This is a genomic window from Nonomuraea purpurea (genome assembly GCF_042650645.1).
GTDB lineage: Bacteria > Actinomycetota > Actinomycetes > Streptosporangiales > Streptosporangiaceae > Nonomuraea > Nonomuraea purpurea.
Map to the genome: position 1 here is coordinate 1 of NZ_JBHSBI010000020.1, position 57,308 is coordinate 57,308.

Annotated in this window: 48 protein-coding genes and 2 tRNA genes (1 of these 50 running past the window's edge); 20 read left to right on the top strand and 30 right to left on the bottom strand. The window is 69.6% G+C overall.

Translation table 11 applies throughout. The features are described 5' to 3' along the window. The first annotated feature begins 553 nt into the window (after positions 1-553). Entirely contained in the window at positions 554-952 is a 399-nt protein-coding gene (locus tag ACFOY2_RS33390; protein ID WP_379532098.1) for a hypothetical protein, read from the top strand. A 285-nt stretch (positions 953-1,237) separates the two neighbouring features. Here the strand turns inward: ACFOY2_RS33390 and ACFOY2_RS33395 are convergent, their stop codons facing one another. The 8 genes from ACFOY2_RS33395 to ACFOY2_RS33430 all read right to left on the bottom strand — a co-directional run bounded on the left by ACFOY2_RS33395 (position 1,238) and on the right by ACFOY2_RS33430 (position 10,544). Continuing rightward, entirely contained in the window at positions 1,238-1,906 is a 669-nt protein-coding gene (locus ACFOY2_RS33395) for a response regulator (protein WP_379532099.1), read from the bottom strand. After that, complete coding sequence (locus ACFOY2_RS33400) at positions 1,903-4,398, bottom strand: sensor histidine kinase (RefSeq protein WP_379532100.1); 2,496 nt, start codon at positions 4,396-4,398, stop codon at positions 1,903-1,905. The genes ACFOY2_RS33395 and ACFOY2_RS33400 overlap by 4 nt, the downstream gene beginning before the upstream one ends. A gap of 123 nt (positions 4,399-4,521) precedes the next feature. Beyond that, a tRNA-Met gene (locus ACFOY2_RS33405) sits at positions 4,522-4,598 on the bottom strand. A 105-nt stretch (positions 4,599-4,703) separates the two neighbouring features. Then, positions 4,704-4,780: transfer RNA gene (locus ACFOY2_RS33410), tRNA-Met, on the bottom strand. A 55-nt stretch (positions 4,781-4,835) separates the two neighbouring features. Further along, on the bottom strand, positions 4,836-7,799 hold the full coding sequence (locus ACFOY2_RS33415; protein ID WP_379532101.1) for a UPF0182 family membrane protein: 2,964 nt from the start codon (positions 7,797-7,799) through the stop codon (positions 4,836-4,838). Positions 7,800-7,928: 129 nt separating this feature from the next. Then, a complete protein-coding gene (locus tag ACFOY2_RS33420; RefSeq protein ID WP_379532102.1) occupies positions 7,929-8,975 on the bottom strand; it encodes a YlbL family protein in 1,047 nt (348 codons plus the stop codon). 9 nt (positions 8,976-8,984) lie between these two features. Then, a complete protein-coding gene (locus tag ACFOY2_RS33425) occupies positions 8,985-9,410 on the bottom strand; it encodes a molybdenum cofactor biosynthesis protein MoaE (RefSeq protein WP_379532103.1) in 426 nt (141 codons plus the stop codon). A 60-nt stretch (positions 9,411-9,470) separates the two neighbouring features. After that, complete coding sequence (locus tag ACFOY2_RS33430; RefSeq protein WP_379532242.1) at positions 9,471-10,544, bottom strand: NAD-dependent epimerase/dehydratase family protein; 1,074 nt, start codon at positions 10,542-10,544, stop codon at positions 9,471-9,473. A gap of 130 nt (positions 10,545-10,674) precedes the next feature. On the opposite strand from ACFOY2_RS33430, the gene ACFOY2_RS33435 reads away from it, so the two are divergent. From ACFOY2_RS33435 to ACFOY2_RS33445, 3 genes are read left to right on the top strand one after another with little or no spacing between them, the layout of a single operon-like run. Next, positions 10,675-11,877, top strand: a complete 1,203-nt coding sequence (locus ACFOY2_RS33435; RefSeq protein WP_379532104.1) for a zinc-dependent metalloprotease — start codon at positions 10,675-10,677, stop codon at positions 11,875-11,877. Continuing rightward, a complete protein-coding gene (locus ACFOY2_RS33440) occupies positions 11,874-12,434 on the top strand; it encodes an NUDIX hydrolase (protein ID WP_379532105.1) in 561 nt (186 codons plus the stop codon). The genes ACFOY2_RS33435 and ACFOY2_RS33440 overlap by 4 nt, the downstream gene beginning before the upstream one ends. 35 nt (positions 12,435-12,469) lie before the next feature. Further along, on the top strand, positions 12,470-13,456 hold the full coding sequence (locus ACFOY2_RS33445; RefSeq protein ID WP_379532106.1) for an endonuclease/exonuclease/phosphatase family protein: 987 nt from the start codon (positions 12,470-12,472) through the stop codon (positions 13,454-13,456). On the opposite strand, the gene ACFOY2_RS33450 is transcribed toward ACFOY2_RS33445, so the two are convergent. Next, positions 13,443-14,030, bottom strand: a complete 588-nt coding sequence (locus ACFOY2_RS33450) for a hypothetical protein (RefSeq protein ID WP_379532107.1) — start codon at positions 14,028-14,030, stop codon at positions 13,443-13,445. The genes ACFOY2_RS33445 and ACFOY2_RS33450 overlap by 14 nt on opposite strands. Then, positions 14,027-14,542 carry a M48 metallopeptidase family protein gene (locus ACFOY2_RS33455; RefSeq protein ID WP_357822448.1) on the bottom strand — a complete coding sequence of 172 codons (516 nt, stop codon included), beginning with the start codon at positions 14,540-14,542 and terminating at the stop codon, positions 14,027-14,029. Before ACFOY2_RS33455 ends, ACFOY2_RS33450 begins: the two co-directional genes overlap by 4 nt. A gap of 584 nt (positions 14,543-15,126) precedes the next feature. On the opposite strand from ACFOY2_RS33455, the gene ACFOY2_RS33460 reads away from it, so the two are divergent. The 3 genes from ACFOY2_RS33460 to ACFOY2_RS33470 all read left to right on the top strand — a co-directional run bounded on the left by ACFOY2_RS33460 (position 15,127) and on the right by ACFOY2_RS33470 (position 18,453). Further along, the gene (locus tag ACFOY2_RS33460) at positions 15,127-16,482 is read left to right on the top strand and encodes a ThiF family adenylyltransferase (protein WP_379532108.1); all 1,356 of its coding nucleotides are present in this window, start codon (positions 15,127-15,129) and stop codon (positions 16,480-16,482) included. 87 nt (positions 16,483-16,569) lie between these two features. Continuing rightward, complete coding sequence (locus ACFOY2_RS33465) at positions 16,570-17,883, top strand: ABC1 kinase family protein (RefSeq protein ID WP_449290153.1); 1,314 nt, start codon at positions 16,570-16,572, stop codon at positions 17,881-17,883. A 360-nt stretch (positions 17,884-18,243) separates the two neighbouring features. Beyond that, the gene (locus ACFOY2_RS33470) at positions 18,244-18,453 is read left to right on the top strand and encodes a hypothetical protein (protein ID WP_379532110.1); all 210 of its coding nucleotides are present in this window, start codon (positions 18,244-18,246) and stop codon (positions 18,451-18,453) included. 736 nt (positions 18,454-19,189) lie between these two features. On the opposite strand, the gene ACFOY2_RS33475 is transcribed toward ACFOY2_RS33470, so the two are convergent. The 4 genes from ACFOY2_RS33475 to ACFOY2_RS33490 all read right to left on the bottom strand — a co-directional run bounded on the left by ACFOY2_RS33475 (position 19,190) and on the right by ACFOY2_RS33490 (position 23,818). After that, positions 19,190-19,354, bottom strand: coding sequence for a hypothetical protein (locus ACFOY2_RS33475; protein WP_379532111.1), 165 nt, complete (start codon positions 19,352-19,354; stop codon positions 19,190-19,192). 64 nt (positions 19,355-19,418) lie between these two features. Further along, positions 19,419-19,688, bottom strand: coding sequence for a WhiB family transcriptional regulator (locus ACFOY2_RS33480; RefSeq protein WP_080045300.1), 270 nt, complete (start codon positions 19,686-19,688; stop codon positions 19,419-19,421). A gap of 552 nt (positions 19,689-20,240) precedes the next feature. Then, complete coding sequence (gene tesB, locus ACFOY2_RS33485; RefSeq protein ID WP_379532112.1) at positions 20,241-21,110, bottom strand: acyl-CoA thioesterase II; 870 nt, start codon at positions 21,108-21,110, stop codon at positions 20,241-20,243. Positions 21,111-21,739: 629 nt separating this feature from the next. Next, positions 21,740-23,818, bottom strand: coding sequence for an ATP-dependent DNA helicase UvrD2 (locus ACFOY2_RS33490; RefSeq protein ID WP_379532113.1), 2,079 nt, complete (start codon positions 23,816-23,818; stop codon positions 21,740-21,742). Positions 23,819-23,963: 145 nt separating this feature from the next. Here ACFOY2_RS33490 and ACFOY2_RS33495 point away from each other — a divergent pair, with 145 nt between their 5' ends. Both ACFOY2_RS33495 and ACFOY2_RS33500 read left to right on the top strand, forming a co-directional pair. Then, positions 23,964-24,860, top strand: a complete 897-nt coding sequence (locus ACFOY2_RS33495; RefSeq protein ID WP_379532114.1) for an alpha/beta hydrolase — start codon at positions 23,964-23,966, stop codon at positions 24,858-24,860. Positions 24,861-24,929: 69 nt separating this feature from the next. Beyond that, positions 24,930-25,178: a glutaredoxin domain-containing protein gene (locus tag ACFOY2_RS33500; RefSeq protein WP_379532115.1), complete on the top strand. Its 249-nt coding sequence runs from the start codon at positions 24,930-24,932 to the stop codon at positions 25,176-25,178. Here the strand turns inward: ACFOY2_RS33500 and nudC are convergent, their stop codons facing one another. Next, the gene (gene nudC, locus ACFOY2_RS33505; RefSeq protein ID WP_379532116.1) at positions 25,179-26,153 is read right to left on the bottom strand and encodes an NAD(+) diphosphatase; all 975 of its coding nucleotides are present in this window, start codon (positions 26,151-26,153) and stop codon (positions 25,179-25,181) included. It abuts the gene before it with no gap. 144 nt (positions 26,154-26,297) lie between these two features. On the opposite strand from nudC, the gene ACFOY2_RS33510 reads away from it, so the two are divergent. Genes ACFOY2_RS33510 through ACFOY2_RS33525 form a run of 4 tightly spaced genes read left to right on the top strand, consistent with a single transcriptional unit; the run spans position 26,298 to position 31,521 of the window. After that, the gene (locus ACFOY2_RS33510) at positions 26,298-27,440 is read left to right on the top strand and encodes an ATP-grasp domain-containing protein (RefSeq protein WP_379532117.1); all 1,143 of its coding nucleotides are present in this window, start codon (positions 26,298-26,300) and stop codon (positions 27,438-27,440) included. Beyond that, positions 27,437-28,921 (top strand): IucA/IucC family protein, encoded by a 1,485-nt coding sequence (locus ACFOY2_RS33515; RefSeq protein ID WP_379532118.1) that lies wholly within the window; start codon positions 27,437-27,439, stop codon positions 28,919-28,921. The genes ACFOY2_RS33510 and ACFOY2_RS33515 overlap by 4 nt, the downstream gene beginning before the upstream one ends. Next, positions 28,922-30,454 carry an IucA/IucC family protein gene (locus ACFOY2_RS33520; protein ID WP_379532119.1) on the top strand — a complete coding sequence of 511 codons (1,533 nt, stop codon included), beginning with the start codon at positions 28,922-28,924 and terminating at the stop codon, positions 30,452-30,454. Further along, positions 30,451-31,521 (top strand): type III PLP-dependent enzyme, encoded by a 1,071-nt coding sequence (locus ACFOY2_RS33525; RefSeq protein WP_379532120.1) that lies wholly within the window; start codon positions 30,451-30,453, stop codon positions 31,519-31,521. Before ACFOY2_RS33520 ends, ACFOY2_RS33525 begins: the two co-directional genes overlap by 4 nt. Here the strand turns inward: ACFOY2_RS33525 and ACFOY2_RS33530 are convergent. The 11 genes from ACFOY2_RS33530 to ACFOY2_RS33580 form a co-directional block, all read right to left on the bottom strand. Next, entirely contained in the window at positions 31,481-34,762 is a 3,282-nt protein-coding gene (locus ACFOY2_RS33530; RefSeq protein ID WP_379532121.1) for an ATP-dependent helicase, read from the bottom strand. The two genes, ACFOY2_RS33525 and ACFOY2_RS33530, sit on opposite strands and share 41 nt — an antisense overlap. Beyond that, positions 34,756-37,863 (bottom strand): ATP-dependent helicase, encoded by a 3,108-nt coding sequence (locus ACFOY2_RS33535; protein ID WP_379532122.1) that lies wholly within the window; start codon positions 37,861-37,863, stop codon positions 34,756-34,758. The genes ACFOY2_RS33530 and ACFOY2_RS33535 overlap by 7 nt, the downstream gene beginning before the upstream one ends. 302 nt (positions 37,864-38,165) lie before the next feature. After that, the gene (locus ACFOY2_RS33540) at positions 38,166-40,913 is read right to left on the bottom strand and encodes a CDP-glycerol glycerophosphotransferase family protein (protein ID WP_379532123.1); all 2,748 of its coding nucleotides are present in this window, start codon (positions 40,911-40,913) and stop codon (positions 38,166-38,168) included. Positions 40,914-41,121: 208 nt separating this feature from the next. After that, positions 41,122-41,436 carry an MGMT family protein gene (locus tag ACFOY2_RS33545; RefSeq protein ID WP_357822480.1) on the bottom strand — a complete coding sequence of 105 codons (315 nt, stop codon included), beginning with the start codon at positions 41,434-41,436 and terminating at the stop codon, positions 41,122-41,124. Next, a complete protein-coding gene (locus tag ACFOY2_RS33550) occupies positions 41,424-41,783 on the bottom strand; it encodes a hypothetical protein (protein ID WP_379532124.1) in 360 nt (119 codons plus the stop codon). The genes ACFOY2_RS33545 and ACFOY2_RS33550 overlap by 13 nt, the downstream gene beginning before the upstream one ends. 22 nt (positions 41,784-41,805) lie before the next feature. After that, on the bottom strand, positions 41,806-42,960 hold the full coding sequence (locus ACFOY2_RS33555) for a S8 family serine peptidase (protein ID WP_379532125.1): 1,155 nt from the start codon (positions 42,958-42,960) through the stop codon (positions 41,806-41,808). Next, positions 42,954-43,856: a hypothetical protein gene (locus ACFOY2_RS33560; RefSeq protein WP_379532126.1), complete on the bottom strand. Its 903-nt coding sequence runs from the start codon at positions 43,854-43,856 to the stop codon at positions 42,954-42,956. The genes ACFOY2_RS33555 and ACFOY2_RS33560 overlap by 7 nt, the downstream gene beginning before the upstream one ends. Positions 43,857-43,911: 55 nt before the next feature. Next, positions 43,912-45,123: a S8 family serine peptidase gene (locus ACFOY2_RS33565; protein WP_379532127.1), complete on the bottom strand. Its 1,212-nt coding sequence runs from the start codon at positions 45,121-45,123 to the stop codon at positions 43,912-43,914. Then, complete coding sequence (locus ACFOY2_RS33570) at positions 45,117-45,836, bottom strand: hypothetical protein (protein ID WP_379532128.1); 720 nt, start codon at positions 45,834-45,836, stop codon at positions 45,117-45,119. The genes ACFOY2_RS33565 and ACFOY2_RS33570 overlap by 7 nt, the downstream gene beginning before the upstream one ends. A gap of 46 nt (positions 45,837-45,882) precedes the next feature. Continuing rightward, positions 45,883-47,064 (bottom strand): adenylyltransferase/sulfurtransferase MoeZ, encoded by a 1,182-nt coding sequence (moeZ, locus tag ACFOY2_RS33575; protein WP_379532129.1) that lies wholly within the window; start codon positions 47,062-47,064, stop codon positions 45,883-45,885. A gap of 43 nt (positions 47,065-47,107) precedes the next feature. Further along, positions 47,108-48,010 carry an alpha/beta fold hydrolase gene (locus ACFOY2_RS33580; RefSeq protein ID WP_379532130.1) on the bottom strand — a complete coding sequence of 301 codons (903 nt, stop codon included), beginning with the start codon at positions 48,008-48,010 and terminating at the stop codon, positions 47,108-47,110. A 771-nt stretch (positions 48,011-48,781) separates the two neighbouring features. Here ACFOY2_RS33580 and ACFOY2_RS33585 point away from each other — a divergent pair. Both ACFOY2_RS33585 and ACFOY2_RS33590 read left to right on the top strand, forming a co-directional pair. Next, on the top strand, positions 48,782-49,195 hold the full coding sequence (locus tag ACFOY2_RS33585) for a hypothetical protein (protein WP_379532131.1): 414 nt from the start codon (positions 48,782-48,784) through the stop codon (positions 49,193-49,195). 500 nt (positions 49,196-49,695) lie between these two features. Beyond that, positions 49,696-50,016 (top strand): hypothetical protein, encoded by a 321-nt coding sequence (locus ACFOY2_RS33590; RefSeq protein WP_379532132.1) that lies wholly within the window; start codon positions 49,696-49,698, stop codon positions 50,014-50,016. 972 nt (positions 50,017-50,988) lie between these two features. Here ACFOY2_RS33590 and ACFOY2_RS33595 read toward each other — a convergent pair. The 3 genes from ACFOY2_RS33595 to ku form a co-directional block, all read right to left on the bottom strand. After that, positions 50,989-51,300, bottom strand: coding sequence for a hypothetical protein (locus ACFOY2_RS33595; RefSeq protein WP_379532133.1), 312 nt, complete (start codon positions 51,298-51,300; stop codon positions 50,989-50,991). A 442-nt stretch (positions 51,301-51,742) separates the two neighbouring features. Next, complete coding sequence (locus ACFOY2_RS33600; RefSeq protein ID WP_379532134.1) at positions 51,743-52,075, bottom strand: hypothetical protein; 333 nt, start codon at positions 52,073-52,075, stop codon at positions 51,743-51,745. Positions 52,076-52,508: 433 nt separating this feature from the next. Continuing rightward, a complete protein-coding gene (gene ku / locus ACFOY2_RS33605) occupies positions 52,509-53,375 on the bottom strand; it encodes a non-homologous end joining protein Ku (RefSeq protein ID WP_379532135.1) in 867 nt (288 codons plus the stop codon). A 60-nt stretch (positions 53,376-53,435) separates the two neighbouring features. Here ku and ligD (ACFOY2_RS33610) point away from each other — a divergent pair, with 60 nt between their 5' ends. The 5 genes from ligD (ACFOY2_RS33610) to ACFOY2_RS33630 all read left to right on the top strand — a co-directional run bounded on the left by ligD (ACFOY2_RS33610) (position 53,436) and on the right by ACFOY2_RS33630 (position 56,519). After that, a complete protein-coding gene (ligD, locus tag ACFOY2_RS33610; protein ID WP_379532136.1) occupies positions 53,436-54,338 on the top strand; it encodes a non-homologous end-joining DNA ligase in 903 nt (300 codons plus the stop codon). Then, positions 54,335-55,207, top strand: coding sequence for a non-homologous end-joining DNA ligase (ligD, locus tag ACFOY2_RS33615; protein ID WP_379532137.1), 873 nt, complete (start codon positions 54,335-54,337; stop codon positions 55,205-55,207). Before ligD (ACFOY2_RS33610) ends, ligD (ACFOY2_RS33615) begins: the two co-directional genes overlap by 4 nt. 44 nt (positions 55,208-55,251) lie before the next feature. Then, positions 55,252-55,455, top strand: a complete 204-nt coding sequence (locus tag ACFOY2_RS33620) for a hypothetical protein (protein ID WP_379532138.1) — start codon at positions 55,252-55,254, stop codon at positions 55,453-55,455. Between the two features lie 120 nt (positions 55,456-55,575). Continuing rightward, on the top strand, positions 55,576-56,196 hold the full coding sequence (locus tag ACFOY2_RS33625; RefSeq protein WP_357822515.1) for a TetR/AcrR family transcriptional regulator: 621 nt from the start codon (positions 55,576-55,578) through the stop codon (positions 56,194-56,196). An 89-nt stretch (positions 56,197-56,285) separates the two neighbouring features. Next, on the top strand, positions 56,286-56,519 hold the full coding sequence (locus ACFOY2_RS33630) for a DUF3107 domain-containing protein (RefSeq protein WP_379532139.1): 234 nt from the start codon (positions 56,286-56,288) through the stop codon (positions 56,517-56,519). Positions 56,520-56,815: 296 nt separating this feature from the next. Here the strand turns inward: ACFOY2_RS33630 and ACFOY2_RS33635 are convergent, their stop codons facing one another. After that, a protein-coding gene (locus tag ACFOY2_RS33635; RefSeq protein ID WP_379532140.1) for a ferritin-like fold-containing protein crosses the window boundary here: on the bottom strand, positions 56,816-57,308 show its 3' portion. It continues 143 nt past the right edge of the window; the window shows 493 of its 636 coding nt (coding positions 144-636); its start codon lies beyond the right edge, outside the window; it ends in the stop codon at positions 56,816-56,818.

Genomic DNA, 57,308 nt, shown 5'->3' on the forward strand with positions numbered 1-57,308 from the left:
GTCCAAGCAATCCGTCAAATGAATGACAGGGTTTTGCATGTAAATCATGCACTGGCTTTTAGCACACTGTTGAGTTCTCAAGAAACGGACGCGTACATCTTCACCGAGACTTTGTTTGTCTCGCTTCCGAGGCGTTCATTTCGTTGTGTCTTAATTCTTTCAGCCGTTCAAGTCTCTGTCAAATTGACCGGACTTGCTCGACCTGCGGGAATTAATCCTGCCCCCTTTCGGAGACAACCCCTCTAACTTACCAGCCCGTCCGAACTGATGCGAAATCAGCAGCGAACAACCTTGAAGGTAGTGGGATTTGCCGGACATCTCCGAGGTTCTGATGAACCTCTCGGCCGCCCTGCGCGAAGCAACTCTAGCAGCCCGCGGCACCCACTTCGCGCCACTCAGGTAATCACTAGGTTCTTCCCTCACCACCAGATCCTCAAACCTCGCCAAGGTATCCCCAGGCCGACGCCCGTAGTCAAGCCGTCGGCAAGTCATCCGCAATCGCCTCCAGGTACGAAGTAGGTACGAGCAGACTGCGCTCTCGGAGGTGTCCGCAATGACCCGCTCGGAGTTCGACGACATCCGTGCCTTCCTCGCCGACGAGGCGACCCACGCCGGAGACCTACTGAGAATCGCCAGGACCCTGATCGACGATCTCGAACACTCCCGCATGCGCGAGGCCGTTCTGCGCACCCATTACCTGCGCCTCCTCACGGCCGCGCGGGCGAGCGTCGCGGCGGAGAGCGTGAACGCGCCCGACCCCTTGGCCTTCGTCAAGCACGAGTTGTCCACACGGGATCAGATGCCCGCGGACGGTGAGGCCGTGCAGCGCATCCTCTCTGACGCCCGTACGGCGGCCGCGCTGCTCGCCTGCCTGGAGGAGCAGACTCCTCAGCGCCCGCGCGGGCTGCGCCTGCGCCGGTGCGTCGGCGCGCACAGAGCGCTCCCCAGGTAACCGGAGCCCGCCAACGTTGCCTCAGCGACGACCCCCGGCATACTCGCCCTTGGCGGGTCGGCTGCAAGACTTCGCATATGTGGCAACGGGGGCTGAACTGGGCAGCGATAGTCCTAGTTGGGACATTTGGCCTTATGTGGGTTGGCGTCGTGATTTATGCGGACCAGGCCTCGGCCCCCTGGATGCGAGTCTCCCAGGTGATCTTCGGATTCCTGCTGCTCGTCTGGGCGGTGCTGAAAGCACTCTCCATGAGGAGCAAGGCATAACGGCCCCCTGAAGCGAGGCTCAGGGCCGGAACCGGTACCCCATCCCCGGCTCTGTCAGTAAATGAACCGGATGGGCGGGATCGCGTTCCAGCTTGCGCCTCAACTGAGCCATGTACTGCCGCAGGTAGTGCGTCTCCTTGAGATACGACTCGCCCCAGACTTCCTTGAGCAACTGCCGCTGGCTGATCAGCTTGCCGGGGTTGCGCAGCAGGATCTCCAGGAAGTGCCATTCCGTGGGCGTCAGGCGCACCCCTCCTGAGATCGTCCTGGCGGACAGGTCGACCACGTGGTCGCCCAACCGCACCTCCGCGAGCTCCTCCTCGTGCCGGCCCGTGCGGCGGGTCACGGCGCGCACGCGCGCGAGCAGTTCGTCGATGCTGAACGGCTTCGTCACGTAGTCGTCGGCTCCCGCGTCGAGCGCGTCCACCTTGTCGGTGCTGTCGGCGCGCCCGGACAGGACGATGATCGGGACCGTGGTCCAGCCGCGCAGCCCCTGGATGACCTCCACGCCGTCGAGGTCGGGCAGGCCCAGGTCGAGGATGACCAGGTCGGGATGCCAGTCCGCGGCCTGGCGCAGCGCCGAGCCCCCGTCGGGGGCGAGCGCGACCTCGTACTGCCTGGCGGCCAGGTTGACGCGCAGCGCACGCAGGATCTGCGGCTCGTCGTCCACCACGAGCACCCGCGTCATGTGGCCCTCCGCAGTGAGACGGTCATGGTCAGTCCCCCTCCTGGCGTGTCCTCCAGGGCCAGCGTTCCCCCCATCGCCTCGGTCAGACCGCGTGAGAGCGCCAGGCCGAGCCCCACGCCGGTGTGGCTGCCGCGGTCGCCGAGCCGCTGGAAGGGCATGAACACCCTTTCCTGCGCATCCTGCGGGATGCCGGGGCCCCGGTCGATGATCCGGATCTCCACGTTGTCGCCGTGCCAGCTCGCGGTCACGAGTACGGGTTCGCCCTCGGGACTGTAGCGGACGGCGTTCGCCATCAGGTTGACCAGCACCCGCTCCAGCAGCGCCGGGTCGGCCATGATCCCGGGGATCTCGGGCGGGAGGTCGTCGCGGACCCTGTCGCGCACGGGGCCGAGGTCGGCGATGGTGCGCGGGAGGATGTCCTCGATCGCCACGGGCTCCAGGCGCACGCCGAGCACGCCGGCCTGGAGGCGGCTCATGTCGAGCAGGTTGGACACGAGCCGGTTCAGCTTGATCAGGGATTCGTCGGCGGTGGCGAGGAGTTCGGCGCGGTCCTCGTCCGACCAGGTGATGTCGGTGGCGCGCAGGCTCTCGACCGCCGCCTTGGCCGAGGCGAGCGGGGTGCGCAGGTCGTGGCTGACGGCGGCGAGCAGGGCCGTGCGCATCCTGTCGGCCTCGGCCAGCGGCTCGGCCTGCTCGGCCGCCTCGCGCAGCCGCTGTTGCCGCAGCGCGACCGCCGCCTCCGCCGCGAACGCCTCCAGCACCCGCCGGTCGCTCGCGTCCAGCAGGCGGCCGTGGGCGGCGAGCACGAGCCGCTCGTCGATGACGACGTCGGTGTCGGCCATGCCGGGGCTCGTGCACGGCACTCCGCCCGAGGTGGCGACGATCCGCCAGTCGTGGTCGCGTTCGAGCAGGGTCACGGAGGTCAGCCCGAACGTCTCGCGCATCCTGGCCAGCAGTGACGGCAGCGCCGCCGCGCCGCGCAGCACGTGACCCGCCAGCGTCGAGAGCACCTCGGCGTCGGCCCGCGACCGCGCCGCCTCCCTGCTGCGCCTGGCCGCCAGGTCGACGACGGTGCTGACCATGACCGCCACCAGCACGAAGATGGCCAGCGCGAGCACGTTGTCCGGCGCGGCGATCGTCAGCGTGTGCACCGGCGGCGTGAAGAACCAGTTGAGCAGCCCGAACCCGAGCACCGCCGCCGTCAGCGCCGGCCACATGCCGCCTGTCAGGGCGACGCAGACGACGAGCAGCAGGAAGATCAGGATCTCGCTGGGCAGCGTGAAGTCCAGCGGCAGGAGGGCGGCCGTCAGCAGCGGCAGCCCGAGCAGCGCCAGCCCCCAGCCGGCCGCGCGCCGGGTGCGGGTCAGCGCGGCCCTCGATCGGATCCGGGCGGCGCCCTTCCTGGTCGCCTCGTGCGTGACCATGTGCACGTCGATCGTTCCGGACAGGGCCGTCGTCGTGACGCCCACGCCGCGCGAGATGAGCTGCGCCAGCCGTCCCCGTCGTGACGCGCCGAGCACGAGCTGGGTGGCGTTCACGCCACGGGCGAAATCGAGCAGCGCGCGCGGGATGTCGTCGCCGACCACCTGGTGGTAGGTGCCGCCGAGGTTCTCGACGAGGGTGCGCTGGCGTACGAGGTTCGCGGGGTCGCCGCCGGAGTCGAGCCCTTCGGCGTTGGTGATGTGCACGGCCAGCAGGTCGGAGCCCTTGCTCCTGGCCGCGATGCGGGCGGCCCGGCGGATGAGCGTGTCGCCCTCCTGGCCGCCGGTCAGCGCGACCACCACGCGCTCGCGGGCCTCCCAGGTGCCGCCGATGGAGTGGTCGGTACGGTAGCGGTCGAGCTGCTCGTCCACCTTGTCCGCCACCCAGATGAGGGCGAGCTCCCGCAGAGCGGTCAGGTTGCCGACCCGGAAGTAGTTGGCCAGGGCGGCGTCCACCCGTTCCAGCGGATAGACGTTGCCGTGGGCCATGCGGCGGCGCAGCGCCTCGGGCGACATGTCGACGAGCTCGATCTGGTCGGCCCTGCGCACGACCTCGTCGGGCACGGTCTCCCGCTGCGGCACGCCGGTGATCTGCTCGACCACGTCGTTCAGCGATTCGAGGTGCTGGATGTTGAGGGTGGAGATGACGTCGATCCCGGCGTCGAGGATCTCCTCGATGTCCTGCCAGCGCTTGGCGTTACGGGAGCCTGGGACGTTCGTGTGGGCGAGCTCGTCGATCAGGGCGGCCTTGGGGGAACGTCTGATCACCGCGTCCGTGTCGAGCTCGGTGAACGTCGTGCCCCGGTAGGTCAGGGTCTGTCTGGGGACGATCTCCAGGCCGGCGAGCAGTTGGGCGGTGCGGGCCCGTTCGTGGGTTTCGACGAGGCCCACGACCACGTCCTTGCCGCGCTCGCGGGCGCGGCGCGCCTCGCTCAGCATGGCGAACGTCTTGCCGACCCCGGGTGCGGCACCGAGGTAGACGCGCCACTTGCCGCGCGGCCTGTCTCCCATTCCTCCAGGTTAAGGCTGGTGGGACAGGGCAAACGGCCCTGGTCGGGCTCGTCAGGAAGGCCCGCCTCATCGGCGGCGTCCATAAAAAAATACCCGGCCTCCGAAGAGGCCGGGTATTTCACTTGGTAGCGGGGACAGGATTTGAACCTGCGACCTCTGGGTTATGAGCCCAGCGAGCTACCGAACTGCTCCACCCCGCGTCGGTGTGTTGTTAATAACTATACCCCCTGCCGGGAGTGCTCGCGCCATCCACGATGGATCACATGCAAAAAGGTCCAGAGGCGAACCTCTGGACCTTTTTGGATTGGTAGCGGGGGCAGGATTTGAACCTGCGACCTCTGGGTTATGAGCCCAGCGAGCTACCGAACTGCTCCACCCCGCGTCGCGTTGTGTCTAAAGACTAGTGGGCGACGCGGGCTGGGCGCAAATTGATTGGGCTAAGACGTGTTGCCCGGCGGCGATGGTGACGCGCTCGGGGACGCCGGCGGTGTGGCCGGCGGCGAACTCGGGGGCGTCGTCGCCGTTGGCGAGGCCGACGGGGTGGCGGCCGGCGTGGCCTGCCGGGTGTTGGCGCCCTCGATCGCCTTCAGCGCGTCCTCCAGCTGCTTCTGCGCCTTGCCGTACTCGTCCCAGTTGGGCGGGCTGGCCTGCAGTGCTTTCTGCGCGTCCTGGTAGGCCTTCTGGGCGTTCGAGATCGCCGAACTCAGCGCCGCGTTGGCCTGGCTGGGCGTGGTCTGTTCCTGTTCCTGTTCCTGTTGCTGTTGTTGTTGTTCGTTCTGCTGGGTGTTCTGTGGCCCGCCGAAGACCTCTGCCAGCGCCTCCTCCAGCGTGCGTTTCACGCCGATCTTGTTGCCGAACGACACCAGGACCCGTTGCAGGATCGGGTACGGCTCCTGGCCGCCGCCCGCGGCCACCTGGATGTAGACGGGCTCGATGTAGACCAGCCCGCCCGCGTAGGGCAGCGTCAGCAGGTTGCCGTACCGCACCGACGAGGCGCCGACGCCGAGCAGGTTGAGCTCACCCGCGAACCGGCTCTGGAAGGCGTTCTGCGCCTGTCCCGGGCCGGGGACGGTGGACGGCATCCGCAGGATCCGCATGCGCCCGTATTCGGAGCCGCCCGAGGAGTCGACCGCCATGAACGCCGCCAGGTTGGGCCCCTGTCTGGGCACGAACGTGGTCGTCAGCGAGAACGCCGGCTTGCTGCCCGGCATCGTGGTGGTCAGGTAGTAGGGCGGCTGCTTGACGTTCGTGGTGCCCTGGGTGGGGTCGTTGGGGACGTTCCAGAAGTCCTGGCCGCTGTAGAAGGCGGCGGGGTTGGTGATGTGGTAGCGCGACAGGGTGTAGCGCTGCACCTTGAACAGGTCTTCCGGGTAGCGCACGTGGGAGCGCAGGTCGGCGCTCATCTCCGAGGCCGGGCGGATGATGCCGGGGAAGGCGTTGCTCCACGTCTTGAGCACCGGGTCGTTGGTGTCCCAGCCGTAGAGCTTGATCGTGCCGTCGTAGGCGTCGACCGTGGCCTTGACCGAGTTGCGGATGTAGTTGATCTTGTCGCTCGGCTGCTGGGCGATCACGCGGCGGTCGCTGGACGTGTCGCGGGTCATGTCGCCGAGGCTTTCGCTCTGCGAGTACGGGTAGTCGTTGGAGGTGGTGTAGCCGTCCACGATCCAGGTGATGCGCCCGTCGACGACGGCGGGGTACGGGTTGCCGTCGAGGGTCAGGAAGGGCGCGACCTGTTCGATCCTGTCACGCGGGTTGCGGACGTAAAGGATCTTGGAGTTGTCGTTGATGTCGCCCGACAGGACGATGTTCGCCTCGCCGTACTTGGCGGCGAAGAGGAGCCTGTTGAAGAACGAGCCGACGGGGACGCCGCCCTGACCGGTGTAGGTCGTGTTCTTCTGACCCGTGCCGCCGATCTCCGGATAGTCGAGTTCCTGCGGGTTGTTCGGGTTGCCGCCCGCGATCACGTACTGGGCCGACCCCGGGTCTTCGCCGTAGTAGACCCTCGGCTCCTGGAGCTTGGACTGGGACACCAGGGGGCCGCTGACCGGCATGTCCTTGGCGGTGTAGGCGGGCAGGCCGCCGGTGTCGACCTGGTTGCCGGGCGCGGCGACGAAGCCGTAGCCGTGGGTGTAGACCAGGTGCCGGTTGATCCAGTTGTCCTGGCCCTCGGGCGGGCCCGTCAGCTCGCGAACGCCGACGACGTGGTCGATCAGCTTGCCGTTGGCGTCGGGGTAGCGGTCGACGTCGAGGGTGTCGCCGAAGCTGTAGAAACCGCGGATGCGCTGCGTCTGCTCGTACGTCGAGGACACCAGCGCCGGGTCGAGCAGTCGCACGCCGGAGACCGAGGTGTCGCCGTCGTTGGCCTGGACCTTGGTCGGGTCGGCCTGGGCGTTGTAGGTCTCGACCTCGGTCTTGTCGACGTTGTACGCCTGCCGCGTGGCCTCGATGTTGCGCTCGATGTACTGCGCTTCCTTGCCCTGCTGGTTGGGCTTGACCTGGAACTGCTCGACCAGTGCGGGGTAGACGCCGCCGATCAGGATGGCCGAGAGCACGAGCAGGCCGAAGGAGACCCCGGGAATCATGCCGCCGGAGCGCACGACGCCGGCGAAGAACAGGGCGGCACAGATCAGCGCGATGATCGCGAGGATGGTCTTGGCCGGCAGGACGGCGTTGACGTCGGTGTAGGAGGCGCCGTGCACGAAACCGCGGTCGGAGAAGACCAGCCCGTAGCGGTCGATCCAGTAGGCGACGGCCTTGAGCAGCACGAAGACGCCCAGCAGCACCGACAGGTGCGTGCGCGCCGCCCTGGAGGCGTGCACGCCGGGCGACTGCAGGCGGAACCCGCCGTAGAGGTAGTGCGTGATCGCCGCCAGCACGATCGAGATGATCACCGCGGTGAACAGGAAGTTCAGGACCATCCGGATGAACGGGTAGTCGAACATGAAGAACGAGATGTCCATCCCGAACAGCTGGTCCTGCTTGCCGAACGGCACCCCGTTGATGAACTTCAGCCACGTTTCCCACTGCCCCGCGAACGAGGAGCCGGAGAAGAGCGCGAGCAGGCCCATGCCGACAATGAAGATCAACTTGCGGTGGGGGTCGAGCGCCAGGCGGTAGCGGTCGGCGCCGCTGCCTCCGCCGAACATCGCCGGGCCGAACATCGGCCGCATGCGGAAGGCCAGCAGCATGTTGCCGCCCGCGATGCCGACCATCAGCACCGCTCCGACCAGGAACAGCACGATCTTCGTCAGGAGCACACCGGTGAAGACCGAAGTGAAGTTGGTCGAGTCAAACCATAGATAGTCCGTATAAATGCCCGAAAAGAGGAAAAACGCGGCCACAATCGCCACAAGAGCGATCGCCACAGGCAGAAGCAGTCGCGGCCGACGGGGCAAGCGCATCGCCCTGCCGGCTCCTGGGGTCCGGAAGCTCAAGGCCAACCCCTCGTCGTAATGGAGAAACGGTCCGTGTCTGGCAACCTACACCGCTGTGCCAGCCCTACGGCTAACGCATGGCGCCCGCCAGAAGTTTCATCCGGCCTCGCACGCTGGCACGTTTCCCTTGCCCGTGCGCAGCGCGTCGAGCGAGAGCACCGCGTCGTGCAGGGTATCCGCCTTGACCAGCCGCAGCCCGTCGGGCACGCCCTTCATGGCCTCGGCGCAGTTGTCGGCCGGCGTCAGGAAGATCGTCGCGCCCGCCTCTTTGGCGCCGACCATCTTCTGCGCGATGCCGCCGATCGGCCCGACCTCGCCCGACGGCTCGATCGTGCCGGTACCGGCGATCTTCTTACCCCCGGTCAGCTCGCCGGGGGTGAGCTTGTCGTAGATGCCGAGCGAGAACATCAGCCCGGCGCTGGGACCGCCGACGTCGCCGACGTTGATGTCGACGTCGAACGGGAACTTGTAGTCGGCCTTCATGAGCACGCCCACGAGGGTCTGGCCCTGGGGGCCCGCCACGGTGTGCAGGGTGACGTCGAGCTTGTCCTTGCCGCGGGTGACGTTGAAGACCACGCTCTGGCCTGGTTTGCGGGCCTTGACGGCGTCGCCCACGACATCGACGTCGGTCGCGGGCTTGCCGTCGACGGCGTTGATCACGTCGTCCTTCTGCAACTTGCCGTCGGCGGGTTTGCCCTTCTCGGTGGACACGACCGTCACGACCATGTTGTAGGGGATCTTGAGCTCGTTGAGCGCGGCGGCCGTCGCGGAGTCTTGGGAGTTGGTCATCTCGACCGTGTTCTCCTCCTCGACCTCCTTGGGGTCGCGGTCAGGAGCGAAGATCGTCTCCTGCGGGACCACCGCCACGGTCGGATCGATCCAACCGCGCAACGCCGTCAGCAGGTCGATCTGGGCCGCCGGACCGCCTTGGTAGGCCACCGTGACCAGGCTCAGCGCGCCCGCGGTCGGGTAGGTCTGCCGGCCCTTGATCGAGATCACGGGCTTCTTGTCGACCTCACCGATCGTGTTCTCCGTCGGGCCGGGGCTGAGCACGACGTACGGGACCGGCCGGAACGCGCCCACCACGCCGAGCGCGAGCACCAGGAATCCCGCGAGTAGCAGGGTCAGGGCGCGTCGTGACATGAGATGAGCTTATGCGCCGACGCCGACCCATTCGGTCTCGCCGTCGGCGAACAACTGATGTTTCCAGATCGGGACCTGCCCTTTCAGGTCGTCGATCAGGCGGCGCGAGGCTTTGAACGCCTCGTCCCTGTGCGGCGCGGCCACCGCGACGACCACCGCCGTGTCGCCCAGCTCCAGATCGCCGACCCGGTGGACGGCGGCCAGGGCCGTCACGGGGAAGTCGGCCGCCACCTTCTCGGCCACACTGCGCAGTTCGGCCTCGGCCGTGGGGTGCGCGGAGTAGGAGAGCCTGGTCACCGGTTTTCCCTGATCCTGCTCGCGGACGGTGCCCACGAAGATCACGGTGCCGCCCGAGGCGTGGTCGCCCACGGCGGCCAGCACCTCGTCAACCGACAGCGGGGTGTCACGAATGCCGAGCAACCGGATGACGTCCACGGAAAAAGCCTACCAACAACGGGAAACCCCCCGTTGACCTGCCGGTTCGCCGTCGTGCTGTCACTGGCGGCGTTTCTTGCGGACCTGGCGGACGATCGCGGCGGTGCCGATGACGGCCACGGTGGCGCCGGCCGCGGTGAGCGTGGCCTCCTTGACGGGCAGCCGCCTGCCGACCACGGTCGTCCTGTTCTCCCGCAGCTCCAGGAGTTGCTCGAACGCGGCCTCGTTCGTCCATGAGGGCTTCCAGCCCGCCTCGCGCAGCGCCACGCAGTCGACGACCCACGGGTAGACCACGTAGTGCAGGTCGGTGGCGGGCGCCGGGGTGACGCCGAGCCTGTGCAGGCGCTGGGCCGTGCCGAACGTCAGCCCCGCGGGCAGTTCGAGGCCGCGGATGCCGGACAGCTCCTCGACCTGCTCCTGCTCCAGCCATCCGTCGGAGCCGACCGCCACCACGCCCGTGACGACGCCGCGCGCCGCCAGGTCCAGCGCCGAGATCAGGTCGTCGATGTGGCAGAACTGCCAGTGCGGGCTGCAGCCCTTGACGGTCAGGAGCCTGGGCGACTCGAAGTGGCGGGTGATCACGGTGTCGACGCCCGGGCCGACGACCGCGGCAGGGCGCAGCACGGTGACCTCCAGGCCCGGATGGCTGCGCAGCGACCTGCGTACCAGGGACTCGATCTCCAGGTAGTCGCCCACGACGCCGGTGTCGGGTTCGGCCGCCACAGGGGCGTCCTCGGGCAGCGGGACCTCGTTGTCGGGCGCGGCGCCGTACACCATCGCGCTCGTGACCAGCACGACCCGCCGCACGCGCGCCGCGGCGCTGGCCGTCAGCACGGTCTGGGCGGCCCGCAGGTTGTAGGCCCGCCGCTCCCCTGGATCGGAATCGACGGCGTAGTCTCCCGCCAGATGGACCAGGACGTCGATGTCGGAGATCCGGTTCGCCAAGAGCGGATCCCGTACGTCGATCACTCTCCACGTGGCTTCCTGAAGGTCGCCGCGCTGCTCGTCGATGGCCACCACCCTGCGGAAATCCGCGGAGGATACGAGCTTCGAGAGCAGCTCACGGCCAAGGCCGGAGGCCGCGCCCGTGACGGCGACGACGGGTTGGCGCGGGCGTTTCGAGGTAGGCACCAGGTCCTCACTTTGCACTGATCCGCCGTAGGACGACTAACGTGGCGGATGTGGACTCCTCCATCCTGCACGAGGTAGAGCGGTGACTGACCTGCCAGGTCGCGAAAACGACCCTAACGAGAATCCGTTCGCCATGTTCGGCAACCCTGAGCAGATGGCTCAGGCGATGCGCCAGTTCGCCGACATGCTGTCGGCGTCCCAGGGTTCAGGCCCTGTCAACTGGGACATGGCGAAGAACATCGCCCGTCACGCCGTGGTCGCCGAAGGCGATCCGAGCGTCATGGAAGGCGAGCGCCGCCAGATCGTCGAGGCGCTCAGCCTGGCCGATCTGTGGCTGAACGAGGCGACGACGCTGCCGAGCGGCGTGTCGAGCCCGCAGGCCTGGAGCCGGTCCGAATGGATCGAGAACACGATCCCGGTCTGGCGCAAGCTCTGCGAGCCGATCGCCGAACGCATGGTCGAAACCATGGGCGGCGCACTGGGCGGCCCCGGGCTGCCTCCCGAGGCCCAGCAGATGGCCGGGCCGCTGATGGGCATGCTCAAACAGATGGGCGGCATGATGGTCGGCCAGCAGATCGGGCAGGCGCTCGGTTCGCTGGCCCGCGAGGTGGTCGGCACCACCGACATCGGCCTGCCGCTGTCCGACAAGGCCGCGCTGCTGCCCGGGGGCATCGCCTCGTTCAGCGAGGGCCTGGAGGTCCCCGGCGACGAGATCAGGCTTTATCTGGCGCTGCGCGAGGCCGCGCACCACCGGCTGTTCCAGCACGTTCCATGGCTGCGCTCGCACCTGTTCGGGGCGGTCGAAGAGTACGCCAAGGGCATCACGGTCGACACTTCGGCGCTCGAGGAGCAGATTCGCGGCCTCGACATCAACAACCCCGAGGCGATCCAGGAGGCGCTGAGCGGGGGCAACCTGCTCAAGCCTGAGGAGACCGAGCGGCAGAAGGCCGCGCTGGCGCGGCTGGAGACGATGCTCGCGCTGGTCGAGGGGTGGGTGGCCACCGTGGTCGACCACGCCGCGGAGGGCAAGCTGCCCTCGGCCGTCGCCCTGGCCGAGACCGTACGCCGCCGCCGTGCGACGGGCGGTCCCGCCGAGCTGACGTTCGGGACGCTGGTGGGGCTGGAGCTGCGGCCGAGGCGGTTGCGCGAGGCGGGGGCGCTGTGGCGCGCGCTGGAGAGCGAGCGCGGGGTCGACGGCCGCGACGCCCTGTGGGGTCACCCCGACCTGATGCCGACGGCGGAAGACCTCGACGATCCAGAGGCGTTCGTCCGCGGCGAGGCCGCCTGGGACATCTCCCAGCTCGAGGCCAAGCCTGACGAGGGCGACGAGAGTTGAGCCTGCACCACGACGCGCAGGCGGTGCTGTCCGCTTGGACCGCGCCAACGCCCGAGGAAGAGGCGCTGCGGGCCGAGTTCCTCGGCCATCTGCGCTCCCATGACGACGCCATGCTGCGCGAATGTGTGCCTGGGCACCTGACGGCGACGACCGCGGTGCTGTCGCACGACGGTTCCCAGGTGCTGCTCACGCTGCACCCGAAGGCCAAGATGTGGCTGCCGATGGGCGGCCACTGCGAGCTCTCCGACAGGTCGCTGGCGGACGCCGCCCTCCGGGAAGCCTGGGAAGAGTCCGGAATTTCAGGACTTGAGCTGCTGCCTGGGCCGCTGGCGGTCGACAAACACGTCGTATGGTGTCATCCGCCGCACAGCTACCACCTCGACGTCGAGTACGCGGCCGTCGCCCCTCCCGGCGCCGAGGCCGTGATCAGCGAGGAGTCGCTGGACCTGCGCTGGTTCCCCGTCGGAGAGATCCCCGAGCTGTCCGACGCGGCGACGCGGCGACTGGCCGCACGTGGACAGGCCGCCCTTACTCTGCGCTCACGTCCGGTTGGCTAGAGTCTCCTCCTGGGACGTTCCATGAGGGGGTCCGAGTGGAGACTTCTGCCGTCGGCGGCACGATCGTCACACCAGCTCGCAAGCGACGGAAGTTCCCCGGCGCGATGCTCACGTGGCTGGCCGTGACCCCGTTCGCGGCCTGGGCCGTGGTCAGGGTCGCGGGGCTGGAGCGGGGCTCGCTGCCCACGCAGATCATGACGGCCACGCCGTACGCGGCGGCCGGTTCGCTGATCCCCCTCATGATCGCCGCGGTCGGCCGCAAACGCGCCGCGACCGCCGTCGCGCTGCTCTCCTCCGCCGCGCTCGGGTTCAGCGTGCTGCCCAGGGCATTGGGGACGGCCGAGGCCACGACGGGCCGGCCGCTGAAGGTCATGACGATCAACATGCTGTTCGGCAGGGCCGATCCCGCCACGATCGTGAAGCTGGTACGCGAGTTCGACCCCGACGTGCTGAGCACGCAGGAACTGACGCCGGGGGCGGTCTCCGACCTGGACGCGGCCGGGCTCAAGGTGCTGATGCCCCATAGGGTGCTGGAGGACGAGTGGAACGCCAGCGGCAGCGGGCTCTACTCCAAGCACGCGTTGCGGCCGCTCCTGGGCATGGGGAGGTCGTTCGGGCACAACATGCCCGCCGCGCGCATCTCACTGCCCGGCGGGAAACCGGTCGATTTCGTGGACGTGCATCCGTTCCCGCCGCTCGGCCCGCGCGTCACCGACTGGAACGCGTCCCTGGAGTCCCTGCCCTCCGCCTCGCCCGACCAGGTGCGGATCCTGGCCGGCGACTTCAACGCCTCCCTCGACCACGCCGCCCTGCGCAAACTGCTCGACAGGGGCTACAAGGACGCGGCCGACCAGGTGGGAGCCGGTCTGATCCCCACATGGCCGGCCAACAAGCGGGTGCCGCCGATCATCACGATCGACCACGTGCTGGTGGACCATCGGGTGGGGGTGCAGGAGGTCAGCGTGCGCGACGTGCCGGGCACCGACCATCGCGCCGTGCTGGCCGAGCTCACCGTGCCCTGATCAGCGCCCTGGTGTTGTCCCAGCCTTCGAGCCCCGGGTCGAGGCGTTCGACGTCTTCGCGGGTGCGCAGGCGGTGCCAGCCCGGGGTGGTGGCGACCCGGCGCGGGCCGGGGGCCTGGGCGCGGAGTGTGGTCACGATGCCGGCGTCGTCCAGGTCTGGGTCGGCCCAGGCGGGCGGCGGGAGGGCGCAGGCCATGGCGACCGCGCCGCCGTTCTCCGCGGGGCAGATCGTGATCTCTGCCCTGCCCAGTTCCCTGAACAGCTTGCCGACCAGCAGGGGCGGCAGGTCGGGCGCGTCGGCGGCGATCACGGCGGCCTGGTCGGCGTGGAGGCGGCCGAGGATGGTTTTCAGGGGTTCGTCGTCTTTTATGGTGATCACTTCGGTGCCCGGCCAGACGATCTCGTCCAGCTCGGGGACGCTGGTGATCAGTACGGGGGTGACGAGCTCGAGGCCGGCGACCATCTCGTAGGTGTCCTCGGCGACCGCCTCGAGGAACTCCGCCGGGTCGACGCCCGGGGGCGCAGCCTGCTGGACCATGTGCTGTCGTACCAGGACCGCGGCGATGCGCGTCAACACTCCTCCGGTGCGGTGTGGGCCCCGGCGGAGAAGCCCTCCAGGAACCCGCGTGCCCGCTCCGCCTTGGGATACTGTTCTACCAGCGCCCAGAACTTGGCCCCATGGCTGGGCACCAGCAGGTGCACGAGCTCGTGGATGATCACGTAGTTGATGACCCACTCCGGCAGGCCCTTGAGCCGCGTCGAGATCCTGATCGTGCCGTTCTCGGGGGTGCACGAACCCCAGCGGTGCTGCTGGTTGTCGACCCAGCGCACGCTCACGGGCTCGGGCGCTCCGTCGAGGTACTTGGCCGACAGCTCCTTGGCTCTTTCCAGCAGGGCCTCGTCGGTGGGCCTTCGCCGGCGTTCCTTGGCGGCCAGGCGATCCAGCATCCGGCTCACCCACTCATCCGCGTCTTCGCCGCTCAGCCAGGCGGGCAGGAGCACGATCGTCTTGTCGCCGTCGCGGTAGGCGGAAACCGTACGCCGGCGACGAGAACTGCGACGAACCTCGACTGTCTCGGGGGGCACATATGCACGTTAGCCGAGACTGGCGAAATTCCACAGAGGGTGGACGTTGTTTCTGCTGGTCAGATGATTAAGAGCGGGTGAATTTGGGCATGCGCCTTTCCCGATGTGCGGACGGCCAGATCCGGGGCCGGGTGTCGGGCTGGGGCTGGTCGGGGTGCGGATTCCCATCTCAGCTTGGGTTTTCCTGGCTTGATGGTCTTGGTTGGGGGGTGGTTTGGGGTGGGTTGTGGCTTTGGATGGGGTCTTAAAGATCTTCGTTTCGGTGGGTGACGTGTCCGATATTTGGTCATCTTTCGTGAAAGATTGATTTACCAGACCTTTATCTTCTGCTTCCACGTCCGCACCGAACACCTTGTCTTGTCACCTTCGCCCCGGCCATCCCACGCCCCGGGCGCCCTTGCGGCCTCGATGCCCCGCGCCGACCTGACCTCATAGGGGACACCCCACCTCGGCCGGTTCCGTCCACCGGTGCGCTCCCTGCCCTGATCATCGGTTTCTCCACAGGACGCCCCTGGGGGGAGAGTTATCCACAGGCGCGCCAGAACCGGCTCGGGATCTTGCTCCGGCGTGGAAACCTTCCCGCCATGAGGCCACGAGTTAAGCCCGCCCTCCGGCGCATCATGCGCGACGAGCAGACTCTCCAGTACGGCGTACACCCCCTCAGGGCGATCACGCTGAGCGGCCTGACGCCGCGTGTCCGCAGGTGGCTCGAAAACCTCGACGGCACCCGCGACCTGGAGCGCGTCCTGCACGAGGCGGCCGCCGCCGGGCTCGACGAGAGCCGCGCCAAGTCCCTGCTCGACGAGCTCACCTCCCAAGGCGCTCTCCACGACGCCGCCATCAGCCCCGGGCCCCTGCGCGATCTTTCCCTGGCCGAACGAGATCGCTTGAGACCAGATCTCGACGCCCTCGACCTCGACTCCACCGCTCCGGAGGGCGGCCTGTCGATCCTGGGGCGTCGCAGGGGAATGCGGGTGCGCGTCTACGGTGCCGGCCGTGTGGGCGCCCAGATCGTCGCCCTGCTGGCCGCCGCCGGGATCGGCAACATCCGGGTCTTCGATTCCGGCCCCGTGCGTCCCAGGGACATCACGCCAGGCGGGCTGACATGGGCGGAGATAGGGCTGTCGCGCGAGGAGGGCGCCGTGGCGGTGGCCAGAAGGCTCACCTCCGGCTCCCGCAACACGACGGGATCCGCCTCCCGCAACACCGTTGGACACGCCCCTCGCGGCACTACCGGTCCGGCTCCCCGCGGCGTCGCCGAAGTCGTCTCCCGTAACGGCGGCGCCACCAGGTCCACGCCCCGACGCGCCACCCCCGCCCTCCCCGGCACCGCGGCGGCCTCGCCCCAGGGCCGCCCTGTGCCTTGCCCTGAAGACGTGGGCCCCGGCTCCCCCGATCCCCATGTCCACGAACTGGAGGTGATCGCACCGGCGGTGAACGCGTTGGCCGGTGGGCCGTACCTCGGTGACAAGTGGGACCGTCCCGACCTCGTCATACTCGCGCCCGTGACCCCGCTCGACGGTGTCCTGGTCAATGAGCTGATCTCACTGTCCATCCCCCACATGCCGGCGTCCGCGTTCGAAGGGCATGGGATCGTCGGGCCGCTGGTCCTGCCGCGCCAGTCGGCCTGCCTGCACTGCCTCGACCTGACGCGTCGCGACAGCGATCCGGCGTGGCCGATCGTGACCGCCAGGGTCGGCGGCTATCCGCCCGGCGAGATCGCCTGCGGGTCGGCGCTCGCGGCGGCGGTGGCGGCCGAAGCAACGGGTCACGCGCTGGCGTTCCTGGACGGCAAACCCTCGGCTGTGACCAACAGCACAATGGACATATCACCCGATTGGCGCTGGAAAAGGCAGGCATGGCGGGTACACCCCCAATGTCGTTGTATGCGAAACAATCCTTATTCGCTAAGAATGGTCATGGCACCCGACCGCGACTGACGTGCTCAGGAGACGACCACGAAGGGGGGAAGCGGCATCTCTGCCGAGGTTCCGCGCATCAGTGTGAGCGATCTTCCGCGCCGTGCTGTGACGCGTTCAGCCAAGCTGGCCACGCTTCCGCTCGGATTCGCGGGCCGCGCCGCCTTGGGGCTTGGCAAGCGCCTGGGCGGCAAGTCCGCCGAACTGGTGGCCCAGGAGGTGCAGCAGCGTACCGCCGAGCAGATCTTCAAAGTCCTCGGCGAGCTCAAGGGCGGCGCGATGAAGCTCGGGCAGGCGCTGTCGATCTTCGAGGCGGCGCTGCCGCAGGAGGTCGTCGCCCCCTACCGCGCCACGCTGACCAAGCTGCAGGACGCCGCTCCCCCGCTTCCCGTGTCCACGGTTCACAAGGTCCTGACCGAGCAACTGGGCGACGACTGGCGGGAGAACTTCCTGTCGTTCGACGACCAGCCGACCGCCGCCGCGTCGATCGGCCAGGTCCACAAGGCCGTGTGGCACGACGGCCGGGAGGTGGCCGTCAAGATCCAGTACCCGGGGGCGGGCAAGGCGCTGCTCGGCGACTTCGCCCAGCTGGCCCGGCTGGGGAAGCTGTTCGGCGTGCTGCTGCCGGGCCTCGACATGAAGTCCGTGCTGTCGGAGCTGCGTGAGCGGGTCGCCGAGGAGCTCGACTATTTCAGAGAGGCGGAGGCCCAGCATGCCTTCGCGCTCGAGTTCGACGGGGATCCCGACTTCCATGTCCCGGACGTGGTCGCGGCGAACGAAATGGTGCTGGTCAGCGAGTGGATGGACGGCACCCCGCTGTCCCGCGTCATCACCGAAGGAACCAAGGAGCAGCGCGACCGCGCCGGGCTGCTCTTCGTACGCTTCCTCTTCAGCTCCCCCGCCCGGGTCGGGATGCTCCACGCCGACCCGCACCCCGGCAACTTCCGCATGCTGGCCAACGGCAAGCTCGGCGTCCTCGACTTCGGCGCCGTCAACCGGCTGCCCGACGGCTACCCCAAGGTCTTCGGGCCGCTCATGCGGATCTTCAATCAGGGCGACATGAACGCCGTCGTGGCCGGCCTGCGCAAGGAGGGCTTCATCCGCCCGGACGTCGACGTCGACGCCGACGCGCTGCGCGCCTTCCTCGCGCCGTACGTGGAGCCGACGGCGGTGGAGGAGTTCACGTTCAGCCGGGAGTGGCTCCAGGCCCAGGTGGCCAGCGTGACCGACCTGCGTCCGACCAACGTGGTCCGCCAGCTCAACCTTCCGGTGTCGTACGTGCTCATCCACCGGGTCCATGCGGCCGGGGTGGGCGTGCTCTGCCAGTTAGGCACCACGGCCCGCTTCCGCGACGAGGTCATCCGCTGGGTCCCCGGCTTCTCTGACGACCCTGACGACGAACCCTTGGCAATCGGGGGCTAAGGGCTCGGTCGTCGCTCGACGCTGCCGGGTTGGCGATGCTCAGGGTCACGTCCCAGGGGGCGCATGGTTGCGGACGCTCCGTTCAGCCGAGCCAGGAAGTGCGCTGCCGGGGCACGCTCGGTCGGCGACTCCAGGAGGTGTACGAGTGCGAGCACTTCGTTGGCCTTCGTGGCTCGTTGGGCGTAGCGGAGATTCGCGGTTGCGGATGGCCCGGCGGCGCTGACTGTGTGGGTGTGAAGGTGTTGTCGCTGGTCAGCTGCGCAGAGGCGGTAGATGAGAATTCTCACAGCTTGCTGTCAATCGTTGACTACTCCATGTAATTATTCGGATGCAAACCGTTGCCTTCTTGAGAGGAAACCGATGCATCGAACCGCGCGCCTGCTGGCCGTCACCGCTCTGGCGGCCATGGGCATGATCGCCACCGTCCCCGCCGCGAACGCCGTCGCCGATCCGGCCCTCATCACCGGCTGTCTGGCCAGAAGTGTCGGAGAAGTGTCCACCGTCGTGAACCCGATGGCCCCGGGCGTTCCTGCCGAGGTGCCCGCCGTTCACTGCCTGACTGGGCCATGACCTGTCCGTTCGTTGAGTGCACAACACCGGCGGATGGCGTGCGGCCCATACGTGGCCGGTGAGCTCGGCGGGAGCGATCGGATGAGATCGTGTGCCCGCGAGTACGTGCCTGTGGCCAGACACCGAACGATTGGCGTCTGGCCACAGAGCTCGGGCTTGCGGAACCCGCTTCGCGAGGGTACGGCCGGAGTTTTGGGCAACCTGTTGAACAAGAGCCCGGTTGCCGCCCCGAGCGACCGCCCCTATGACGGCGTGGGGGATGAGAACTCGGTGCAGAGCCGAGCTGCCCGGTCTTGGGCGATATGGCGGAAGAGCAGATGTTCCCGCGATTCGGTCCACACCAGGCCCAAGACCATAGCGGACACGGACCGGACTGGGCTCAGGGCGTAGCGGACTTGGGCCGTAGCAGAAGAGGCCGTGCCGGACTCGGACCCTACCGGGCTCAGGCAATACCGACCCCAAACCGTAGTAGCTGGGGACGTACCGGACCCGGGCATAGCGGCTGAGGTCGTGATGGGGTTTGGTCGTATCGGGCTTTGGGGGTGGGGCTTGGGAGGTGCCGGGGTGCCAGGTTGGGGGGAGCCGAGGTGTGAGGTTGGGGAGGTGCTGGGGTTGCGGGGTTGGGGAGGTGGAGCGTTGGGTGGGTGGATGTGGCGAGAGCCGGGCGCTGGGTGCGCCCGGCTCTCGTTTGGGGATCTGTCGGGGAGATCCTGCGCCGGCGGCAGGATCTCCGGGATCAGATCTGGCGGCTCAGGGCCTCGTGGAGGCGCTCGTTCGCCCGCTTGACCTTGCGCCTGGCTCGCTGCACGCGGGTGACGCGCAGGACGAGACGCTGCTCCTCCGCCTCACGGTGGAGGGTTTGTATTCGGTCATTTACCAGGTCATGAATGAGATCCGGCACTGCGATGTTCCTTGTCGGTCGAGTGTTCATTGGTTTGTTCGCTTTCTTGTCGTAGGTGCGGTGTTCAGGCAGCGACCGGGTGCTTGCGGGGACGCCCGCGCGGACGCTTGCGGGGAACGATCGTTCCCCTGAGGATCAGTTCGCCGCCCCAGACGCCCCACGGCTCCTCGCGCTCAAGGGCGCGGGCGAGGCAGGCCTTCTGGATCGGGCAGCCGCCGCAGAGTGCCTTGGCGAACTCGACGTCCTCGGGCGACTCGGCGAACCACAGGTCAGGGTCGGTACGACAGGGGATCTTGGCTTCGTCGATCAGGTCCATGATCGTCTTCGCCCCCATCAGTTTCTCCTTTTGATCGATCTTTTTGATCTTGGTTTGGGCACCTCGGAGGTGGTCGGGGATCACGGACAAACAAGAAGGCCGCGGATCCGGTCTGTGGATCCGCGGCCTGGGGGCTGTTGCCGGTCAGGTTATGACCGGAGCATCCCTCCAGGGTTGCGGACCGCACAGTCCACCCTTGGTGAGCTGGCTGGCCGGCAGTTCGATACTTGCGGCGTAGGCAGGAACTCCTTGCGCGCGCAGACCGAAGTGGGCTCGCGCATAGACGGAGGGGGCCTGGCTACGGGCAGACTTCTCCTGCCGCGGCTTGGCCGGCCCATCGGCGAGCCTCACCGAGCTACGGCATGCGGAGGCGAGCCACTGCGTGGCCGACATCTCGATGCTGTTCACCACCTGGACTCACCTCCACTCTCGGGATCGTCGGACAGTAGTGTCCGACTCGCTTGACCATGACCCTAAACCGGGAACCCGGGAAGGGGCAACATATTTTCTACCTGCGATTTTGTTACAGTTCTCGCGCTCAACAGCCATCGCGGGCGACCGGATTCGCGCCTACTTCATCACGCGGATCATGGCCTCCTGAACGACCGAGATCACGAGCTCACCCGACGCGGTGAACATCTCACCCCGCGCGAGCCCCCGCGCCCCGCCCGACCACGGCGACTCATGAGCGTAGAGCAGCCAGTCGTCGGCGCGGAAGGGCCGATGGAACCACATGGCGTGATCGAGCGAGGCCCCCATGACGTTCGAAGATCCCCAGGCCATGCCGTGCGCGAGCAGGATCGTGTCGACGAGCGTGAAGTCGGAGGCGTACGCGGCCAGCACCACGTGCAGCAGCGGGTCGTCGGGCAGCTCGGCGTGGTAGCGGAACCAGACGTTCGTCTCGGCGCTGCGCAACTCCGGGTTGCGGAACGCCTCCCACGTCAACGGCGATACATATCTGGCGTCCACGGGGCGCGGGCGCGACAGCCAGTCGCGGAGGTCGGGGTTGTCGCCGACCAGCTCGTACATGCGCTCGTGGAACGTGGGGAGCGTCTCCGGGTCCGGCACGTCCGGCATGACGGACGCCTGGTGCGTCACGCCCTCCTCCTCGACGTGGAACGACGCCGACATCGTGAAAATCGCCTTGCCGTGCTGAACGGCGACGACCCTGCGCGTGGTGAACGAGCGGCCGTCGCGGAGGCGCTCGACGTTGTAGACGATCGGGATGGAAGGGTCGCCGGGGCGGATGAAGTAGGCGTGGAGTGAGTGGACGTTCCTGTCCTTGGGGACGGTACGGCCGGCCGCCACCAGGGCCTGGGCCGCCACCTGGCCGCCGAAGACGCGTTGGATGTGCTCCTCCGGGCTTCTGCCTCGGAAGATGTCCAGCTCGATCTGCTCCAGGTCGAGCAGGTCCAGCAGCTCCTTCAGCGCCTCGTTCACTGGTCTGTCCCCCATGTGCCTTCCGGTCTCGGCGCGCCCTGGTCCTGCCTTGGCTCTGGCCTCAGTTTGGTCTGGTTGCGGGCACTTGTCCTGGTTCCCGTTTCGATTCTGGTCCCGGTTCTGGTCCCGGTTCCCGGACAAGTCTGACGTGCTGCCCTTGGGCGCCCGAACCTGGGCTGCCTGGTTGGTCTGATGATCCATGGTCGGGGTTTCGCCCCTGTAACGAGGCGGGTTCGCTTGGGGAGTGGTGGGGAGGGACACGCCTTGCGCGGGGCCCCTGCGTTGGGCGTCGGCGTCACGAAAGCGGGGTCCGCCGGGAGTGGGGTCGGGCACGGGAGGCGGGAGTGGAAGGCGGGAGTGAGCCGGGGGCAGGCACGAGAGTCGGAGGCAGACGTGGAAGGACGGGGGGCTGGGGGCAAGCGTGGGAGGCAGAGGCAGGCGTGGAAGGCGGGGCGGGGTGAGGTCTGACCTAGGGGGGCCGGAGTGGGGTTGGGGTGTGGGACGGCCGCTTTGTGCTGATCGCCACCGGCTCTCACCGGGAAGTCGCCGAGCCCTGGGCGAACCGGGTGCGGTACGTGCACGCACGCGGCCGCCGGCGGGGTGTGCGAGCGGGGTGGGAGGGCCGGCCGCTAGGGGGTGCGGCAGAGGGCGAGGACGGCTTCGCCGTAGCGGTCCATTTTGACGCGGCCGATTCCCGCGATGGACAGCAGTTCCTGCTCCGTGGTCGGCGCCCGTTCGGCGATGGCCTGCAGGGTCACGTCCGTGAAGATGACGTACGGCGGGATCTTGGAGTCTTTGGCGGTGGCCGTGCGCCAGACCTTGAGCCGTTCGAGGAGGGCTTCGTCGTAGTCGGCCGGGCATGTCGAGCAGCGTCCCAGTTTCTGTTCGGCCGCCGCCCGCAACGTCTTGGCGCAGACGCGGCAGGTGACGGGGGCCGCCACCTTGCGGCGCTCGGTCCCCGGGGTGGGCGCCATCCGGGGCGGCGTGGAGGAGCGGCCGGTGAGGCCGTCGAGGAAGCGGGTGGGGCGGCGGGACTTGCGGCCTCCGGGGGCGCGGGACAGGGCCCAGGAGAGGGTGAGGTGTTCGCGGGCGCGGGTGATGCCGACGTAGAGGAGGCGGCGTTCCTCTTCGATCTGGTCGGGGGTCTCGGCGTAGATGATGGGGAGCATGCCGTCGGTGAGGCCGACGAGGAAGACCGCGTCCCATTCCAGGCCCTTGGCGGCGTGGAGGGAGGCCAGGGTGACGCCCTCGACGGGCGGGGCGTGCTGTTCGGAGGCGCGGCGTTCCAGCTCGGCCACGTAGGCGGGCAGGTCGGCGCCGTTGGCGGCCATGTCCTCGGCGAGGTCGGCCAGGGCTTTGAGTGACTCCCACTTCTCTCTGGCCTTGCCGCCGCCTCCGGGCGGGGACGGGGTCAGTCCGACGCCGGTGAGGATGGAGTGGACCTCGGCCGCCAGGGGCTCGCCTGCCGAGGAGCGGGCGGCACCGCGGAGCAGCACGACGGCCTGACGTACCTCGGGGCGTTCGAAGAAGCGTTCCGCTCCGCGCAGCACGTACGGGATCTCGGCTTTGGACAGCGCCTCCTCATACGACGAGGACTGGGAGTTGACCCGGAAGAGCACCGCGATCTCGCGGGAAGGGACGCCTTTGTCGAGGAGTTTCCTGATGGCGCGGGCCACTCCTGCGGCCTCGGCCGGTTCGTCGTCGTAGTCGGCGAACACCGGTCTGGGGCCGTCGGGGCGCTGGGCGAGGAGTTCCAGGCGGTGAGGGGATTTGCCCTTGGCGATGACGAGGTTGGCCAGGTCGACGACCTGCGGCGTGGAGCGGTAGTCGCGGACCAGTTTGATGACGGCCGCGTCGGGATGTTCCACCCCGAATCCGGTCAGGTAGCGCGGGCTGGCGCCGGTGAAGGAGTAGATGGTCTGGTTGGGGTCGCCGACGACGCAGACGTCGTCGCGTCCGCCGAGCCAGGTGTCGAGCAGGAGCTTCTGCAGCGGGTTGACGTCCTGGTACTCGTCGACGACGAAGTAGCGGTACTGCTGGCGGATCTGGGCCGCGACCTCCTGGTGCTCGGTCATCACGGCGGCGGTCAGCTCGAGGATCGTCTCGAAGTCGAGGAGGTGGCGTTCGCGCCTGATCCGCTCGTACGCCTCGTAGAGCCGGGCCACCTCCTCGCGCCGGGAGGGCCCCTCCATCCGGTCGGACGAGCCGGGAGGCAGGCGGTTGTACTTCGCGGCCGCCTGCTCGTAGTCTTCCGGGCCGATCTGCATGACCTTGGCCCATTCGATTTCTGAGGCGATGTCGCGCAGTTCGGAGCGGTCGGGGTTCTTGCGGAGCTGGCGGCAGGCCTCGCCCAGGACGGGGAGCTTCGACTCGATGATCGACGGGGCCGCGCCGCCGATCACCTTGGGCCAGAAGTAGGTGAGCTGACGCAGGGCCGCGGCGTGGAACGTGCGCGCCTGCACGCCGGGCGCGCCGAGTGTGCGCAGCCGCTGGCGCAGTTCCCCGGCGGCGCGAGTGGTGAATGTCACAGCCAGGACGCTCTGCGCGTCGACGACGCCGCTGCGCACCGCGTACGCGATGCGGTGGGTGATCGCCCTGGTCTTGCCCGTGCCGGCGCCTGCCAGCACGCACACCGGCCCGCGCACGGCCTCGGCGACCGCCCGCTGCTCGGGATCGAGGCCGATCAGGACGTCGTCAGCGTTACTCACCTGTGTATCCTCCCAGTTGCTGGCGGCGAAGGTCCTTATTCTGGCAACATGCGTGCCGACGTATGTTTCGTAGTTGGCGAGATGCAAAGAACTGGTCTCTTCCCCCACAATGGGGCCGACCATCTGCATGGGGGAAAGGAAGGCCGTGCGAAGTGCGGTTTTCGCGGGCGTGCTCGCGCTCGTTGCCGTTGTGGTGCCACCGACCGCCGCGAACGCGGCGCAGGACCCCACACCTGTTCCCTCGACGCCCATCGACTTCGACGGGCTCGGCGGCCTGTCCACGGAGACGATCGCCTACGGCTCCCATCGGCGTCAGGCCATGGACGTCTGGTGGACCGCCGACGGCGCGAAGCGGCCCGGCGTGTTCCTCGTCCACGGCGGCTGGTGGTCCAGCGGCGACAAGCGGTACATGAAGGAGATCACCCGTAGCTACGCCGACCTCGGCTACACGGTCTTCAACCTCAACTACCGCCTGTCGGGTGACGCCGCCTGGCCGGCGCAGCGCACGGACGCGCTGACGGCGATCGCGACGGCCCGCAAGCACGCCGACCGGTGGTCGTTCGACCCGTCCAACTACGTGGTGGTCGGTTTCTCGGCCGGCGGTCACATCGCGGCGGCCGTGGGCACGTACGGCGACGGCGTCAGCGGCCTCAAGGGGGTCGTGGGCCTGTCGCCGATCATCTCGCCGCTGCGCGCGTACGCCGACGGGGAGAAGAGCGCCGACCCCAACAAGCGCAAGCTCCGCACGGCCGCCATCCGCCTGGCCGGCGGCTGCGCGCCCAAGGGCAAGTGCTCGCGGGTGTGGGCCAGCATGGAGGTGGCCTGGCACGCCAGCAAGAAGGACGCCCCGATGCTGACCGTGCATTCGGACAAGGAGTTCGTGCCGCCGGTGCAGAGCCAGTTGCTCAAGCAGATGCTGGGCCAGGTGGGTGTGCCGGTGACGGTGTTCACCTCGCCGGGCATCAATCACAGCGCTCCGCTCTACCGGGAGCCGGGTGTGGCCGAGCGCGTGCAGGCGTGGGTCGCCGAACGCCTCGGCTAGGGATTAACCGGGCACGTCGCGTTGTTGCACCGAGCGCCTGACTTCCTGACCTTGGAGGGATTCCCCAACATGGCGCTCACGGTCTACAGCACCACGTGGTGCGGCCCCTGCAAGAGGCTCAAGTCTCAGCTCGCCCGCGAGGGCATCAGCTTCGACGAGATCGACATCGAACGCGACCCGGTGGCCGCCGAGTTCGTGATGAGCGTCAACAACGGCAACCAGGTCGTGCCGACCGTGGTGATCGAGACGGCGAAGGGGCGCGTCGTGCGGACGAACCCCTCGGCCCTCGAGGTCAAGGCCCTGCTCGAAGCGGCCTGATCACCAGTCGCCGACGAGCTCGCCGCCGTACCAGGTCTCGATCAGGCGGCGAGCGATCGACACCGGGGGCGGCAGGCGCAGTTCGCCTGACTCCAGTGCGCTCGCCATCTCTTCGCGGGAGTACCAGCGGGCTTCGGCGATCTCGTCGGCGTCGGGGATGAGCGTGGTCGTGGTGGCGTCGGCGAAGAAGCCGAGCATGAGGCTGCGCGGGAACGGCCAGGGCTGGCTGCCGAGGTAGCGCGGGTTGACGACGGTGACGCCGACCTCTTCCGCCACCTCGCGGATCACGGCGTACTCGAGCGACTCGCCCGGCTCCACGAACCCGGCCAGGATCGACAGCCGCCCTTCCGGCCACTGCGGGCCTCGGGCGAGCAGGCAGCGGTCGTCCTCGTCGCGGACGAGCATGATCACGGCCGGGTCGACGCGCGGGAAGTGCTGGCTGGCGTCCTGCGGGCAGACGCGGATGTGGCCGCCGGCCTGGACGGTGGTGTGGGCGCCGCAGCGCGGGCAGTATTCGTGGCTCGCGTGCCAGGCCTCCAGCGCCACGGCGTAGACGAGCAGGCCCGCGTCGCGGTCGCCGAGCAGGCCCCCGACCTGGCGCAGCCCGGCCGCCACCGGGGTTCCCTCGGGCGTGTCGCGCAGGCTCATCGGGACGGTCACGCGGCCGTTGACCTCGCCCGTGGAGATGCCGGGCAGCGGCGCGGCCACGGCGAAGTAGGCGACGCCACCCTCGACACCGAGCAGGTAGCGTTCGCCCGAGGGCGCCTGCGCCGGCGTGTACAGCACCGCCTGCACGTCATCGCCCACCCGACGCACCAGCGTGCGACCGTCATCGATCACCAGCACCCTGGTCGCGGGATCGGTCCAGGCGGCGTCGAGCCACCGTTCGTCGGCCCGCAGCGCCGAGGATCTGTCGATGGTGCCGCGCGCGAGAAGCAGCGGTCCGACGAGTTGCTCTTCCGCGGTGGTCCCCATTTCCGGCCCTCCCCAATTCCGATGTCATCCTATGACCTCGCGGTTGGCGGGCGATTAACGTATCCGGGCGCCGGGGTGATCTCTGTCGGGCTAAGATCGACGAGTTAGGTTAGCCTTACCTGATCCTTCGGGGGTGCCTTCGCGTTGCGGCTCTACCTGACCGCGCTCAAGCCAACCGATTCCGTGACAGACGGCTTCCTGCCCGCGGCTCGCGCGCTGGGCTGCGAGGTGACGATCCTGACGGACCGGCCGGAGCGGCATCCGCACGCTGTGGCGTGCGACGTACGCGACCCGCGCGCCCTGATCGACGCCGTGGAGCAGCTCGGCAGGCCGGACGCGATCTTCTCCAACTCCGACCACCTGCAGGCGGAGACCGCGCTGGCCGCCGCCTACTTCGGGCTGCCCGGCAAGGACTGGCGGGCGTGCGTGGCCGCCAAGAACAAGTTCCTGATGCGTCGAAAGCTGGCCGAAGCCGGGATCGAGCACGTGCGGAGCGTCCGGCTTGCCCCCGGCGAGCCGGCGCCCGAGGGGATGCCGTACCCGGTGGTGCTGAAGCCGCGTGAGGGCGTGGCCAGCGAGGACGTCATGCTCGTCGAACGCGACCTGGCCGGGGCCGTGGCGGAGGTCGGGAAGCGGCGGCCCGGCGAGGCGCTGGTCGTCGAGGAGTACCTCGAAGGGCCGCTGCGGACGCTGGAGACCCTGGGCGACGGCGAGGAGGTCAGGGTGCTCGGCGGGTTCGAGACCACGCTGGGCGAGCTGCCGTACTTCGTGGAGGAGCGGCTGGACTGGGCGCCGCGGCATGAGCGGCACGAGGCGCACGTGCTGGACGCGCTACGGGCGCTGGGCGTCGGGTTCGGCGCCTGCCACACCGAGTACGTGGTGACCGCCGAGGGACCGCGCCTGGTCGAGGTGAACTACCGGGTGATCGGCGACCACTGTGACTTCCTGCTGGGCGACGTGCTGGGGGTCCCGGTGTTCGAGTGGATCCTGCGCACGCACCTCGGTGAGCGGGTGCCCGCCGTGCCAGGGACCTCGGCGTACGGAAGCGCGGTCAGCCTGGTCGCCGACCGCCCGGGAACGATCAGAAAGGCCCCCGGGCACGAGTCCGTGACGCTGGGCGAGGTACGGCTCCGGCATCGCCCGCTCAGGGACGTGGGAGAGGTCGTCTCGCTCACCCACACCAACCGCGACTACCTGGGCGTCGTCCGCGCGATCGGCCCCGACAGGGAGCGCGTGGACGCCGCCGTCGAGGGCTACCGGGCGAGCCGGCCGTGGGTGATCGAATGAGCGCTCGGGAGGCCTATCTGGCCGCCCGGGTGCTGAACGCCCTGCTGCGCGAGGACTACGGCGATCTGTCCGCCCGCGTCACCAGGACCAAGGCGGGGCCGGGGCTGGCGCTGGCGGACGGGCGCTGGGTGCGCCTGGCGGCCGGCGGGCTCTTCCAGGACTTCGTGGTGGCCGAGGACGAGCTGCTGGGGCTGGAGCAGGTGCTGGAGACGCTGGCCGAGGTGGCGGATCCGGCCGACGCCGAGGGCGTGGCGGCCTTCTTCGAGGAGTGCCTGGCGGCGCTGGCCGCGCTGGAGCTGCACGACGCGCACGCGGCCGAGGTGCTGGCGCGCGGGCCCTCGTACGAGACGCTGGCCGCCTTCGTGGACCACCCGGTCTACCCGACCTCCCGCGCCAGGACGGGGTTGTCGGAGGCGGAGCTGCTGGCGTACGCGCCCGAGTTCGCGCCGGCCTTCGACCTGCGGTGGGCGGCGGTCCCGCGGCGCGCGCTCGCGCCCGGCTCGGCCTCCGGCCTGCCCGACGGCCTGGCGCCCTGGGAGTGCGGGCCCGACGAGGTGCTCTTCCCCGTGCATCCGTTGTCGGCCGGCGAGGTGGGCCGGATCGACGGGGTCAGGGTGCTGGACGCATCCGCGGTCACCGTGCGGCCCACGTTGTCGATGCGGACGGTTGAGATCGACCCGCGCACCCACCTGAAGCTGCCCCTGCCGATCAGCACCCTGGGCGTGAGAAACCGCCGCTCGATCAAGCCGGGCACGCTCGCCGACGGCGCCAGAGCGGAAAGGCTGCTGCGTGAGCTGGCCGACCCCGACGTGGTGCTGGCCGACGAGCAGACCTGGGCCCACACCGGGCACGAGTACCTGGCGTGGATGGTCAGGCGGCTGCCCGAGGGGACGATCGTGCCCGTCGCCGCGCTGACCGCGCCCGGCGTGCCGGTGGAGCTCGGCGAGGTGCTCCCCCGCTACCTGCGGCTGCTGCTGCGGTGGAACGTGCGCCTGTTCGTGCGCTACGGCGTCGCGCTGGAGGCGCACCAGCAGAACCTCGCCCTGCTCTTCCAGGGCGAGCGCCTGCGGCTGCTGGTCAAGGACAACGACGGGCTGCTGGCGTCGCCGTCCAGGCTGGCCGCCGCGGGGGTCGGGGTGCCGGCCTTCGCCGACGAGCGGATGCTGTGCGACGACCCGCACGCGCTGGCGGACGTGTTCGTGACGATCACGCTGCACCTGGCGGCGGCGGCCGTGGCGTTCGGGGTGCTGCCGCACGCGCGGGCTGCGGCGCTGCTGCGCGACACGCTGTCCGAGGCGCTCGACGAGTACGGCGACGACCCCATGGCCAGGCTCCTGCGCGCCAGGACGCTCGGCGCGGCCCGGCTGACCGGCAAATCCATGATCACGGCGGGCACGCTCGTGGCCAAGGAGCGCTCCGGGGCGCGTGACATCAACAAGTACTACGGCACCAGCGGCCCCAACTACCTGAGGAGAGCTTGAATGCAAGGACTTGTCAGCGATAGGCCCTCCGCCCTGGCCGAGGAGGCGACGCTGGCGGCCCTGCTGCGCTGCTGCGTGCGGGAGGTGGCCGGGCCGCGCGGCCTGGTCTGGCCGGCGCCGCCGTACCTGCTGCTGCGGGTGGCGGGCACGCTGCTGCGGGCCCGCACGCACGGCGGCGCGGCGCTGCGTTTCGACGGCGCGCCCGAGCGCCTGGAGGGCGGCGCCTGGCAGCCGCTGGCGGTCGACGAGCTGGTGCGCCTGGTCGAAGCCGACCTGCGCGGGCACAACGGCGAGTTCGCCGGGCAGGTGGCCGCCAGCAGGGACGCGGTGGCCGCGATCCTGCGGGCCAGGGCGGAGGCCGTGCCGCCCGCCGATCCCTGGCTGGCCTCGGAGCAGGCGCTGGTGTTCGGGCACCCGTTCCACCCCAGCCCCAAGTCGCGCGGCGGGGACGACTGGCTGCGGTACGCGCCCGAGGCGCACGCCGAGTTCCCCGTCAGGTTGCTCGGCGTGCGGGAGGACGTGCTGGCCGAGGAGGGCGACCTGTCGGCGCTCGATGGGATGGGGGCGGCGCCTTCGGGCTACCGGGTGCTGCCGGCGCATCCGTGGCAGGTCGAGTTGCTGCGGCCCGCTCTGGGGGCCGAGCTGATCGATCTGGGGCCGGGCCCGGTCGTGCTGCCGACCTCGTCGGTTCGGACCGTGTACGCCCCCGAGGCGGAGGTCTGCCTGAAGTTCTCCCTGGATGTGCGGATCACGAACTGCCTGCGGAAGAACGCCTGGTACGAGCTGGCCGGCGCCGTAGAGCTCACCTCACGCCTTACCCCGATTTTTCAGGAAACGGTGGTGAAGTACCCCGCCACCCGCTGGCTCCCCGAGCCCGGCCACCGCTCGGCCGCGCTCGGCACCAGGCTCCACGAGGGCCTGGGCGTGATCGTCCGGGAGAGCCCCTGGGCGGTCTGCTCCCCCGGCGTGACCCCGGTCCTGGCCGCCGCCCTCGTCCTGGAGGCCCCACCTGGCGATCCGCTCGCCTGGTGGTCGGCGTATGTGTCGGCGGTCGCGCCGCCGGTGCTGGAGTTGTACTTCACGCACGGCGTCGTCCTGGAACCCCATCTCCAGAACGTCCTGGTCGGACTGGACGGCTCCGGGATGCCCGCGCAGGCCGTCTTCCGCGACCTGGAGGGCGCCAAGCTCGTCGCCGGCCGCCACGACCTCGACGGGCTGCACCCCGAGGTCGCCGGGGCCCTCACCTACGACGCCGAACGGGGCTGGGCCCGCGTCGTCTACTGCCTGCTGGTCAACCACCTCACCGAGATCGCCGCCACCGTGGCGGGCCAGGACGACGACCTGCTGCGTGAGTTGTGGCGGCTCGCCCACGACCTGCTCGCCCGCCAGGCCGGCGAGCTCGGCCGGCCGCTGCCGCTGTCGGACCTGCTGGCGGGGGCGCCGCTGCCGGCCAAGGCGAACCTAGGCGTGCGCTGGGCCAGGGCCGCCGACCGGGCCGCCGGGTACGTGCCGATCGCGAACCCGCTGGCATGATCCCCGCCCGCGTCCAGGACGCCGCCCTGCGCCTGCCCTCCGCCCCCGCCTACCTCTACGACCTCCCCGGTCTGGACGAGCACGTCGCGTCCGTCAGGCGCGCGCTGGGCGCCGTCGAGCTGTACTACGCCGTCAAGGCCAACCCGGACGCCGAGCTGCTGCGCGTGCTGGCCGGGCACGTGGACGGGTTCGAGGTGTCGTCGCGGGGCGAGCACGCGCACGTCACGGCGCTCTTCCCGGACAGGCCCGTGGCGCTCGGCGGGCCCGGCAAGACCGACGCCGAGCTGCGCCTGCCGCACCACCGCATCCACGTCGAGTCCCCCAACGAGCTGCGCCGCCTGCGCGCCACGGGTCTGGAGGCCGACGTACTGCTCAGGCTCAACCCCGACCTGCCGGTTGCGGGCGCGGCGCTGACGATGAGCGGGCCGTTCGGGATGGACGAGGCGGGCGCGGCGGAGTGCCTGCCGCTCTTCGACGAGCGCGTGCGGCTGCGCGGTCTGCACACCCACCTGGCCAGCGGCCTGGACGCCGGCCAGTTGCTCGGCCTGGCGCGCACGCTGCTGGACAACGGCCACGAGGAGGTCAACCTCGGCGGCGGCATGGCGGTCTCCTACGCCGAACCGGAGGCCCGCTTCGACTGGACGGCCTACGGCTCGGGGCTGGAGGCGCTGCGCCGGGGCAGGACGCTGCGCGTCGAGCCGGGCCGGGCGCTGACCGCCTACTGCGGCTACTACGTGACCACGGTCGTGGACGTCAAGCGGGTGCGCGGCGAGGCGTACGCGATCCTGCTGGGCGGCACGCACCACCTGCGGACGCCGGCGACCAAGGGGCACGACCAGCCGTGCGTCGTGCTCCCGACGGGCGGGGGCCAGGGCGTCGAGGACGAGCCGATCACGCTGGTCGGCCAGCTATGCACGCCAAAAGACGTCTTTTCCCGAAAAATCGTGACCTCGGCGCACATTGGGGACACGGTGGTCTTCGAGATGGCCGGGGCCTACGCCTGGAACATCTCCCACCACGACTTCCTCATGCACCCGAACCCGGCCTTCCACTATCTGCGATCCTGACACGCTCGATCAGCGCGACCAGGCCGTCGGCGTCGAGCAGGTTCACCGGCCGCACCGTGCGGTTCGAGCGCACGTAGTGGAAGGCCGCCCGCACCTTCTCCAGCGGCACCCCCGCCAGGTGCGACCAGGCCAGCCGGTAGGCCGCCAGCTGCACGGTGGCGGCCTTGGCCGCCTTCTTGCCCTTGGGCGGCTCACCGGTCTTCCAGTCGACGACCTCGTAGCCGCCGTCGGGCAGCTCGAAGACGGCGTCCATCCGCCCGCGCACCAGCCGGTCGGCGATCATGGTCTCGAACGGGACCTCCAGGTCGACCGGGCGCCGGTCGGCCCATTCGCTGGCCTCGAACCGCTCCTGCAGCTCGGCGAGCCGCACGTCGGCCTCCTCCAGCTCGTCGTACAGCTCAAGGTCGTCGATCAGCCGCTGCTGGTCCCAGCGCGTCTCCAGCCACTTGTGGAACGAGGTGCCGCGCCTGGCCAGAGGCGCGGGCCTGACCGGGACGGGACGGCGGATCCTGCGGGCCAGCTCGCCCGGGTCGGCCGCCAGCGTCACCAGCGACGACACCGTCAGCTTGCCCGGCAGCTCGACGATCGTGGCCGGCTGCCTGCGGTGCTGCTCACGCTCGCGCAGCAGCAGGTCGGTGTCGCGGTCCCAGGCGCGCAGCCGTTCCTCCTCGAACGCCCGCAGCGGCTCGTCCTCCTCCGCCGGGACCAGCGTGCCCGCCAGGGCCTCCTCCACCAGGTGGGCGCCGTCGAGCACCGACTCGTAGCGCAGCCCCTCGGGCGTGACCGGCCAGACGGCCTCGGCCGGCTCGGCGAGCAGCGGATTCGTGGCGCCCTCCGCCACCTCATCGGCCCAGACCGAGACGCGGTCGGCGGTGTCGCGGATCTCCAGCAGGAAGTCCGACGGCGCAAGCGGCTTGGTGGCGCTGCCCCAGCGGTAGCCGGAGGCGATCAGGTGGTAGTGGGCGCGGGTGACGGCGACGTAGGCGAGCCTGCGCTCCTCCATCAGGTCGCGCTCGCGGCAGTGGACGTCGAACACGGCCAGTTCCTCCCTGCTCAGCCCGCTCAGCCTGGGCAGGTCGGCGGCGTCGCCACGCAGGGGGTAGGGGAGTTTGCGGGGGTTCTCCGTCCAGCGGCTGTTCATGACCGGCGTGGCGGGGAAGATGCTGCCCGTCGCGATCGTCCCCTTCGAGCTGACGAGCTGCGACAAGCCGGGCACGACCACGATGGGCCACTCCAGGCCCTTGGAGGCGTGCACGGTCATCAGCTTGACGCTGTTGCTCTCGCCGACGCGGCCGGCCTCCAGACCGAACTCCTCGCTCTCGGCCGCCTGCAGGTAGGCCAGGAACGCGCCGAGCGTCGGGTCCTCGGCGTCGCCGGCGAACCTGGAGGCGGCGTCCAGGAAGGCGTCCAGGTCGGCCCGCGCGGCGAACGCGCCCGCCGTGCCGCTGCGCGCGGCCACCTCGATGTCCAGCCCGAGCCTGCGTTCGACCTCGGTGATCAGGTCGGGCAGCGGCTGCGCGGCGTGCGCGCGCAGCTGGCGCAGCTCCTGGGCGAGCGCGACAAGCCTGGTGCGGGCCAGCGGCGAGAACGACTCCAGCCACTCCTCCCGGTCCGGCAGCTCGTCCAGGGCGTCGACCAGGCTGCCGCGCTCCTCGGCCAGGTCGGCCACCACCTGGTCGAGCGGGTCGTCCTCGCGGTGGCTCTCGCTCAGCTCGCGGGCCAGCTGCCTGGCCTGCTCGCCCAGCACCCGCAGGTCGGCGGGGCCGATCCGCCAGCGCGGCCCTGCCAGCAGCCTGGCCAGCGCGTCGCCGGACGTGGCGTCGTACAGGACGCGCAGGGTGGCGACGATGTCGTTCACCTCGGGCACGGTCAGCAGGCCGCCGAGGCCGACGACCTCGACGGGGATGTCGCGCTCCTCCAGCGCCCTGCGCAGCGCGGGGAACTGCGAGCGCCTGCGGGCCAGGATCGCGACGTCCTGGGGCTGGACGGCGAGGGTCTTCTTGCGTTCCTTCTCGCCCCAGGGCATGCCGTCGGGCGCGACCTCCTGGCCGAGGATCCTGGCGATGCCGCCGGCGATCCAGGCGGCCTCGTCGTCGGCGGTCTCGTGGAAGGCGCAGGTGACGCGGCCCCGGTCGACGCGGTTGGGGCCGGGCACCAGGACCGGCACCTCGCGGGCCTCCATACGCAGCGGGAGCTGCACGCGGGCGGCGACGTCGAGGACGCGGTCGCCGTTGCGGAAGCTGACGCTGAGCTGGCGGACCTCGGCGGGGTCGCCCGCGCCCGTCCTGAAGTCGCGGGGGAAGCGGCGCAGGTTGCCCGCCGACGCGCCGCGCCAGCCGTAGATCGACTGGCAGGGGTCGCCCACGGCGGTGACCGGGTGGCCGCCGCCGTACAGGGAGCGCAGCAGGACGAGCTGGGCGTGGCTGGTGTCCTGGTACTCGTCGAGCAGGACCACGGAGTAGCGGGCGCGCTCCATCTCGCCGACCTCCTTGTGGCCCGCCGCGATCCTGGCCGCCAGGGACATCTGGTCGCCGTAGTCGATGACCTCGCGGCCCCTTTTGAGCCGTTCGTACGCCTCCACCAGCGGCAGGAGCTGTTCCCTGGCCGCGTGGACGCTGACCGGCTTGCCCTGGGCGGCCACCCGCCTGCCCGGCAGCGTGTCGTAGTGCTCCTTCAGCCACTCCCCCACCCGCCGCACGTCGGCCCCGGCGCGCAGGTGCTCCTGCAACTCGCCCGCGAGCTCCAGGACGGCGGCCGTGACCGACGGCGGGCCCAGCTCGATCTTGTCCATCGGCCCGTCGTACATCGCCACCACCCGGGAGGCGAGCTGCCACGACACGGCCGGGGTGACCAGGCGCATGGTCGGCTCCAGGCCCTCGCGCAGCGCGTGGTCGGTGACCAGGCGGGCGGCGTAGGCGTGGTAGGTGGAGACGGTCGGCTCGTTGTCGAGCGCGCCCGGCTCGACCAGGCCCGCCTCGGCCAGGCCGTTCAGCCGCTCCCTGACCCGGTTGGCCAGCTCGGCGGCGGCCTTGCGGGTGAAGGTCAGGCCCAGCACGTTCTCGGGCTTGACCAGGCCGTTGGCGACCAGCCAGACCACACGGCCCGCCATGGTCTCGCTCTTGCCCGAGCCGGCGCCGGCCATGACGACCATGGGCTGCAGCGGCGACTCGATGACCGCGGCCTGCTCTGTGGTGGGGGGCAGGATGCCGAGCTTCTCGGCGAGTTCGACGGGGCTCAGCACACCTGGCCCCCGTTGTCGTTGACCGGGCAGCTCGACCTGGCCGCGCAGGTGCGGCAGCCGTCGTTGACCTTGGCCTGGAAGAACGGGCCCGACATGCCGGTGGCGACCGTGTCGACCAGGTCGCCCGCCCAGCCGGGGTTCTTGTCGTCGGCCAGCGCGCCCTGCTGCTGCTCAAGCGCGGCGTTCTTGCCCGCGGCCTTGCCGAGCTGCACCAGCGCGGCGCCGCCCGGCTCGGTCATGCCGTGGCGGGCGAAGGCGCCCAGCAGCGCGGCCAGCTGGTAGACGCCGAGCTGCGGGTGACGGTCGAGGTCGCCGGCCTTGGGTTTGGAGCCGCCGGTCTTGAGGTCGATGATCACGGCCCGGCCGTCGTCGTCGGCTTCGACGCGGTCGACCCGGCCCTTGATCTGCACCCCCTCGGAGACCATCGCGGTGAACGACTCTTCGATGGCCTTCAGCTCGCGTGGATTGTCCTGCTGCCAGCGCAGGAACTTGCCGATCATCTGCTCGGCCACCTGGCGCTGCTTGCGGTTGTACCAGACGCCGCCGAAGTCGAGCTCCTTCCAGACCTCGTCCAGGCGTTCGCCCAGTTGGTCGGCCTCGGGCAGGTCGGTGGCGGCCAGCATGGCCAGCGCGTGGATGACGTTGCCGAGGCCCTGGGCGGTGCTGGTGCCCGCCGCGCCGACGGCCGTCTCCAGGAGCCAGCGCAGGCCGCACTTGGTGAAGCTCTCGACCGCCGACGGCGAGATGCTGACGATCCCGTCGGGCCAGCTCAGCGGGCGGTCGTCGGAGATCGGCGTCAGGGCGTACCAGTCGTTGGGGTGGGCGCCCTGGACCCCGGCGGCGGCCAGGCGGGCGAGCTGCCGCGCCGCCTTCTGCCGGACCTTCTGGGACCTGGTCGGGTCGGTGACCGCGCTGCGCAGGTCGGCCACCAGCGCGGACATGGTCAGCCAGCGGGCCCGGTCGTCCACCGTGGCCGTCTCGACCGCGCCGGGCAGCAGCTCCTCCAGGAACCTGGACGCCCGCTCGTCGGTGTCCTCGCCGCCGACCGCGGTCACCACCAGCCTGTGCCTGGCCCTGGTGACGGCCACGTAGAACAGCCTGCGCTCCTCGGCCAGCAGCTTGGAGACCAGCGAGGTGGCGTTCGGCTTGGCGCCCTCGACCACCTCGATCAGGTCCTCGACGCCGAGCAGCGAGCCGCGCAGGCGCAGGTCGGGCCAGACGCCCTCCTGCACGCCCGCGACGACCACGACGTCCCATTCGAGGCCCTTGGAGCGGTGGGCGGTCAGCACGCGTACGGCGTCGCCGTCGGGCGCCCTGTCGGCCAGCGTGTCGCCGGGGATCTCCTGGGCGGCCAGGTCGTCGATGAACACCTCGGGGCCCGCGTGCGGCATGCGGTCCACGAATTTGGCGGCGTGGTCGAACAGGGCCACCACGGCGTCGAGGTCGCGGTCGGCCTGGGCGCCTCTGGGGCCGCCCGCCATGCTCATCTCGGCCCAGCGCTCGGCCAGGCCGCTGGCGTGCCACACGGCCCACAGCAGGTCCTCGGCGGTGCCGTCGTGGGCCGCCGCCTCGCGGGCGGTGGCCAGCAGCTTGCCGACGCGCTCGGCGGGCAGCGCGACGTGGGGTTCGAGGCGGGTCAGCTCGCGGATGTCCTGGACGGCGGCCACGAGCAGCTCTCCGGACGAGCGCGCGTCGCCGTCGGAGACCTCGTTCTCGGCGATCTTGAGCGCGCGGCGCAGGCGGCGCACGCCGATCATGTCGGTGCCGCCGAGCGGCCCCGTCAGCAGCTCCTCCGCCACTCCCTCGTCGAGCTGGGCCGGGTCGAGCGCGACCTTGAACATGGTGAGCAGCGGGCGTACGCCGGGCTCCTGCGCGATCGGCACTTCGTCACCCGCGATCATCGTGGGCACGCCCGCGTTGACCAGCGCCCTGCGCAGCAGCGGGACCTGCCGTTTGGCCGAGCGGACCAGCACCGCCATCCGGTGCCAGGGCACCCCGTCGATCAGGTGGGCGCGGCGCAGCGTGTCGGCCACGATCGCGGCCTCCTGGCTGGTGCTGTCGGCCAGCAGCACGCGCGCCTGGCCGGAATCGGCCTCCAGGAGCGGCGCCAGGTCGCGGTGGCCATGGCGGTGGTCGTGCTCGGGAGCGAGGGCGATGGGCAGCTTGGCCGCCACCCTGCGCGAGGCCTCCAGCAGGTCGGCCCCGCTCCTGCGGCACACCCGCAGCGCCAGCACCGGCGCCTCGCGGCCGTCGCGGGTGGGGAAGCGCTCGGGGAACTTCATGATGCCCTGCACGTCGGCGCCCCTGAACCCGTAGATCGACTGGTCGGGGTCGCCCACCGCGATCAGGTCGCGGCCGTCGCCCGCGAGCTGGGCCAGCAGGAGCTCCTGCGCCGGGTCGGTGTCCTGGTACTCGTCCACGAACACCACGTCGTGCGCCGCCCGCTCCCGCTCGCGCACCTCCGGCCTGGCCAGCAGGGCCGAGGCGGCGCCGATCAGCTCGGCGTAGTCGTAGGTCTCCTGCGGGTCGAGGTCGAACCTGAGCTGGTAGCGCTCGGAGAATCGGCCCGCCGCCGTCCAGTCGCCGCGCCCGTGCCTGCGGCCCAGCGCGACCAGGCGTTCGCCGTCGAGGCCGCGTTCGCCGGCCCTGGACAGGAAGTCGCGCAGCTCCTCGGCGAACCCGCGGGTCTTGAGCGGCTCGCGCAGCGACTGGGGCCAGTCGAGCCCGCCGTTCTCCAGCTCGCCGTGGAGCAGGCGGCGGATCTCCAGAAGCTGCTCGGGGCCGGTGAGCAGGCGCGGCGGGGCCTTGCCGTCGAGGATCGACTCGCGGCGCAGGAGCGCGTAGGCGTAGGAGTGGAAGGTCAGGGCCAGCGGGGTGCGGGTGGTGCGGCGCAGGCGTCCTGTGACACGGTGGCGCAGTTCCTCGGCGGCCTTGCGGCTGAAGGTGAGGATGAGCACGCGTTCTGGATCGGTGCCGCGCCGTTCGATCCTGTCGACGACGCTCTCCACGATCGTGGTGGTCTTGCCGGTGCCGGGACCCGCCAGGACGAGGAGGGGGCCGCTGTCGTGCTCGACCACGGCACGCTGGTGCTCATCGAGCACAGGGGGCACAACAGGACCGTCGCTGCCACGTCGTACCAACCGCCAGGTCTGACCACTCACAGCACTAGATTCCACCAGACCACGGGGACAGATCGGGCCCACTTGCCGATGATCCGCCTACCGTACCCGGGCAAACCCCAACTTTCCCGACGCAACGCCGCACCAATTGCCGGGTTTTGAACCCCGAAGCCGGTCAAGAAGACGCTCGTCACGGCGAACAGCCCGTGAGCCTTCACGACCGGCCATGACGGACGGCTACTGGCGACGGCGCGTGCGGTGACCTTGGCAGCGCCGTACAAGAATCATGAGAAGAGCTGATCAACCACCCGAGCAGTGGCCTTGCCGTCGTCGCGGGGAGCATAGGTCGCGCGGAAAGACTCGTATCGGTCGGCGTGGGAGGCCGCCACCTCGTCGATCGAACGCAGCGCGTCGATCACGTCGGCGGACGTCGACAACACCGGCCCCGGCGCCTGCTCGGCCAGGTCCAGGTAGAGCCCTCGCTTGTTCGCGTACTTCGCCATGTCGTAGCCGTAGAAGACGATCGGCCGCCCCGTGCACACGAAGTCGAACATGACCGAGGAGTAGTCGGTCACGAGGACGTCGGCGATCAGGAGCAACTCGGCGATGTCCGGATATGTGGTGACGTCGCGGGCGATGTCGGGGACGGCGGGCGCGGCCTGCATCGGATGGGCCCGCACCAGGATCTCGTGGTCGGCGCCCAGCGTCTCACGCGCCTTGGCCAGATCCAGCTTGACCATCGCGTTCTTGCGGTCGTAGTCGCGCCACGTGGGCGCGTACAGGACCACCCGCTTGCCCTCGATGAGCCCCAGCCGCTCGCGCACCGCGGCGGCCAGTTCCTCGCGGTCGGGCGAGTTGAGCACGTCGTTGCGCGGCAGCCCGCTCTCCAGGATCTCGCCCTTGTAGCCGAACGCCTTGCGCAGCACCGGCGTCGCCCACGGCGACTGCGAGAGCAGCAGGTCCCAGCCGCGCACCTCGGCCGCCTGGCGGTGCCAGATCGGCGGCCGGGGGTCGCGGTTCATGTGGGACTGGTCGTTGCCGATGTGCTTGGCCGGGGTGCCGTGCCACGTCTGCAGCACCACCTGGTCCTCGCGGGCGCGGAACCAGATGGGCAGGAACGAGTTGGTCACGATGTGGCGGGACCTGGCCAGCGCGGCGTGGTGCTCGCGGCTGCCCGCGCGCACCACGGTCGCCCCGCCGGGCGGCACGAACGCGCCGTCCTTGACGACCCAGATGTGCTCGCGGTCGTCGCCGCGCCGCAGCCGCTCCTCGTAGATGGCGCGGACGCTGTCGGCGTAGAGCCGCCCGTCGTTGACGACGTAGACGGTCGCGTCGTTCAGCGGCTCGGAGCGCTGGGCCGGGTAGAAGACGCGGCGCAGCACGTGGGTGCCGGCGACGCCGCGTTCGTCGGCCGGGCGAGCCTCCTCGACCGTCACCACGGGCACGTCGAACCGCGTGGAGATCATGCGGTAGGTGTGGCCGCCGAGCGTGCGCGGCTCCTCGTCGAGCCCCTGCAGCGCCGCGTGGTCCATGCGCAGCGGGACGATCTCGCCGGACGGGTGGCGGCTGGACATGTTCCAGGTGCCGGACGACAGCGGCACGGCCTCGCCGAAGCGGTCCATGGCCGACGGCTCGACCCGTACGGTGAACTCCTCGCCGGAGCGCTCCATGGGCAGTTGGTAGGACAGCCCGGACCGGTGCCGCAACGTCAGCGTGCGGGCCCCCGGCGCGTCGGGATAGTGGCCGCGCAGGATCAGCGCGGAGCCCTCCCAGACCGCCGAGGTGATCACCGGGCGGATGCGGTGGGCCGAGACGACGACGCGGTCACGCCGGTCGCCCAGCACGGTGATCTCGCGGTCGCCCACCGGCGTGCGGGTCTCGACCAGGTCGGCCAGCATGACCGAGGCCGCGGGGTCGCCCTTGGGCTCGACCCAGAGCCGCCGCCCGTCCTTCTCCTGCACCAGCGCGGACACCGCGAGCCCGACCACCACCTCGGTGCCGCCCTCGGAGGGCGTGAAGTCGGCGGCGATGCGGTGGCCGCCCAGCCGCGCGTGGCCCTTGGTCACGCTGCGGCCAGGCAGGGAGATCTTCAGCTCAAGGCGCTCGCCGTCGACCGACACGCCCGTCAGCTCGGCCCTGTTGGGCTGGAGCACGACCTGCAGCGCACGATCGGAGGTCCAGACCGGCCTGACCCACCAGCCCGGCTTGAGCTTGAGCCCGGCGGGCCGCTCCGGCCGGCCGATCGAGGAGCCGCGCAGCAGGCCGATCGCCCGCGCGCCACGGCTCCAGAACACGATCTCGGCCCGCCACGTCGTGGTGTCGGGCACGGACGGCCGGTGCCGCATCCGGCGGCGCACGGCGGAGACCACCCCGCGGACGGCGCCGCGCCAGCGCAGCGGGAAGGGGCTCAGCTCGGCGGTGAACCCCGACCAGTCGTAGTTGCACCCCGGCTCGCGCGCCCCGTGGGTGGCCTCCGGCGCCAGTACGCGGCGCGTGCGCATGCGGACGGGCGGCAGCCAGCGCGGCCCGCGCAGCACCACGGTCGCCCAGTTGAACCGGCGGCTGCGGACCGACAGCCCCGCCAGGTAGGCGAAGCCGGTGACGCGCAGCTTGCCGTCGACCCAGACGATGTCGTCGATGTGGGTCACCGGTACCATGTCGGCGCGCCGCAGGCGGTAGAGGTCGGGCGGCAGCTCGTCACGGAAGGGCAGGTCGGCGTACCAGCGCAGGCCCTTGCGGATGCGCTTGGACGGCTCGGCGGCGGCTGTCACGACCTTGACCAGCCTCTCGCCGTCGACGAGTTCGTCGTCGGGGCGCTGCTCGATCAGGTGGTAGATGACGCGGCGCGCGACCGGCAGGTCGCGTTTGACGCGCGCCTCGACCGCCGCCAGGTAGGGGCGCACGAGATCGAGCATCTCGCGCCGCCGCGCCGGGCCGCGCTTGACCGCGAGGTCGATGCGCGCCCCGAGGGGGCCGCTGAGCACCTCGGTGTCGTACGCCGCGTCGCGGCCGCCGGGACCGACCGCTCGCATGACCGCTTCGAGAGGCTCGCCCCGATCGCAAAGATCCTGGACAGCCTTAAGGCGGTCGGCGTGCGAATCGCCGCCTTGGCTCTGGGCTGTGACGCCGGTGGCCATAGAGGTGGCACCGCCTTTCGGGCCGCCATCAGTGTTCTGCCTATGGTAAGCGGAGTCACATGTCACAGATTCGCCCGATTGGCGAAAGCCCAGGTCAGGACCCTTACTGAAAATCGGCTGAACGCCCGTCCCACCGTGCCAGGCGCATGTCCACGCGCTCTCCGCGCAGCGGGGTGCCTTCTTCGCGCCAGTGGGCCAGGCAGCGTTGTACGTGGTCAGGGGCCGCTCCGGTGCCGTCGGCGTGGACCACGCGCCACCACGGGACGCCGCCGCCCCACGTGGACATCACCTTGCCGACCTGGCGCGGTCCGCCCTCGCCCAGATACTCGGCGATGTCCCCGTAGGCCATGACCTTGCCGGGCGGGATGTGCTCGACGAGATCGAGCACCCGCTCCGCGAAGGGATTCAGGGGGTCCATGCCGCAGGGCCCGCCTCGATGATCTCGTCGAACTTGCCGATCTCCATCACCGACCCGTTCGACAGGACCTCGATGACGCCGTCGCGCACCGCGTACACCTCGCCGTCCTCGCCCACGAGCCGGGCGCCGAGCACGGCCGACAGCCGCAGGAGCTGGGCCACCTGCCAGTCGGAGCCGGGCTCGCCGACCAGGTGTCCCTGCCAGCGCGCCACCGCGTGCGCGCCGCCGCCGTGGCCGGCCACGATCTCGTCAGATCCGCGCAGCCCGAAACCGGCAGGCGCGATGGCCTTCGCGAGCTCCGCGAAGGCGAGTGGCGACTCGCGCACCACCCGCAGCTCGTATCCCATGACGCGCGACCATAGCGGATCTTTACTCTTCCCGACGATTGTTGAGCAGCATGATGGCCCCGCAGAACATGACGAGCGCCACCAGCACCCCGCCCCCGTACAACCACATCCGCCACGGATCGGGCCCCGGCGGCGTCGGAACGGGCGAATCTTCGCCCTTGCCGAAGTACTGCTGCCCAGGGGCGACGCTGCGTTGCGCCCCGGTCAGGCGCTCCGCGGCGTTCAGCGCGGCGGCGGCGTCGACCACGCCGTAGCCGGTCTGGTCGTCGTACCCGGCGGCGGGCCTGCCCCGCGCGCTCGCCGCCAGCGCCTGGGCGACCTGCTCGGGCGGCAGGCTCGGGTAGCGCGACTTGACGAGCGCGGCCACGCCCGACACGAGCGCGGCGGCCGAGCTGGTGCCCTCGGACACCTCGTATCCGCTCTTGCGCTTGACCACGGGCACGCCGACGCCGGGCGCGGAGACCAGCACGGAGAGGTTGTCGCTGCTGAACGGCGCACGTTTGCCCTGCTTGTCGGTGGCCGCCACGCCGATGACGCCGGGGTAGCCGGCGGGGAAGCTCCAGTAGGAGGTGCCGTTCTCCTTGGCGTAGGAGGTCTGGCCGTCGTTGCCGACGGCGGCGATCAGCACGACGCCCTTGCCCAGCGCGTACGAGACGGCCTCGCGCTCCGACCGCAGCGGGCCGTAGGAGCCGATCGACATGCTGACGACCTGGGCCCCGTGGTTGGCCGCGTACTTGAGGGCGCGCGCGAGCGGGCTCTCGGCGGGCTGGTCGCCCGCCGACGGCGGGACCATGGCCTGTGGCTGATCGTCGTCCACGACCATGGGCAGCGACAGGATGCGCGCCGCCGGCGCGACGCCGACGAACCCGTCGTCCTCGCCGGAGGCGGCGATCAGCCCGGCCATGGCGGTGCCGTGCCTGCCCGGCGCCACCTCGCGGCTGGTCGTGCCCGAGGTCATGTCGGGGCCCCCGCTCACGCGTCCCCGCAGCTCCTTGACCTTGCCGTCCACGGCGCTGTCGATGACGGCGACGGTGACGTTCTCGCCCTTGGTGACCGTCCAGGCCTGTTCGACGTTGAGCGCGTCGAGCACCCACTGCTGCTGCTCCCTGACGGGGTCGGCCGCGGAGCCCGAGAAGACCAGCAGGGCGGCTGTCAGCGCGCGTACGGCGGTCAGCACACGTTCCCCTGGGTGCAGGGCGGCGCCTTGGGGGGATCGGCCAGGAAGTAGGCGATCTGGTTGCCGACCGACTTGGCCGCCGGCCACAGCTCGCTGTGCAGGATCTCCTCCGGTGGGATCGCGGCCCTGGTCCGTCCGTCGGCGTAGCCCGCCGTGGTGAACACGATGTACGGCCCCGCGCCCACCCATCCGGTGCGCTGGCGCTGGTCGGGGCCGAAACGCTCGCTCACCGTGCCGGGGAAGGCCACCGGCAGGACGCCGACGCGGTCGTCCTGCGTGAGCTCTTCTGTGGCCGACACCCTGGACTCCTCGTCCTTCAGCACGGCGACTCCGACGGTGATGACGAACGAGGCCGTCTGGTCGATGTAGGTGGCCCGCAGCATGGTGAGGCACCCATGGCTCTCCAGCACCCCGGCCACCGAGGCGTCCACGCCCTTGCCGCACTCGGTCTCGGGGGCGATGCCGACGCGTCTGGCGTACTGCTGGGCCCGGTCGAGCCCGAGGTACTTCACCTCTTCCGGGAAGACGCCCGTGGCCGGCCATGCCTGCCAGCGCCTGGCGATCTCCTCCTGTTTGTACTGGTTCTGCTCGGCGGGGGTCAGCGGGCGCGAGCGGGTCTCGGTGAACAGCCCGATCGTGCCGAGCAGCACGACCACGGACGAGATGACCACGATCACGCTGAGTAGCGTCACGAAGATGCGCCGGTAACGGATGCCCTGCTGGAGCGCGCCCAGCTCGGCGCGCTGCCTGGCCTCGGTGCGCGTTCTGGAGCCCGCCGCCGGCCAGGCGCGCACCCGCGACCGGCGGCCCGCGGCGGCGCCCAGCGGGTTGCTCCGTCCGGGCGTGGCGTCTCCTCCGGCGCGCGGCAGCCCTGAGGTGGACCTACGTGCCCTCACCACCGCCTCGTTCCCGCGTCGCTCCGTGTCTATTTCGTCCCCCTTGGTGGGCGGATCATGCGTCTTGTTCGCCTTGCTCCCGTCGTACGCGTCTGACCATGACGAATATGACGGCCAGGGACGCCAGCCCGCCGCCGGCCGCCGCGGCGGCGTCCGCCGTGAAGGCCGTGACGCGCCTGTCGTCCCTGGTGATGACCTTGATGGGGCCCGACCGGCCGCCGGCCAGGGGCTGGTCGGGGTCCTGGACCTGTTCGCCCTTGGCGGTCTCGGTGTGCCCGGCCAGGCGGGCGGCCGCGGACAGGGCCTTGGCGGCGTTCACGACGCCGAAGCCGGTGGCGGTGTCGTAGCCGCCCGGCGGGCGGTCGGTGGCGCTGGCGGCCAGGGCGCGGGCCACGAACGGCGGCGACATGCCCGGATATTTGGCCTTAATGAGGGCGGCGATGCCCGACACGAGCGCAGTCGCCTGCGACGTGCCCCTGCCGACCCAGTACTCATCGCCAGGACCCGCGCCCATGATGTCGACGCCGGGCGCGGCCACCAGCACCGAGGAGTTGCTGTTGGAGAACGTGGCCCGCAGCAGCCGCCGGTCCGTCGCCCCCACCGAGACGACCCCGGGGAAGGCCGCGGGATAGGAGTAGGGCGCCAGACTCCCGTCGATCTGCCTGTCGCCTTCGTTGCCCGCGGCGGCGACGAGCACGACGCCCTTGGAGATCGCGTAGCGGATGGCCGCCCGCTCCTCCCTGGTCGCCAGCTCCTTGGAGATCGACATGTTGATCACGTCCGCTCCCTCGTCCACCGCGTAGCGAATGCCGCGGGCCACCACGTTCTCGAAGCGCTCGGCCGTGTTGAACTCACGGAAACCCGGCTCCTCGTCCTCGAGGATGACCCTTACCGACAGTACGTCCGCGGCGGGCGCGACGCCGATGATCCCCCGCTTTCCGTCAGGCCCGTGGCCGTGGCCTGCGATCAACGAGGCCATGTACGTGCCGTGCAGGCGGCTTGGGGTGGTCCCCGGCGGGTTCGCGCCCCGGGTGAAGTCCCTGCCCACGCGCACGGATCCGACGAGGTCGCGGTGGCGGGGATCGACGCCGGAGTCGAGCACCGCCACGGTGACCCCCGCGCCCTTGGTGACGCGCCACGCCTTGGTCAGGGCCAGCGTCTTGATCACCTGCTGCTGCCCGCCGCGCACGTCGTCGGCCCAGCCGGGGGCGGGAGCCGCCAGCAGCAACACCCCGGCCGCGGCGAGGGTCGCCCCGCGCCTCAGCACTGCCACTCCTCGGCCGAGCAGTCGGGCATCCTCGGGGCGCTCAGGCCGGTCAGCACGTGCTCGGAAATCTCGGCGGCGAAGGCGAAGATGGCCGGTCGCGGCTCGTCGGCCGCGTCGCCCGGCCGTCCGTCCACCTGGCCGGCCGTGGTCAGCACCAGGTAAGGGCCCGCCTGCCGTACCGACCCCGCCTGGCGCACGGCGGAGGTGAACCGGTCGGCGACCGTGCCGCGGAAGGCCAGCGGCACCAGGCCCGGCACCGGTTTGCCCGTGTCGGCGAAGGCGGACTTGGCGCGTTCTGCGCCCAGCGCGTCCCGCATGGCCACCACGCCGATCGTGACCAGCACGCCACGCAGCGCGTCGACGTACGTGGCCCGCAGCACGCCCCTGCAGCCGCCCGCGCTCAGGGACTCGGCCACCGCGGCGTCCACGGAGTCGCCGCACGCGGTGTGCCGCGAGATGCCGACCCTGCTGGCCCGCTCCCTGCCGCCCTGCTCGGCGGAGTACGGCAATGTGGCGGGGAAGATACGGCCCGGCGGCCAGGTGCGCCACCGTTCTGCGACCTCCTGTTCGGCCGCCGCGCGCAACTCCGCCGTGCTCGGGCCGCGGGTGAGCTCCGTGCCCGCCGCACTGCCCGCGACCCCGGCGGCCACCGCGCATGCCAGAGTCAGCGCGGAGGCCACGACGAGGGTCGGCCAGGGACGGGCGGAGTTCACGCCATCGACCTTAACCGGGACGTCACGGGAACATCCCCAGAAACCCTTAGTAGCTAGGCAGACTCGGGTCGACGGACTTGACCCAGCTCAGCACACCGCCGCCGACGTGCACGGCGTCGGCGAAGCCGGCGTCCTTCACCACGGCCAGAGCCTCGGCAGAACGCGCGCCCGACTTGCAGTGGAGCACGATCTTCTTGTCCTGTGGCAGCTTCTCCAGGGCCGAGCCGTTGAGGAACTCGCCCTTGGGGATCAGCGTGGCGCCCGGGATGGAGACGATCTCGTACTCGTTGGGCTCGCGGACGTCGACGAGGAAGATGTTCTCGCCCCTGTCCTGCATGTCCTTGAGCTCCAGCGCGGTGATCGTGGAGCCGCTGGCGGCCTGCGCGGCCTCGTCGGAGATCGCCCCGCAGAACGCCTCGTAGTCGTCGAGGAGCTGCGTGACCGACGGGTTCTTGCCGCACAACACGCACTCGGGGTCCTTGCGGACCTTGACGTCGCGGTACTTCATCTCCAGGGCGTCATAGATCATCAGCCGTCCGACCAGCGGGTCGCCGATGCCGGTCAGCAGCTTGATCGCCTCGTTGACCTGGATGGAGCCGATCGAGGCGCACAGCACGCCGAGCACGCCGCCCTCGGCGCACGACGGCACCATGCCGGGAGGCGGGGGCTCCGGGTAGAGGCAGCGGTAGCAGGGCCCGTGCTCGGCCCAGAACACGCTCGCCTGGCCGTCGAAGCGGTAGATCGAGCCCCAGACATACGGCTTGCCGAGCAGCACCGCGGCGTCGTTCACCATGTAGCGGGTGGCGAAGTTGTCGGTGCCGTCGACGATGAGGTCGTAGCCGGAGAAGATCTCCATGACGTTCTCGGTGGTCAGGGCCGTGTTGTGGATCACGACGTCGACCAGCGGGTTGATCTCGCGTACGGACGCCGCGGCGCTCTCGGCCTTCAACCTGCCCACGTCGGACTGCCCGTGGATGATCTGACGCTGCAGGTTGGACTCATCGACCACGTCGAAGTCGATGATGCCCAGGGTGCCGACGCCCGCCGCCGCGAGATACATCAGCGCGGGCGAGCCCAGGCCACCGGCGCCCACACACAGCACCTTGGCGTTCTTCAGCCGCTTCTGCCCCGCCATGCCCACATCGGGGATGATCAGGTGGCGCGAATAGCGGCGCACTTCGTCGACGGTCAGCTCTGCGGCCGGCTCGACCAGCGGTGGCAACGACACGTTCTACGCTCCCGTTCCAGGGGGTCCTATCTTTCAGTGAAACCTAGCTGCGCAGTGGGGCATTCCCCAATCGAGTCTCACTGATCAGACGGCGTGCTTCCGCCGCCACGACCTGCGGCATCTCCATCATCGCCACGTGCCCCGCCGTCGGCAGCAGCACGAGCCGCACCTGCGGGAACGTCCGGTACGCCTTGGCCGCCATGGCCGGACGTACGAGGCGGTCGTGCCTGCCGTGCACGATCAGCGTCGGCGCCTGGACCTTGGCCGCCTGGCGCCACAGGTTGTCATCGCCCCAGCGGAAGTACTCGGCCACGATCCCCCGGGCCGAGCCGACCATGGCATCGCCCGAGTACGGCAGGTCGTCCCGCCTGCGGACCTCCTCGATGGCATCGCGCAGGCGTATCGGGTGGACGGCGCCGGCATTGGCCCACACCATCGTCAACGAGGCGTTGACGCGCTGCTCGGCCGGCAGCAGGCGCAGCCTGCTCGCCACCCATTCGCCCAGTTTGGGCACCGCGGCGGCGGCCACGCGGGCGGGGCCGTAGCGCGGGAGCAGGTCGGGCAGGGCGGGTGAGACGAGGGTGAGCGAACGAACCAGGTCGGGGCGGGCCGCGGCGACCCGGACGGAGATGGCGCCGCCGAGCGAGTTGCCGAACAGGTGGGCCGGGCCCGTCTGCTCCAGCAGGTCCGTCACGGCGCGCGCGTGGGCCGCCACCGTGTAGTCGCCGTCGGCGGGGGCCGGCGAGAAACCGGCTCCCGGGAGGTCGATGGCGTGGCCGGTGACGGTGTCCTTGAGCTCGTTCATGAGATCGGTCCAGTTCGTGGCCGATCCGGCCAGGCCGTGCACGAAGACCGCCTGCTCCTCGGGCCCCCTTGCCGAGGTGGATCGGACGTACACGGAGCCGATCATGCGTCCCGGCCAGTGCGGGACCGGCTCTACCCCCATGGTTCCTCCCCCTGTCGTTTCTCCAACAACGATAACCATCCGGCATGGGCAGCGGCTTTCCGGACATAGACACCTATTTCATGACATAGATGTCTAATCGATCTCCTCGCAGCCTAAGAGTGCGGCAAAAGCTGGCGCGTGCCGTTTGTCGCCGCCATGGGCCGGAGAACATCACAACCAACGGCACCCACCGTGACAACTGCGGCACTCACCGTGATGACATACGGCACAGGCCGACATTCACCGCAGGAGCCGAACAGAGCGGAATGCATCTTCAGGGAAGACGACCGCGCTATCCCTGAACAATGATGGCCGCCGCCCACACCCGATACTCACCGACAGGCGTCAGCATGCCGCCAATGACAATAGCGGCGAGTGCTGGCACCTTTTATGCGAGGCGGGTGCTGGTGGCGACGGATATGTTCGCGGATTTCCTCATCCAGCAACGAGACAACCGGCGAGGGCATTGTCGCCTCTCGCCTGTCCGGCATGACCGGACGAGGCAAACCGGCCGGTCAGACGTCCTTCGACCTATGGATCCCGATCCATGATCACGACGTAATCGGACATATCCTGCCATTTCATTGGATAGATGTGTAATGCAAGCAATAAGATTCTTAATGCATAGCAAAATAGGGTGAATCCAGTTTGCCCGCCCACGGCCCCGGAAATGACTTTCACCGGATGACTCTTCAGCAGCCGTCCAAGACCTTTTTCAGGTACCCGGAAACGTCTAGAACGGGGCAATCGATCCTTTAGGGGGAAAACGCAATGCCCAAGCTCAAGAGTGTTATCGCAGGCCTCGCCATCACCACCGCCATGACCGGCGGCGTGGTCGGCATGGGCTCGATCACCGCTGCCTACGCCACTCCGCTGCACACCACCAGCTTCGACGACGACGGCGACGGCGGCGGCGACTTCGGCGGTGACGGCGACCTCGGCACCGGCATCGGCATCGGCCGCGGCAACTTCCATCACTTCCACCACCGTGACCGCCAGCGCTGCAACCGCCACCGCGGCTGGGGCGGCGGCGGCTGGGGCGGCGGCTGGGGCCGTCACAACCGCCGTCACAACGAGGTCTGCGTTGTCATCCGCAACCACAACACCAACGACAACAGGGCCGAAGAGCGTCGCCGTGAGCAGCACCGCGAACACCGCATGCACGAGCACCAGAACCGCTGGTAGCTGACCCGTGCGCTGATGGCGTAGGGGTGAGGGCCCGTAAGTCATGAACGGTCATTCGACCGCCATTCGGCGGATGGCGACCAGGGCGATGTTCGGGTTCTCGGGGATAGTCCGTGCTTTCTGGCGCGGTTCGGCCTGAGGCTTCCTTTCTCCTCGTCTTTCACAGCAGCTCTTTCTGCGAGGGCTCTCTCGACTCCGGTCGAGAGGGTCCTCGCTTTGCCATGTCCGGACTTGTTCACCCCGCCGGCGGGGCTGGGGGCTGGGGCCGGGTTATGGGGATGTGCGATATCTGGAAAGAAAGGACAATTGCGGTTTTATGGGCGTTTCGCGCGGATATATGCAGGGTGCGATGTCCGGTTACCTACCGTTTTCGGTTGGTTACCAGTCTTTCGTGGCATCTCCTGAGGCTTTCCCACCCAGCCCTTTTTGAGGGGGCGGTCCGGGATAACAGGCCGGGAGATGTGAGAACGGGGCAATCGATCCTTTAGGGGGAAACGCACATGCCCAAGCTCAAGAGTGTTATCGCAGGTCTCGCCATCGGCACTGCCATGACCGGCGGCGCTGTCGCCGCGGGCGCCGCCACCACCACCGCCAGCGCGAACGCCGCCACCCAGGTCAGCACGGCCACCCCCGTCCTGACCGGTCACTGCGGTGAGCGCCGCTGCGGCTGGGGCGGCCGAGGCTGGGGCTGGGGCCGTAAGCGCCACCACAACAGCCGGATCCGGATCATCATCATCAACAGGAACAACAACATCAACGAGAACCGCCGCCACGAGCAGGAGCGTCGTGACCACGACCACGGCCGTGACGTGTGGTGGTAATGCCGCAGGTGGCAACCGGAACACGTGGTGACGGGAACAGGCGGCGGCCGGCCCGGGTGGTAACCGGAACAGGTTGCACCGCCCAGGCCCACGCCTGAACCCGCGGCGCGTTCCCCGCGCCGTCCCAGGAGTCCGCACACGCGATGCACTCCAACCACCACAAGTGCCCGTATTCGCCAGGGCCCGGCCTCGTCCCCACCCGGACGACGCCCACGCCACCGAATACGGGCACTTCCCCTTTCCGGCACCGCCAGTTCACCGAAGACCAGGCAGAGCAAGGTGTGACTTCTCGCCCGTTCGACCGCGTCCGGGCTGGCAAGGCGACCTGCTGCCAGCTCATCGATCCACCGCTCGGTGGGGCACTCGCCGAGGCCGAATGCGACCTCACCCACGCCCCCGATCGCCCCCGCCCCCTCCGCCCAGGTGTCTCCAGCGCGTTGAGGCGCCTCCCCGTACCGTGGATCCGGTCGTACCGAGGCAGAGCACTCGCGGGAGGACTTGGGCACCATCGCACGCCCGTCCCCCCGAACCCGGCCAGCCGAGTCCCATCAGCCGAATCTTGCCCTCCACGCCCATCCTCCGAGCCTGGCCGGCTGAGTCCCGAGCCCGTTGGCCGGAGTCTGGGGTAAAGCCTGGTCTCTGTGTTCTTGTTGGCCGGGGTCCGTCAGTCGGCTCCGAAGGGGGAAGGCTGGGGGCGTGTCCGGTTGGGGGCTTGCGGGGGCGCGGGTGCGTTGTCGTCCTGGAGTAGCGGGGAAAAGGGGAAGTGCCCGTATTCGGTGGGTGGCGTCGTCTGGGTTGGACGAGGCCGATCCCTGCGAATACGGGCACTTGTGGTGGTTGGAGTACATCGCGTGTGCGGACTCCTGGGACGGCGCGGGGAACGCGCCGCTGGTTCGGGCGTGGGGCCCGGGTTTCACAACCCGTTCCCGCTACCGCCTGTTCCGGTTACCACTCACTCCGGCTTACCGCTTTTTACCACTCGTCATCGTCGTGGTGGTGGTGGCGGCGACGGTTCTCGTTGAGGTTGATGTTGTTGTTCCTGTTGACGACGACGACCTTGACGCGGTTCCTGTTGTGGTGGCGGCCCCAGCCGCGCCGGCCCCAGCCGCCCCAGCCGCAGCGGCGCCATCCACCGCAGTGCCCGGTCAGGACGGGGGTGGCCGTGCTGACCTGGGTGGCGGCACTCGCGCTGACGGTGGTGGTGGCGGCGCCCGCGGCGACAGCGCCGCCGGTCATGGCGGTGCCGATGGCGAGACCTGCGATAACACTCTTGAGCTTGGGCATTGCGTTTTCCCCCTAAAGGATCGATTGCCCCGTTCTCACATCTCCCCGGTTCTTTCGCCCCCGATCGACCCCCCAAAAAGAGGCAGAGCCGGGAAAGTCCGGAGAAATGCCACGAAAGACTAGTAACCAACCGAAAACGGTGGGTAACCGGACATCCGCACCATGCATATAACCGTACGAAGCACCCACAAACCGTCATTGCCTATTCTTGCCTGATGCCACACATCCCCATAACCTCACCCGCCATCCGGTGTCCCGTCAGGAGCGAACAAGTCCGGACATGACAAAGCGAGGGCCCTCTCGACCGAAGTCGAGAGAGCCCTCGCAGAAAGAACTACCGTGGAAGACTAGGAGAAAAGAAGCCCCAGGCCGAACCGCGCCAGAAAGCACGGACCACCCATGACGTGCGGTCCCCCACCCCTACGTCATCAGCGCACGGTTGTTACCAGGTCTGGCCGTCGTGGTGCCGGTGCTCCCGGCGCTCCCGGCGCTCCCGGCGGTCGGAGCGATTCAGGTTGTGGTTGAAGTTGTCGATGTTGACCCGAACATTGGTGTTCTCGTGGTGCCGGCGGCCCCAGCCCCAGCCGCGTCGGCCCCAGCCGCCCCAGCCGCAGCGGCGCGCACCGCAGTGCCCGGTCAGGACGGGGGTGGCCGTGCTGATCTGGGTGGCGGCGTTCGCGCTGGCGGTGGTGGTGGCGGCGCCCGCGGCGACAGCGCCGCCGGTCATGGCGGTGCCGATGGCGAGACCCGCGAGAACACTCTTGAGCTTGGGCATTGCGTTTTCCCCCTAAAGGATCGATTGCCCCGTACTCGACTTTCCGGTTTCCCGGAAACGAGCCTGGACGACCACGATGAGCCATCCGATAAGCGTCATTTCCGAGGCTAGAGGCGGACAAACAGCAAACACTCATCTTTGCTATGCATTAACAATCTTATTGCTCGCCTTAAAGGCTAATACAATGAAATAAGATGAAATGTCGGAAATGTCCAGATCGATGATCCTCGGACGCGCGCCCATGCTTCGCCTGGTTCATACTCGTCGCAGGGTGCGGCACAGCGGCAGGCGGTGATTCACGGCCCGCATTCAGGCACACCACGGCTCAGCGCGTCCGCATTCGGGGACGCCGCGGCTATTCGGGGACGCGACAGCTCAGCGTACCCGCATTCGAGCACGCGACAGCTCAGCGTGTCGCAGCGATGAAGGGCCGTCAGGCGGTTTTGCGCGGCTTGCGCTTGGGTGCGGCCTTCTCCTCGTCCTTGGCCTTGCCCGCCGCCTTCTTCGGCTTGGCCGGCTCGCCCTCGCGCTCGCGCTTGGCCGCCTCGACGCTGGCCCGCAGAGCGGCCATGAGGTCCACGGCGGGACGGGCTTCCTCCTCCTCGGGAGGCACGATGACCTCTTTGCCCGCCACCTTCGCCTCGATCACCTTCTGCAGCGCCTCGCGGTAGGTGTCGTGGTACTCGGCCGGGTCGAAGTCGGACTCCATCGTGGTGATCAGCGACTCTGCCATCTTGAGTTCCTGGGGCCGTACCTCGACGTCCTCTTCGAGGAAGGCGAAGTCGGGCCTGCGGATCTCGTCGGGCCAGAGCATGGTCTCCAGGACGAAGACGCCGTCGCGTACGCGCAACGTGGCCAGCGACTCCCGCTGACGCAGCGCCACCTTCACCACCGCGACCTGTCCCGAGCTCTCCAGGGCGTTGCGGAGCAGGACGTACGGCTTCGCGCCCTGGGCGTCGGGCTCCAGGAAGTACGACTTGGCGAAGTAGATCGGGTCGATCTGCTCGGCCGGGGCGAACTGCAGGACGTCGATCCTGCGTGAGGTGCTCAGCGGCAGGTCCTCGAAGTCCTCGTCGGTGAGGACGACCATCTCGCCCGTGGGCAGTTCGTAGCCCTTGGCGATGTCGGCGTAGGGGATCTCTTCGCCGTCGAGCGTGCACACGCGCTTGTAGCGGATCCTGCCGCCGTCCTCGCGGTGCACCTGGTGGAACGTGACGTCCTTCTGCTCGGTCGCCGAGTAGAGCTTGACCGGTATTGTGACCAGGCCAAAGGAGATCGCACCTTTCCAGATGCTGCGCATGGGCACTCCTCAAGCTCTCAACGGCACACCAATGGGCACATACCCGTCATGGGGCAACCAATGCCATACCCAGTCGAACCAATGCTGGCCGTACCTGGGGAACTGCCCTTCGATCGCGAGCGGTACGGACTCGAGGTGAAGTGGGACGGCATCCGCGCCATCCTCCACCTCGACGGCGGGCTGAGGGTGACGGGGCGGCATGGGGTGGAGTACACGCGGCGGTATCCGGAAATTTCGGGGTTCGGGGTAAAGAACGCGATCATCGACGGCGAAGTCGTGGCGCTCGACCCCGGCGGGCGGCCCAGTTTCGAACGGCTGCAACGGCGGATGCACCTGACCGATCCAGAACCGGTCATGCTGGAGCTGTACCCGATCACGTACATGCCGTTCGACCTGCTCTTCCTGGACGGCGTACCGCTCTTCGACCTGGCCTACCGCGACCGGCGGGCGCTCCTCGACGAGCTGGACGTCGGCGCGCCCCCGTACTTCCCCGGCGCGTCCGACCTGCTCGGCGCCACGCACGAGCAGGGGCTGGAGGGGGTGGTCGCCAAGCGGCTCGACTCGCCCTACCGGGCCGGCACGCGCTCGCCCTGGTGGATCAAGGTGAAGAACCTGACCACCAGGGAGATCGTGATCGGCGGCTGGAAGCCGGGCAAAGGACGCCGGGCGGGCGGGATCGGTTCGCTGGTCATGGGCGTGTTCACCGGCGCGGGGCTGACGTACGTCGGGCACGTCGGCACCGGCTTCACCGACGCCGTGCTCGACGACCTCTACCGGACGCTGCGTCCGCTGGAGGTGCCGCGCAGCCCGTTCCGCAACGAGGTTCCGTGGCGGAACCGATGGGTCAGGCCGGATCTGGTCGGGGAGGTGGCCTTCACCATGTGGACCGACGAGCAGCGCCTGCGACACCCCGTGTGGCGCGGCCTGCGCCCCGACAAGCTCCCCGCGGAGGTGATCCGATGAAGGTGCCGGTCAAGGTCGACGGCCGTGCGCTCACGCTGAGCAACCTCGACAAGGTGCTCTACCCCGAGTACGGCTTCACCAAGGCCGAGGTCATCGACTACTACAGCCGTGTCGCCCCCGTGCTGCTCCCCCATCTCCTGGGCCGCCCCCTGACCGTCAAGCGCTTCCCGAACGGCGTCGCCGGCCCGTCCTTCTTCGAGAAGAACGCCCCCGACCACACCCCGGGCTGGGTCAGGCGGGTCAGGCTGCCCGCACCGGGCAGCACCAAGAACCGCGAGACCATCGACTTCGCCGTCATCGACGACCTGCCGACCCTCGTCTACTACGCCAACCTCGCCGCTCTGGAACTCCACGTCCCCCAGTGGCGCGTGGACGAGGACGGACGGGCGCTGCCGCCCGACACGCTGGTGTTCGACCTCGATCCCGGCCCGCCCGCGACGATCGTCGAGTGCTGCCGGGTGGCGCTGCTGCTGCGCGAGGTGCTGCAGGAGGAGGGGCTCACCGCCAGGCCGAAGACCAGCGGGAGCAAGGGCCTGCAGTTGTACGCGGACTGGGACTGCCGCGAGAAACCCTCCGCCTACGCCAAGAGGCTGGCCCAGCGCCTGGAGAAGGAGCATCCCAAGGAGATCGTCAGCGTCATGGCGAGGAAGGCCAGGCCGGGCAAGGTGTTCATCGACTGGAGTCAGAACAACCCTGCCAAGACCACCGTGGCCCCCTACTCGTTGCGGGCCCAGGAGCGGCCGACCGTGTCGACGCCGCTGAGGTGGGAGGAGGTCGAGGGCTGCGAACATGCCGAGGAGCTGGTGTTCCTGGCTCCGGACGTACTCGCCAGGGCGGAGAAGCGTGGCGACCTTTTCGGCCGGGCGTAGGCTGGTTCCGTCCACACCAAGAGGGGGACCAGAAGATGTCGGAGATGGACATTCGCGGGAACGAGCGCTCCTACGACGAAGAGGAGGAGTTGTCGATCGAGACGCCCGAGGCCGACGCCGCGGAACAGCACCGGGAGATCAGCCAGAACGCGACGCCGTTCCGCCGTGAGGTGCCGCTCGACGTCGATCCCGCCGACGCGGCCGATCAGGACCGCGTAGTGGATCTCGACGACGACGAATACCGCTGAGGCGGCCCGGCACACGGGCGAGAGCGCTGTGCGATCGCCGTGTCACCGGTGTCGCTGATGCCGCGCCTACTCGCACGTAGGATGTGCGCACAGTCCGCTGAGAAACCTATGGAGACCCGCGTGACCGCAACCCCGGACGCCAAGCCCCGGGGCACCCGGCTGCCCCGACTCGCCCGCCGCAGGCAGCTTCTGAGCGCCGCGCAGGAAGTGTTCGTCGAGAACGGCTATCACGCGGCCGCCATGGACGAGATCGCCGACCGGGCGGGGGTCAGCAAGCCGGTGCTCTACCAGCACTTCCCCGGCAAGCTGGAGCTCTATCTGGCGCTGCTCGACCTGCACGTCGACGACATGGTCAACCGCTGCAGGGAGGCGCTGGCGTCCACCCAGGAGAACAAACTGCGCGTCCAGGCCACGTTCAGCGCGTTCTTCGACTTCGTCTCCTCGCAGGGCGAGGCCTTCCGCCTCGTCTTCGAGTCCGACCTGCGCAACGTCGCGCCCGTCCGGCAGCGCGTGGAGCGTTCGCTGCGCGAGTGCGCGGAGATGGTCAGCGAGCTCATCCAGGAGGACACCGGGTGCACCAGCGACGAGGCGCATCTGCTCGGGGTCGGCCTGGTGGGCATGGCGGAGGTGAGCGCCCGCTACTGGGTCACCACGCACGGCTCGATCCCCAAGGACGCGGCCGAGCAACTCATGGCTCGTCTGGCCTGGCGCGGCATCAGCGGTTTTCCGCGTACGGCATAAACCGTTCGCTGGGCGCGATCACCCGCCCTTTTCGCCGGTCCAACGGCCACGATGGGAACTGAGCCAGGCCCGTCGACTAGGGAGCCACGATGGAAGTCAAGATCGGCATACGTTCGGTACACCGCGAAATCGTTGTCGAGACCGACCTGTCCGCCGAGCAGGTCGAAGATGAGATCAGGAACGCGCTCTCCGTCGATCGTGGCGGCGTCTTCGCCCTGACCGACGTGAAGGGCAGGCGCGTGGTCATACCGGTGGCCTCACTCGGTTTCGTCGAGATCGGCGAGGACGAGTCGCGGCCGGTCGGCTTCGGCGGCACGCTCTGAGCCCACGCTAGAGGGTACGGGTACGGCTCGCGCGTCCGGACACAGTGACGCGTGCGCCGTGATCCCACGTGCCGAAACCCCGCATGCCATGACCCCGCGTGCCGGGAACCTCGCATGCCGTGATCTCGCATGCCGTGATCTCGCATGCCGGTATCCCGCGTGCTGAGACGTGCCGACCGTGGCCCGTGGCCTGGCGCGGCGGCGAAGCGCGCGCCGGGGTCAGGGGTGCGAGCTGGGGCGGCGGCGGGGCACGTCGTCGCGCGCGCCGCCCCGATGGACGGACCGGTACGGCGGGTTCAGAGGCCCATGGCGGCCATGCGCTTGCCGTGCGCTTCCTGCAAAGTCGCGAAAAGTCGGGAAATGTCGGCCGGACCCGACTCCACCAGCAGCCGCGCCAGCTCCGGCCGCACCGAGGCCACCTGCTGCCCCTGGCTGAGCGCCTCGCCGACCAGCCGCCGCGCCCACAGCGCCAGCCGCGCCGCAGCCGCGGGCTCGGCCTCGATCCCGGCCCTGACCCGTTCGACCGCGAACTGCGAGCGCCCCTCGTCGACGAGCACCTCGTCGACCAGTTCGGCGATCGAGGGATCGAGGTGCCTGGCGGCCTCCCGGTAGAAGTCGAGCGCGATGCCGTCGCCCACGTACGTCTTGACCAGCGCCTGCAGCCAGTCGCTCGGCCTGGTCAGGGTGTGCCAGGCGTCCAGGGCCTCGACGAACGGCGACATCGCCTCGTCAGGATCGGCCCCGAGGTCGGCCAGCCGGTCGCGCAGCAGGCGGAAATGGGCGTACTCG

What these genes read in the sequence shown, in the direction of transcription:
- ACFOY2_RS33395 (WP_379532099.1), bottom strand. Translation starts at nt 1,906, where the DNA reads ATGACGCGGGTGCTCGTGGTGGACGACGAGCCGCAGATCCTGCGTGCG.
- ACFOY2_RS33545 (WP_357822480.1), bottom strand. Translation starts at nt 41,436, where the DNA reads ATGGACCCCCTGAATCCCTTCGCGGAGCGGGTGCTCGATCTCGTCGAG.
- ACFOY2_RS33600 (WP_379532134.1), bottom strand. Translation starts at nt 52,075, where the DNA reads ATGCCCAAGCTCAAGAGTGTTCTCGCGGGTCTCGCCATCGGCACCGCC.
- ligD (WP_379532137.1), top strand. Translation starts at nt 54,335, where the DNA reads ATGAAGGTGCCGGTCAAGGTCGACGGCCGTGCGCTCACGCTGAGCAAC.
- nudC (WP_379532116.1), bottom strand. Translation starts at nt 26,153, where the DNA reads ATGGGGACCACCGCGGAAGAGCAACTCGTCGGACCGCTGCTTCTCGCG.
- ACFOY2_RS33500 (WP_379532115.1), top strand. Translation starts at nt 24,930, where the DNA reads ATGGCGCTCACGGTCTACAGCACCACGTGGTGCGGCCCCTGCAAGAGG.
- ACFOY2_RS33480 (WP_080045300.1), bottom strand. Translation starts at nt 19,688, where the DNA reads ATGGGGGCGAAGACGATCATGGACCTGATCGACGAAGCCAAGATCCCC.
- ACFOY2_RS33595 (WP_379532133.1), bottom strand. Translation starts at nt 51,300, where the DNA reads ATGCCCAAGCTCAAGAGTGTTATCGCAGGTCTCGCCATCGGCACCGCC.
- ku (WP_379532135.1), bottom strand. Translation starts at nt 53,375, where the DNA reads ATGCGCAGCATCTGGAAAGGTGCGATCTCCTTTGGCCTGGTCACAATA.
- ACFOY2_RS33515 (WP_379532118.1), top strand. Translation starts at nt 27,437, where the DNA reads ATGAGCGCTCGGGAGGCCTATCTGGCCGCCCGGGTGCTGAACGCCCTG.
- ACFOY2_RS33520 (WP_379532119.1), top strand. Translation starts at nt 28,922, where the DNA reads ATGCAAGGACTTGTCAGCGATAGGCCCTCCGCCCTGGCCGAGGAGGCG.
- ACFOY2_RS33400 (WP_379532100.1), bottom strand. Translation starts at nt 4,398, where the DNA reads ATGGGAGACAGGCCGCGCGGCAAGTGGCGCGTCTACCTCGGTGCCGCA.
- ACFOY2_RS33590 (WP_379532132.1), top strand. Translation starts at nt 49,696, where the DNA reads ATGCCCAAGCTCAAGAGTGTTATCGCAGGTCTCGCCATCGGCACTGCC.
- ACFOY2_RS33550 (WP_379532124.1), bottom strand. Translation starts at nt 41,783, where the DNA reads ATGGGATACGAGCTGCGGGTGGTGCGCGAGTCGCCACTCGCCTTCGCG.
- ACFOY2_RS33580 (WP_379532130.1), bottom strand. Translation starts at nt 48,010, where the DNA reads ATGGGGGTAGAGCCGGTCCCGCACTGGCCGGGACGCATGATCGGCTCC.
- ACFOY2_RS33630 (WP_379532139.1), top strand. Translation starts at nt 56,286, where the DNA reads ATGGAAGTCAAGATCGGCATACGTTCGGTACACCGCGAAATCGTTGTC.
- ligD (WP_379532136.1), top strand. Translation starts at nt 53,436, where the DNA reads ATGCCATACCCAGTCGAACCAATGCTGGCCGTACCTGGGGAACTGCCC.
- ACFOY2_RS33525 (WP_379532120.1), top strand. Translation starts at nt 30,451, where the DNA reads ATGATCCCCGCCCGCGTCCAGGACGCCGCCCTGCGCCTGCCCTCCGCC.
- ACFOY2_RS33470 (WP_379532110.1), top strand. Translation starts at nt 18,244, where the DNA reads ATGCATCGAACCGCGCGCCTGCTGGCCGTCACCGCTCTGGCGGCCATG.
- ACFOY2_RS33585 (WP_379532131.1), top strand. Translation starts at nt 48,782, where the DNA reads ATGCCCAAGCTCAAGAGTGTTATCGCAGGCCTCGCCATCACCACCGCC.
- ACFOY2_RS33415 (WP_379532101.1), bottom strand. Translation starts at nt 7,799, where the DNA reads ATGCGCTTGCCCCGTCGGCCGCGACTGCTTCTGCCTGTGGCGATCGCT.
- ACFOY2_RS33390 (WP_379532098.1), top strand. Translation starts at nt 554, where the DNA reads ATGACCCGCTCGGAGTTCGACGACATCCGTGCCTTCCTCGCCGACGAG.
- ACFOY2_RS33420 (WP_379532102.1), bottom strand. Translation starts at nt 8,975, where the DNA reads ATGTCACGACGCGCCCTGACCCTGCTACTCGCGGGATTCCTGGTGCTC.
- ACFOY2_RS33435 (WP_379532104.1), top strand. Translation starts at nt 10,675, where the DNA reads ATGTTCGGCAACCCTGAGCAGATGGCTCAGGCGATGCGCCAGTTCGCC.
- ACFOY2_RS33460 (WP_379532108.1), top strand. Translation starts at nt 15,127, where the DNA reads ATGAGGCCACGAGTTAAGCCCGCCCTCCGGCGCATCATGCGCGACGAG.
- ACFOY2_RS33540 (WP_379532123.1), bottom strand. Translation starts at nt 40,913, where the DNA reads ATGCGAGCGGTCGGTCCCGGCGGCCGCGACGCGGCGTACGACACCGAG.
- ACFOY2_RS33620 (WP_379532138.1), top strand. Translation starts at nt 55,252, where the DNA reads ATGGACATTCGCGGGAACGAGCGCTCCTACGACGAAGAGGAGGAGTTG.